General features: G+C 67.4%; 49 protein-coding genes (1 of these 49 running past the window's edge). 27 read left to right on the plus strand and 22 right to left on the minus strand.

The window, feature by feature from the left end:
• Nucleotides 1-58 precede the first annotated feature (58 nt).
• A complete protein-coding gene (locus tag ACZ6S0_RS45140) occupies nucleotides 59-349 on the plus strand; it encodes a hypothetical protein (RefSeq protein ID WP_465925810.1) in 291 nt (96 codons plus the stop codon).
• Between the two features lie 368 nt (nucleotides 350-717).
• Here the strand turns inward: ACZ6S0_RS45140 and ACZ6S0_RS45145 are convergent, their stop codons facing one another.
• From ACZ6S0_RS45145 to ACZ6S0_RS45185, 9 genes are all read right to left on the minus strand, one after another.
• Nucleotides 718-1,749, minus strand: coding sequence for a DnaB-like helicase N-terminal domain-containing protein (locus ACZ6S0_RS45145; protein ID WP_465925812.1), 1,032 nt, complete (start codon nucleotides 1,747-1,749; stop codon nucleotides 718-720).
• 172 nt (nucleotides 1,750-1,921) lie between these two features.
• The gene (locus ACZ6S0_RS45150; protein ID WP_465925814.1) at nucleotides 1,922-3,046 is read right to left on the minus strand and encodes a DnaB-like helicase N-terminal domain-containing protein; all 1,125 of its coding nucleotides are present in this window, start codon (nucleotides 3,044-3,046) and stop codon (nucleotides 1,922-1,924) included.
• A 2-nt stretch (nucleotides 3,047-3,048) separates the two neighbouring features.
• Nucleotides 3,049-3,966, minus strand: a complete 918-nt coding sequence (locus tag ACZ6S0_RS45155) for a hypothetical protein (protein ID WP_465925816.1) — start codon at nucleotides 3,964-3,966, stop codon at nucleotides 3,049-3,051.
• A complete protein-coding gene (locus tag ACZ6S0_RS45160; RefSeq protein WP_465925818.1) occupies nucleotides 3,963-5,672 on the minus strand; it encodes a type IV secretory system conjugative DNA transfer family protein in 1,710 nt (569 codons plus the stop codon). The genes ACZ6S0_RS45155 and ACZ6S0_RS45160 overlap by 4 nt, the downstream gene beginning before the upstream one ends.
• Nucleotides 5,669-7,387, minus strand: a complete 1,719-nt coding sequence (locus ACZ6S0_RS45165; protein WP_465925820.1) for a hypothetical protein — start codon at nucleotides 7,385-7,387, stop codon at nucleotides 5,669-5,671. The genes ACZ6S0_RS45160 and ACZ6S0_RS45165 overlap by 4 nt, the downstream gene beginning before the upstream one ends.
• Nucleotides 7,384-8,985: an SCO6880 family protein gene (locus ACZ6S0_RS45170; protein WP_465925822.1), complete on the minus strand. Its 1,602-nt coding sequence runs from the start codon at nucleotides 8,983-8,985 to the stop codon at nucleotides 7,384-7,386. The genes ACZ6S0_RS45165 and ACZ6S0_RS45170 overlap by 4 nt, the downstream gene beginning before the upstream one ends.
• Complete coding sequence (locus ACZ6S0_RS45175; RefSeq protein WP_465925824.1) at nucleotides 8,982-10,577, minus strand: hypothetical protein; 1,596 nt, start codon at nucleotides 10,575-10,577, stop codon at nucleotides 8,982-8,984. Before ACZ6S0_RS45175 ends, ACZ6S0_RS45170 begins: the two co-directional genes overlap by 4 nt.
• A gap of 511 nt (nucleotides 10,578-11,088) precedes the next feature.
• Complete coding sequence (locus tag ACZ6S0_RS45180; RefSeq protein ID WP_465925826.1) at nucleotides 11,089-11,805, minus strand: DUF8175 domain-containg protein; 717 nt, start codon at nucleotides 11,803-11,805, stop codon at nucleotides 11,089-11,091.
• Complete coding sequence (locus ACZ6S0_RS45185; protein WP_465925828.1) at nucleotides 11,802-12,185, minus strand: DUF6112 family protein; 384 nt, start codon at nucleotides 12,183-12,185, stop codon at nucleotides 11,802-11,804. The genes ACZ6S0_RS45180 and ACZ6S0_RS45185 overlap by 4 nt, the downstream gene beginning before the upstream one ends.
• Nucleotides 12,186-13,088: 903 nt before the next feature.
• Between ACZ6S0_RS45185 and ACZ6S0_RS45190 the strand changes: the two genes are divergently transcribed.
• From ACZ6S0_RS45190 to ACZ6S0_RS45200, 3 genes are all read left to right on the plus strand, one after another.
• Entirely contained in the window at nucleotides 13,089-13,427 is a 339-nt protein-coding gene (locus ACZ6S0_RS45190) for a hypothetical protein (protein ID WP_465925830.1), read from the plus strand.
• A 1-nt stretch (nucleotide 13,428) separates the two neighbouring features.
• Entirely contained in the window at nucleotides 13,429-14,487 is a 1,059-nt protein-coding gene (locus tag ACZ6S0_RS45195; protein ID WP_465925832.1) for a C40 family peptidase, read from the plus strand.
• Nucleotides 14,488-14,639: 152 nt separating this feature from the next.
• Entirely contained in the window at nucleotides 14,640-15,353 is a 714-nt protein-coding gene (locus ACZ6S0_RS45200; RefSeq protein WP_465925834.1) for a hypothetical protein, read from the plus strand.
• A gap of 258 nt (nucleotides 15,354-15,611) precedes the next feature.
• On the opposite strand, the gene ACZ6S0_RS45205 is transcribed toward ACZ6S0_RS45200, so the two are convergent.
• Nucleotides 15,612-16,127 carry a hypothetical protein gene (locus tag ACZ6S0_RS45205; protein ID WP_465925836.1) on the minus strand — a complete coding sequence of 172 codons (516 nt, stop codon included), beginning with the start codon at nucleotides 16,125-16,127 and terminating at the stop codon, nucleotides 15,612-15,614.
• Nucleotides 16,066-16,572: a hypothetical protein gene (locus tag ACZ6S0_RS45210; RefSeq protein WP_465925838.1), complete on the minus strand. Its 507-nt coding sequence runs from the start codon at nucleotides 16,570-16,572 to the stop codon at nucleotides 16,066-16,068. Before ACZ6S0_RS45210 ends, ACZ6S0_RS45205 begins: the two co-directional genes overlap by 62 nt.
• A gap of 1,529 nt (nucleotides 16,573-18,101) precedes the next feature.
• On the opposite strand from ACZ6S0_RS45210, the gene ACZ6S0_RS45215 reads away from it, so the two are divergent.
• The 3 genes from ACZ6S0_RS45215 (at nucleotide 18,102) to ACZ6S0_RS45225 (ending at nucleotide 20,730) form a co-directional block, all read left to right on the plus strand.
• A complete protein-coding gene (locus tag ACZ6S0_RS45215) occupies nucleotides 18,102-19,244 on the plus strand; it encodes a ParA family protein (protein ID WP_465925840.1) in 1,143 nt (380 codons plus the stop codon).
• Between the two features lie 836 nt (nucleotides 19,245-20,080).
• Complete coding sequence (locus ACZ6S0_RS45220; protein ID WP_465925842.1) at nucleotides 20,081-20,293, plus strand: hypothetical protein; 213 nt, start codon at nucleotides 20,081-20,083, stop codon at nucleotides 20,291-20,293.
• 134 nt (nucleotides 20,294-20,427) lie between these two features.
• A complete protein-coding gene (locus ACZ6S0_RS45225) occupies nucleotides 20,428-20,730 on the plus strand; it encodes a hypothetical protein (RefSeq protein ID WP_465925844.1) in 303 nt (100 codons plus the stop codon).
• Nucleotides 20,731-20,767: 37 nt separating this feature from the next.
• Here ACZ6S0_RS45225 and ACZ6S0_RS45230 read toward each other — a convergent pair whose 3' ends face one another.
• Nucleotides 20,768-22,405: a hypothetical protein gene (locus tag ACZ6S0_RS45230; RefSeq protein ID WP_465925846.1), complete on the minus strand. Its 1,638-nt coding sequence runs from the start codon at nucleotides 22,403-22,405 to the stop codon at nucleotides 20,768-20,770.
• A gap of 2,073 nt (nucleotides 22,406-24,478) precedes the next feature.
• Between ACZ6S0_RS45230 and ACZ6S0_RS45235 the strand changes: the two genes are divergently transcribed.
• Nucleotides 24,479-24,757, plus strand: coding sequence for a hypothetical protein (locus ACZ6S0_RS45235; protein WP_465925847.1), 279 nt, complete (start codon nucleotides 24,479-24,481; stop codon nucleotides 24,755-24,757).
• 133 nt (nucleotides 24,758-24,890) lie between these two features.
• Here the strand turns inward: ACZ6S0_RS45235 and ACZ6S0_RS45240 are convergent, their stop codons facing one another.
• The 3 genes from ACZ6S0_RS45240 to ACZ6S0_RS45250 form a co-directional block, all read right to left on the minus strand.
• Nucleotides 24,891-26,264, minus strand: coding sequence for a hypothetical protein (locus tag ACZ6S0_RS45240; protein WP_465925849.1), 1,374 nt, complete (start codon nucleotides 26,262-26,264; stop codon nucleotides 24,891-24,893).
• 377 nt (nucleotides 26,265-26,641) lie between these two features.
• Nucleotides 26,642-26,866 carry a hypothetical protein gene (locus tag ACZ6S0_RS45245; RefSeq protein ID WP_465925851.1) on the minus strand — a complete coding sequence of 75 codons (225 nt, stop codon included), beginning with the start codon at nucleotides 26,864-26,866 and terminating at the stop codon, nucleotides 26,642-26,644.
• Nucleotides 26,867-27,617: 751 nt separating this feature from the next.
• A complete protein-coding gene (locus ACZ6S0_RS45250) occupies nucleotides 27,618-28,175 on the minus strand; it encodes a hypothetical protein (RefSeq protein ID WP_465925853.1) in 558 nt (185 codons plus the stop codon).
• A 1,150-nt stretch (nucleotides 28,176-29,325) separates the two neighbouring features.
• On the opposite strand from ACZ6S0_RS45250, the gene ACZ6S0_RS45255 reads away from it, so the two are divergent.
• The 16 genes from ACZ6S0_RS45255 (at nucleotide 29,326) to ACZ6S0_RS45330 (ending at nucleotide 46,854) form a co-directional block, all read left to right on the plus strand.
• On the plus strand, nucleotides 29,326-30,837 hold the full coding sequence (locus ACZ6S0_RS45255) for an MFS transporter (RefSeq protein ID WP_465925855.1): 1,512 nt from the start codon (nucleotides 29,326-29,328) through the stop codon (nucleotides 30,835-30,837).
• Nucleotides 30,834-31,526: a hypothetical protein gene (locus ACZ6S0_RS45260; protein ID WP_465925857.1), complete on the plus strand. Its 693-nt coding sequence runs from the start codon at nucleotides 30,834-30,836 to the stop codon at nucleotides 31,524-31,526. Before ACZ6S0_RS45255 ends, ACZ6S0_RS45260 begins: the two co-directional genes overlap by 4 nt.
• Nucleotides 31,526-32,314 carry a DMT family transporter gene (locus tag ACZ6S0_RS45265; protein WP_465925859.1) on the plus strand — a complete coding sequence of 263 codons (789 nt, stop codon included), beginning with the start codon at nucleotides 31,526-31,528 and terminating at the stop codon, nucleotides 32,312-32,314. Before ACZ6S0_RS45260 ends, ACZ6S0_RS45265 begins: the two co-directional genes overlap by 1 nt.
• Nucleotides 32,311-32,985, plus strand: coding sequence for a class I SAM-dependent methyltransferase (locus ACZ6S0_RS45270; RefSeq protein WP_465925861.1), 675 nt, complete (start codon nucleotides 32,311-32,313; stop codon nucleotides 32,983-32,985). The genes ACZ6S0_RS45265 and ACZ6S0_RS45270 overlap by 4 nt, the downstream gene beginning before the upstream one ends.
• Entirely contained in the window at nucleotides 32,978-34,063 is a 1,086-nt protein-coding gene (locus ACZ6S0_RS45275; protein ID WP_465925863.1) for an MBL fold metallo-hydrolase, read from the plus strand. The genes ACZ6S0_RS45270 and ACZ6S0_RS45275 overlap by 8 nt, the downstream gene beginning before the upstream one ends.
• Nucleotides 34,060-35,031 carry a hydroxymethylbilane synthase gene (locus tag ACZ6S0_RS45280; protein WP_465925865.1) on the plus strand — a complete coding sequence of 324 codons (972 nt, stop codon included), beginning with the start codon at nucleotides 34,060-34,062 and terminating at the stop codon, nucleotides 35,029-35,031. The genes ACZ6S0_RS45275 and ACZ6S0_RS45280 overlap by 4 nt, the downstream gene beginning before the upstream one ends.
• Before the next feature lie 286 nt (nucleotides 35,032-35,317).
• Entirely contained in the window at nucleotides 35,318-37,288 is a 1,971-nt protein-coding gene (locus ACZ6S0_RS45285; protein ID WP_465925867.1) for an MFS transporter, read from the plus strand.
• 140 nt (nucleotides 37,289-37,428) lie between these two features.
• Nucleotides 37,429-38,328, plus strand: a complete 900-nt coding sequence (locus ACZ6S0_RS45290) for an aspartate/glutamate racemase family protein (protein WP_465925869.1) — start codon at nucleotides 37,429-37,431, stop codon at nucleotides 38,326-38,328.
• Nucleotides 38,329-38,408: 80 nt separating this feature from the next.
• Entirely contained in the window at nucleotides 38,409-39,497 is a 1,089-nt protein-coding gene (locus tag ACZ6S0_RS45295) for a type III PLP-dependent enzyme (RefSeq protein WP_465925871.1), read from the plus strand.
• Nucleotides 39,494-39,946 carry an adenosylmethionine decarboxylase gene (gene speD / locus ACZ6S0_RS45300; RefSeq protein WP_465925873.1) on the plus strand — a complete coding sequence of 151 codons (453 nt, stop codon included), beginning with the start codon at nucleotides 39,494-39,496 and terminating at the stop codon, nucleotides 39,944-39,946. The genes ACZ6S0_RS45295 and speD overlap by 4 nt, the downstream gene beginning before the upstream one ends.
• The gene (locus ACZ6S0_RS45305) at nucleotides 39,943-40,863 is read left to right on the plus strand and encodes a spermine/spermidine synthase domain-containing protein (protein WP_465925875.1); all 921 of its coding nucleotides are present in this window, start codon (nucleotides 39,943-39,945) and stop codon (nucleotides 40,861-40,863) included. Before speD ends, ACZ6S0_RS45305 begins: the two co-directional genes overlap by 4 nt.
• Before the next feature lie 347 nt (nucleotides 40,864-41,210).
• On the plus strand, nucleotides 41,211-41,978 hold the full coding sequence (locus tag ACZ6S0_RS45310; protein ID WP_465925877.1) for an SDR family oxidoreductase: 768 nt from the start codon (nucleotides 41,211-41,213) through the stop codon (nucleotides 41,976-41,978).
• Nucleotides 41,979-42,031: 53 nt separating this feature from the next.
• Nucleotides 42,032-43,189, plus strand: coding sequence for an isochorismate synthase (locus tag ACZ6S0_RS45315; protein WP_465925879.1), 1,158 nt, complete (start codon nucleotides 42,032-42,034; stop codon nucleotides 43,187-43,189).
• A gap of 38 nt (nucleotides 43,190-43,227) precedes the next feature.
• Entirely contained in the window at nucleotides 43,228-43,890 is a 663-nt protein-coding gene (locus tag ACZ6S0_RS45320) for an isochorismatase family protein (protein ID WP_465925881.1), read from the plus strand.
• A 159-nt stretch (nucleotides 43,891-44,049) separates the two neighbouring features.
• Nucleotides 44,050-45,519 carry a hypothetical protein gene (locus tag ACZ6S0_RS45325; protein ID WP_465925883.1) on the plus strand — a complete coding sequence of 490 codons (1,470 nt, stop codon included), beginning with the start codon at nucleotides 44,050-44,052 and terminating at the stop codon, nucleotides 45,517-45,519.
• Nucleotides 45,520-45,645: 126 nt separating this feature from the next.
• Nucleotides 45,646-46,854 carry a DUF1173 family protein gene (locus tag ACZ6S0_RS45330; protein WP_465925885.1) on the plus strand — a complete coding sequence of 403 codons (1,209 nt, stop codon included), beginning with the start codon at nucleotides 45,646-45,648 and terminating at the stop codon, nucleotides 46,852-46,854.
• Nucleotides 46,855-47,045: 191 nt separating this feature from the next.
• Here ACZ6S0_RS45330 and ACZ6S0_RS45335 read toward each other — a convergent pair whose 3' ends face one another.
• From ACZ6S0_RS45335 to ACZ6S0_RS45350, 4 genes are all read right to left on the minus strand, one after another.
• Nucleotides 47,046-48,218 carry a cytochrome P450 gene (locus ACZ6S0_RS45335; RefSeq protein ID WP_465925887.1) on the minus strand — a complete coding sequence of 391 codons (1,173 nt, stop codon included), beginning with the start codon at nucleotides 48,216-48,218 and terminating at the stop codon, nucleotides 47,046-47,048.
• Between the two features lie 122 nt (nucleotides 48,219-48,340).
• Nucleotides 48,341-49,141 (minus strand): SAM-dependent methyltransferase, encoded by an 801-nt coding sequence (locus ACZ6S0_RS45340; protein ID WP_465925889.1) that lies wholly within the window; start codon nucleotides 49,139-49,141, stop codon nucleotides 48,341-48,343.
• A gap of 60 nt (nucleotides 49,142-49,201) precedes the next feature.
• Nucleotides 49,202-50,527 carry a helix-turn-helix domain-containing protein gene (locus ACZ6S0_RS45345; RefSeq protein WP_465925891.1) on the minus strand — a complete coding sequence of 442 codons (1,326 nt, stop codon included), beginning with the start codon at nucleotides 50,525-50,527 and terminating at the stop codon, nucleotides 49,202-49,204.
• A 308-nt stretch (nucleotides 50,528-50,835) separates the two neighbouring features.
• Nucleotides 50,836-51,288, minus strand: a complete 453-nt coding sequence (locus ACZ6S0_RS45350; protein ID WP_465925893.1) for a hypothetical protein — start codon at nucleotides 51,286-51,288, stop codon at nucleotides 50,836-50,838.
• A gap of 185 nt (nucleotides 51,289-51,473) precedes the next feature.
• Here ACZ6S0_RS45350 and ACZ6S0_RS45355 point away from each other — a divergent pair, with 185 nt between their 5' ends.
• Nucleotides 51,474-53,612: an ATP-binding protein gene (locus tag ACZ6S0_RS45355; RefSeq protein ID WP_465925895.1), complete on the plus strand. Its 2,139-nt coding sequence runs from the start codon at nucleotides 51,474-51,476 to the stop codon at nucleotides 53,610-53,612.
• Here the strand turns inward: ACZ6S0_RS45355 and ACZ6S0_RS45360 are convergent.
• Nucleotides 53,543-54,574, minus strand: coding sequence for a terpene synthase family protein (locus ACZ6S0_RS45360; protein WP_465925897.1), 1,032 nt, complete (start codon nucleotides 54,572-54,574; stop codon nucleotides 53,543-53,545). The genes ACZ6S0_RS45355 and ACZ6S0_RS45360 overlap by 70 nt on opposite strands.
• 190 nt (nucleotides 54,575-54,764) lie before the next feature.
• On the opposite strand from ACZ6S0_RS45360, the gene ACZ6S0_RS45365 reads away from it, so the two are divergent.
• The gene (locus tag ACZ6S0_RS45365) at nucleotides 54,765-55,634 is read left to right on the plus strand and encodes a hypothetical protein (protein ID WP_465925899.1); all 870 of its coding nucleotides are present in this window, start codon (nucleotides 54,765-54,767) and stop codon (nucleotides 55,632-55,634) included.
• Nucleotides 55,635-55,670: 36 nt separating this feature from the next.
• Entirely contained in the window at nucleotides 55,671-56,429 is a 759-nt protein-coding gene (locus ACZ6S0_RS45370; RefSeq protein ID WP_465925901.1) for an SDR family oxidoreductase, read from the plus strand.
• A 179-nt stretch (nucleotides 56,430-56,608) separates the two neighbouring features.
• On the opposite strand, the gene ACZ6S0_RS45375 is transcribed toward ACZ6S0_RS45370, so the two are convergent.
• Both ACZ6S0_RS45375 and ACZ6S0_RS45380 read right to left on the minus strand, forming a co-directional pair.
• The gene (locus tag ACZ6S0_RS45375; protein WP_465925903.1) at nucleotides 56,609-57,499 is read right to left on the minus strand and encodes a phosphotransferase; all 891 of its coding nucleotides are present in this window, start codon (nucleotides 57,497-57,499) and stop codon (nucleotides 56,609-56,611) included.
• 14 nt (nucleotides 57,500-57,513) lie between these two features.
• Nucleotides 57,514-57,671, minus strand: the 3' portion of a protein-coding gene (locus ACZ6S0_RS45380) for a hypothetical protein (RefSeq protein ID WP_465925905.1). Its footprint extends 1,249 nt past the window's final position; the window shows 158 of its 1,407 coding nt (coding positions 1,250-1,407); the start codon falls outside the window, past its right edge; the stop codon is at nucleotides 57,514-57,516.

Here is a 57,671-nt window from a genome sequence, read left to right on the forward strand (position 1 = left end):
TGCCTAGACCCGATGGCCATCAGCCAGGAATCCGTGATGACCGCCACACTCGACTCTCATGACCGCTCACCTGGAGTTTTCCACGGCCGCTCTCACGAGTGACGTCTGGCGGGGGAAGCGCGCCGATCAGGAAGCCGCGCGAGAGCTGGCCCAGGTGCGCTGGGCGACAGAACCCGAGACGATGACCGAGTTGAGCCCGGAGCAGATCGAGGCAGCACACAAGGCGCTGGCCCAGGCCACGGCACTGGCCCGAGCCCGAGAACGGGCCCGGGCCGAGAAGGCCAAGCGCCCCGAAAATCCAGAGACGATCCGCATGGCAGCGGCCAGTGATGGGATCCTGGCTCACTGAGCTTTCGGCGTGGGCGCTAGCTTGCATGCCCTGCCCTCTGTTGGCGGACGATTCGTCCGCCAACAGAGGGCAGGGCGGCGATTTCAGAGGTCTCGGAGCGGACGCCCGGCCCGCGATCCCAACGGGCGCACTGCATGCATGATCACCACCGTTCGCCGGTTCGCCGGGTGGGCGTAATATTGTTTTTGGGCCGGGGACCACTCCCCCATGTTCGCCTTCGTCGCCTCGTGCTCATAGGGAAGAGGAGCCGAGCTCGGCGTTTCCGACCGAAGCCTCTTTGTCCGCTCTCGCCTGCCGCGCCCGTGGCCCCCGGACTGCAGCCGATCGGCAGGGCTTGCTAGTGATCATCAACGTGCAGACCGGCGATCTTATTGGATCGCGGATGCCGCCGGTGTACTCAGCAGCGCGGGTGTGGTCGGATCATCTGGCGTCTGGTAGGCCGCGGCGTGGCGGCGATGGCGTTGTTGCAGCTCGTTCACCTGAGTGGTGGATAGGTGCAGGATTTCATGAATGGGAATGCGGTGATCGGCGAGTGCGGTGGTGAGGGTGGTCGCGACGGCGGTCGCGTGTTCCAGGGTGGCGGCGTGCTGGATCTTGGTGGCCAGGTTGGTGGCGATGTCGGGGGGCCCCTCGTTGAAGCGCTGGTAGAAGTTCTCGCTGTTGTCGTCGCTGGCGTCGAGGATGTGGGCCCGGCGGCCGTTCCACATGACGGTGAGGATGTCGATGGGGCTTCCGGCGCGGTGCATGGAGAGCAGCAGGTCATAGAGGCGGCCCGTGAAGGGAGTGGCGAAGTCGCTGCTGTTGAGGAATGGCGCGACCGTGGGGATGTCTCGGGGCGTGTTGATCAGGGTGGCGAGGAGGCGCTCGTCGAGATCGATGCGTTTCGGGTCGGGGGCCTCCGGCGGAGTTTTCGGCAGATCAAGGCTGGGTGGCGCTTCCTGGGATAAGGTGCGCGCCTTCAAGTGGTGGGCTATTTGACCGATTTGGGTGGCGGCGTTGAGCACGTCGGGTAGGGCAAGAGGGTCGTCTCCGATGACGTCGATGGTTTGGGCCAGTCGGGTGGTGTAGAGGGCGACGGCGCGGCGGGCATCGGCTTCGATCACCATATGCCCGTAGGCGACGGCGTTTTTCGGCTTCGGGCAGGCGCGCATGAGGTCGTGCAGGTAGGTGCCTTGGATCCCGTACGGGGCCACGCGCTCGTAGACGGCGATGCCCAGTTCTTCGCAGGTGAAGGTCGCCTTGGCACTGACGAGTTCGTCGATGGTTCTGAAGATCAGCTGATGGTGCGCGCGGCAGAAGTCGGAGTCACGCAGCCAGCCTTTGACCACTGGCAGTTGATCGGGTTCGTGGAGTAGGGCGCCGAGCAGTGCCTGCTCGGTACGGATGTCGAGCCAGGTCACTGTCACTTGGTCGGCGGCCAGCTCGGCGAGGGACTTGTGTTTGGGCTCGGGTGTGGTCTGTGTTTCCGGCGGGGGCGTAGAAGCGTGAGGCGGAGGGCCGAGGGGGGTGGCCCGAGGTGCGGCCATGCCGTCGTTCTCCTGGTTGGTGACGGTCGAGGATGAGCGGTGGGGGTTAGGTTCGTGCGCTGGCGTTCTGCTCGTGCGGGGCTGGGGGGATCAGCGCAGGGTTGGGCGGCACGTAGGCGTGGACGTCGCCATTAGTGGCTCGGCGAGATTGGGAGTAGCGGCTGAGGGCTGTTTCGACCTTGGCGAGGGCCTGTTCTGCAGCGCGGATCGCCATTTCCGCTGTACCTTGACCGACTTGTGCGGCGAGCTCCTCGAGGTAGGTGTGCACCGTGGTCGTGATGACCGGTTCGATTACCTCTCGGGCCAGGACGATCGCCATGGGTGTTTGTGTTTTGCAGGTGGTGATGACGCGGTCGGCCGTATCCCCGTCAATGGGGTGGTGGCGATGGGCCTCGGCCAACACGGAGATCGAGTCGATGGGTTCGTCGCGCTCCCGGAGGCTCACGATCGCCTCGTAGAGGGCACCTGTGTGCGGGAGCGTGAAGTCTGTCGGGTTCAGCCAGCCGATCTCGGCGAGTTGAGCAGGGTCTTGCACGAGCGTTGCGATGAGCTGTTCCTCGCGGAGCCGGATGCGTCGCTGCTCAGGGCTCATCCATGCGGTCACCTGTTGGATCAGGCGTGATCGCGTTTGGATTTGCGGCTCGGCGGCGGTGGGGGCCCCCTGTGGCGCCGTGTCGTCGTCCGGGGCGCCGATCAGGCCCTCTTGCTGGAACCGCCTGCGGAGATCTCGGAGAACGCCCTGCATGGCGGTGATCTCCTGCTGGGTTCGGCCCAGCCGATCAGGTGCGTCCATGCTGGCCAGTTCGTCGACGATGCGTCGAAAGCCGACGATGATGGCGCGCCGGTTGTGCCCCTCCATGACGAACAAGGCGTAGCGCTCGGCATTCTCCGGTGCAGGGGTGCTGGTGCCCAGCTCACGCAGCCATTTGCGGTCCCGCCCTGCTTGGGTGACGGCCGGGATGAGCGCGGCACGGAAGACATTCCATTCGTCGACGGACTCCAGCTTTTTGTTCTCGGCCGCTTTCAGCATGGCGCGGTAGAGCATCTGATGCTCTTTCGCCCCGAAGTCCTCGGGCCGGAGTCCGGCGAGGCCATGTGCATCGCGGATTTTGCGGGGGTCGCGCAGGATGGCGCCCAGCAGGGCGCGTTCGGCGTGTTCCTCGGGTGTCATGGTCACTCCCCTTCGGGGTCAGGGGGGAACTGCTCATCGAAGCTGAGCTGGAGTTGAGCGTCGATGCGGCGCTGCTCGGGGGCGGGCGGCGCGGCTTTGGCTTGTGCGCGATGCCGGGCGAGCGCGGCTTCGGCGGCGTTCCATCGGGCCAGCCGGTTGTCGAGGTCGCGGGTCATGTCGCGGTCGAGGACTCGGACCCAGAGGTTGGCGTGGCCGAGCCACCAGGAGTTGTCGTGGCGGACCGCGGGGGCGCCGCCGAGTTGGGTGGCGTCGCCGTCGTCGAGGAGCTGTTGCATCTGGGCGGCTTCCATGACGAAGCCGGGTGGTTGAGCTGGGGTCAGGGTGGCGGGTGGTCCGGCCATGGCGGGATTCCTCTGTGTGGCGTCGGGGGGTGGGGCGGGGGCTTGGAAGGCGAAGGTGGTAGCGGGTGCCTGGGCCCAGGTGCTGGTGATGATCCAGGTGTCGAACTCGATGAAGGGTTCGGCGCCGCGTTGATCGTCGTGGGAGCGGTGGACGCAGGCGCCGGGGTAGCTGAGGTTGTGGGCGTGCCGGTCGAGGGCGTCGTAGATGGAGATGAGGGGTAGTTCGCTGTCGGCGGCGTGTGCGCGGATCCATTCGGCGTACAGGGCGGTGAGGCGGTCGAGCGCGCCGGGGTGCATGTACCAGCACTTGGGGATCTTTTCCGACAGGTCCAGGGGTGGTTCGGTGTGGCGGGCGCACATCCATTCGACCCAGGCGCGCAGGCGCAGCAGTCCGGCGCGTCGCTCGGCTGCTGGCAGGACCTCCCAGATCCAGCGCAACGGCTGCTGCTCCCCCGGGCCCGCCGCACGCGCCGTGCCGGGCGCTTCGGCGGGGTCGGGCGGGGCGGCCGGTGGGGAGGTTGTGCGGGTGGCCGGTGGGGTGGGGATGAAGGTGCTCATGGGTTCTCACGGGGGATGTGCGAGGTGAGGGCGACCAGGGCGGGATCATCCAGCACGGTGCGCATGCGGACGCGCATGGGCGGCAGGTTGTCGTACTGCATGACGGCGTTCCACAGGGGGAGTTGCTGCAAGGCGTGGATCGGGGCCAGTTCGTCTTTTTGCAGGTTGGTGGAGGTCTGCTGGCGGCCGTCGGAGCCGATGCTGAAGCTGGGCCGGTCGACCTGGGCCTGGCCGAGCATGCGGGAGAAGTATTCCAAGGTCTTCATGTCGGCGCAGCCGGGAAGCAGCAGGCGCAGCTTGGATTGGGACAGGATGGTGCCGGCCGGGTCTTGGCCGTAGCGGGTCTGGAGCTGGGCCAGGTCGTGCCAGACGGTCAGTAGTTGGATGCCCATGCCGCGGGCGGTTGTCAGCAGGGTCGGCAGGCCCGGGTAGCGGAAGACGTTGCCGGCCTCGTCCAGATTGAGCAGCAGGCGTGGTTTGAGTGGGCCCGTCTCCTCGTAGCGGCGTTCGGCGGCGTAGATGATGGACGCGATCAATGACGTGAACAGGGGCGCGAGCGGTTCGGCTTGGCTGGGCGGGGCGACGATGCAGACGGTGCCGCACTGGTCGAGCACGTCTTCGGCGGTAAAGTCGCTGCCGGAGGCGCTGGCCCGCACGCGGGGGTTGTCGTAGGCGTCGACGATCACGCTGGCCGTGAACAAGATCGAGCCGACCCCGTCGGGGTGGAGCCGCCAGACGCTGTCGTAGTTGTCGGCCATCTGGTCGAAGCCGTGCTCGACGAGGATGGCGCGCACCTCGCGGCGCACGTCTGGGCCGTCGAGGCACCATCGGTAGAATTTCGCGATCCCGCCGCCGGACAGTTGGGCGGCCAGCAGGACCGGCCCGACCAGGGCGCGGGCCTTGAGGGCCCAGGAGCGGGCGCGCACGTCCTCCAGCAGGCCGGAGGCTTCGCACTGCCAGCGGGCCATGCGTCCGGCGCTTTCCTCGCAGAGGGCGTAGGTGACCGGCGACCAGCGGGCGGTGGGCATGTCGTGCAGGCCCTCGGGAGCGATGATCCACACCGGGCCGAGCTTCTGGCGGGCTTTGATGATCCAGCGCAGGTCGGGTCCCTTGGCGGTGCTGATGACGCAGGGGCCCTGCCAGTCCAGCGCGTTGGGTACGACGAGGCCGACCGTCTTGCCCGAGCCGTTGGTGCCGAAAACGGTGGCCGAGATGCAGTCGTTGCCTGCCAGGAGCCGGCCGCTGGTGAGGCTGCGTCCGGCGACGATGCGGCCGGTGCGCTGGTCGGCGGCCTCGGGCACGGTGATCTGTTTCTCGGCGTCGGCGCCTGCCCAGGAGGCGCTGGTGGGGGTGTGCGGGGCGCGTCGGCGTCGCCAGCGGCGCAGCCCTGTCGCTCCCGCGGCGGCGGCGGCCGCGTGCAGGGCGAGCAGCAGCGGCCAGAACAGGGCGGGCGGCGGCGGGCGCAGGCCGGTGACGCGCTGCCAGGCAGCGGCGGTATCCAGTCCGCTGGTGAGCAGGTGGGCGGTGAAGGGCACGGCGTCGCCCAGGGTGGCGGCGGCCAGGCCGCCGCCGGACAGCAGGAGCGCCAGGGCGGCGGCCAGCCAGGTGAGGTGGGCGATCAGGAGGATGCCGCCGATCAGGGCGGCCATCAGGTAGATGGGTTCGCTGGCGAGGCCTTCGCTGCTGGGCTGGGAGCTGGTGGTCATGGTTGTGCCTGCCCGTTCGGGGATGGGGATGAGCCAGGGGTGGCTGGGATGCCGGGCGCGCCGGGGCCGATGGGGCTGGTTGTGGTGGGCGGGCGCGGCGGCGCGGCGGTTTCGCCTGCGGTCGTGGGCCAGGCTGGTGGCACGCCGGAGGGTGGGGCGGCGGGAATGGACTCAGAGGTGGCGGCCGCGGTGGAAGTGGTGGTGCCGGTGCGGGTGGAGGTGTCGGGGCGCGGGTCGGTGTGGGTGAAGGTGGCCTCGGCGCTGCTGCGGATGTGCTGCACCAGTACGGTGCGCTGGTCTTGGATCCGCCACAGGCCCACGCCGGGGCGCAGGTCGCGCAGGAGATCCTGTTCGGTGGTGTTGAGGCCGAAGTAGGAGGCGCACAGCGGGAGTTGCTGAGGTTTTTGCTTGTACAAGATCACGATGCCGGTGTCGGCGATCAGGCTCATCGCCAAGGGCTCGTGCTCTCCGGCCAGCAGGTCGATTGGCTGGTGGAAGACCAGCCAGTTGCTGGCCAGATACTGCCGGCTCAGTTTGCGCATGGATTGGTACCAGCGCAGGGTGGCGAGGGTGAGGTCGGCCCAGGCTTCATCGGCGACCACGTAGCGGCGGCGGCCGTCGTGCCGTGCCAGCGCCGAGTGCAGCCACGAGGTCGCGCAGATGCGCACCAGCGGCAGCGCGGAGCGCTGCATCTCCATGATCTTGGAGAGGTTGACGACGATGCATCGGCTGTCGGGGCCGACGTCGATGTTGGTCGGGCTGTCGAACATGCCGCGCAGGTCGCCGTCGAGCAGCCGCTGGAGCCCCATGATCAGATCGGCGGTCTTCTCGCGCAGTTCGGCCTGGTCGACGGGTAGCGCGGCGACGAGGCGGGAGTTCGGGCTCAGCATCGCGTCGATCACTTCGGGCAGCAGCGGCACCCGCGGCCGGCCGCGAGGGCGCAGCCACGGGACGGGGCTGTCCGGGTCGGGGCCGGGGGCGGGCTGCAGGCCGGCCTCTGTCACCTCGGCGATGGCGATCTTGCACAGGGACAGCTCCGACTGGCTGAGTGGCCGGTCGAGCACCGCGGTGGACAGGGCCGTCAGCATGGCCAGCTGGCGTTCGGCGACGTCGTCGATGGCGTCGCGCTCATGGCCCGGATCGAACGGGTTGAGCCGCGCGGGCAGGCCCGGACCCAGGTAGATGGGTTCGACGCCGAGGTGGGCGGCCAGGTCGGAGTACTCGTTTTTGACATCGGTGATGAAGGCGTCGCGCGCGAACTCGTATCCTCTCGCGATCATGGTTTTGATCAGGGTGGATTTGCGGGAGCCGATCTCGCCGAAGACGAGCCCGTTGGGGTTGGTGATCAGGCCGTGCTCGTACCACTCCCACGGATCAGAGCAGAAGGCGCCGCCGGACAGCAGGTTCGTTCCGACCAGCGGGCCGAGCGCGCCGAAGCCCGCATCGGCCATCCACGGGTAGAGGAGCTGGAGGACGTCGCTGGTGGCGCGGTGCGGCGGCAGGTGCAGGCGGCGGAGCTGGCGGCCTGACATCGGGCGCAGTTCGCCGTCGCCCCAGATGCCCGCGGTCGGCTCGCCGCCGGGGGCGCGCGGCCGGGCGATGGGGCGGCGCGGTGCCGTCCGGCCGGTGTCGGCGATCGCCGTGCGGGTGACGGCGGTGACCGGCCCGGCTGGGCCGGCGGCGCGGGCTCGCCCCAGGCGGCGCAGCCAGCTCATCGCAGCACCCCCCAGCGCAGGCCGCGGCCCAGCGGCAGGGTCGCGGCGAAGGCGGCGTCCTGCTCGCCATACAAGCGGCGCAGCCGCAGGCCGCGGGAGTGCATCTCCACCTCGGCGCACGCCTGGTCGAGCTCGGCCACGGTGGGCGCGCTGATGCGGATCAACCCCAGGAAGCGAAACAGGCCGTGCCCGGCCGCCAAGGCCTCGTCCTGGCGGTGCAAGGTCGCCTGCTCGCGTCGTTGCCGGGCGCCGGCGCGAAAGCCAAGCCGCTGTTGGAGGCTGGTGTTGCTGGCCTTGGCGGTCTCCCGCTGGGCGATCTCGTCCTCGGCGTGGCGAGCGTCCAGCGGCTCCATGACCACGCTGAAGGTCCGCTCGCAGCGCGTGGACAGCAGCAGTGGTTGCAGGAAGTCCCCGGTGACCGGGCGGCGCGGCCATTCGGCCACCCAGAAGGTCGCGTGGACGGCGTCGTCGGTGCGGTAATAGGACCAGTGATCGCCGTCGGTGGCCATCGGCCCGGCCTCGGCCGGGCTCAGGCCGCCCTCGCGCTGCATGTCGGGGCCGCGTGCCTCGATCTGCCAGCGGGCGCCGGGCTCGTAGGCGGTGCGCAGCAGGGCGGCGATCTGCCGCGGGGGGAGCGCGCCCTCGACCTCGACGCCCGCTTTGATCAGCTCGGCTTGGATGCTGGCCGCCTGCTGGATCAGGTGGGCGCAGGCGCCGCGATCCCCGCCGCCCAGCGTGCGGATCTGGCGGCGGGCCCGGCGCGGGGACACGGTCAGGCCCACGTAGTTCTCGTGGCGCTGCATCGCCGCCCGGCCCACGGTCAGGAGGTCGGCGTAGGAGTCGCGGGTGGCGGCGTTGCCGTGGCCGCCGTCGGCGTGCCAGTGCCGCACCAGCGCATCGGCGCTGTCGGGCACGGTGATGTTGAGCAGTTGGAGCCGGACGATGCCGGTGCCTGCCCCGGCGACGCTGGCCAGGGTCTCGCCCCAGTGGGCCAGCCGCGTGTCCTGCTCGGCGGCGGTCAGCAGTCCGAACGCGCTGCCCCGGGTGGACAGCAGCATCGTGTAGACGCCGCGCCGCCGATCCTTGATCACTCCCACCTGCAGGCGTCCGGCGGCGTGGTCGACGTGGGCGGTCAGCACCTCGAGCCCGGTCAGCTCGCCCGGCAGTGGCAGCAGCTCGGCCTCGCGCCGCCCGGCCCGAGCCCGGCGCTTGGACGTGTTGCCTGCAGTACCGCCCGCGCGGCCGGGCGAGGGCCCTGCCCTCGTCTCGGCGCCGCCCGGCCGGCTCTCGGCGGCCGGGCCGCCGCGGTAGTGCGCCATGCCGGTGGCGCGACGCGCGGCGAAGACCAGGGCGATCGGGATCCACTGTGCCAGCGGCCGGGTGGCGATCGGTACCCACACGGCCGCCACCGTCGCCACCAGCAGGAGCAGTCCCAGCAGCAGCCGTACCCCGCCCGCGGAGGCCAGCGCGGTCAGCAGGAACAGCGCCGCGAACACGGCCGTGATCGAACCCCAGCCGAGACCGAGGACAACGCCGTAGCTTTCACGCGGGCCGAAGACGTAGGTGTAGCGGGCGTACTGGCGGTTTTCGCTGCTCATGACTTCTCCGGCGGCGGATCGGGATCGGGCAGGGGCGGCTGCTGGTACGGGGGAGGAAGCGGCACGGGCGGTGGTGGCGGCACATTGTGGTAGGTGGGCAACGCGTCGGGCTGGCCGGGAGGCGGGATCGGCTGCGGGGCACGACCCCAGGAGGTCCCGGTGATGTGGCCGCCCGTCGCGGCCGCGCCGCCGGACGATCCTGGGGCGGCCCCGGGAGTGGGGGACGCGGGACGGCCGGATGGAGAGGCCGTGGAAGGAGTGGATGACGCAGGAGATGCAGGGGATCCAGTGCCCGTCGGCGACCCGGTCGCGCTGGCCGCCGCGGGCGAGGCTCCCGCGGGTGACGACGGGCGCCCCGCCCCCGCAGCCGCCGAACCCCCCGAGGGTCGCGATCCGGGTGACGGCCCGCCGCCCGACGCGCCTGCGGGCCCGCTCGGCTGGCCTTTGCCGTCCCCGGCCGGCTGCTGCCCCCCGGCACCAGCCCCGGCGTCGGCGTTGGAGCTGGCGCCGGAGGCCGGTTGAATACCGAAGGCCTTAAGCAGGTGCGCAGGGATGGGGCGGATCTTGCTGTAGTCGCGCTCGCCATCGCCCTGCGCGCCACCGCCTGTCCCCTCTCCCCGCCCGGCGCCCGCGATGTCGGGCATCGGTGTGCTGCCCCCGGCCCGCATCAGGGCGGCCGGATTGCCGAGCCCACGCATCGCGCCGCCGGCCGCCCGCCGGCCGCGGGCCAGCAGCGCACCAGCGGCACCTGTCGCCGCCGCGCGCATCCCCTCGCCGGTCCCGCCCGGGTTCAGCCCTCCGACCACGCCGATCAGACGCATCAGCATCCAGGGGGAGAACGCGGCCAGCCAGTACAGCGCCAGCGCCAGCACCATCTCATCCACGGAGTCGATGCTCCGCAGCATCTTGCTGGCCATGTGGAAGGTCGCAACCACGACCAGCTTCATGCTCAGCAGGCTGAGGATGGTGTCGATCAGTCGCCGCGTCATCTGCCGCGCGCCCGTCCACACCGCGCCGGAGACGACCAGCGGCCACATCATCACGCACACATCCAGCAGCAGCCGCCGGACCAGCATCTCCGCCCACAACATGAGGAACGCCAGAATGATGCCGACGGCGATCAGCAGCATCACGCCCGTCGGGGCCAGCGGCGCGGCCATCCCAATCCATTCGTCGAGCTTGGTGGCCGGCACCATGAGGCCGTCGGTGACCTCCTTCCAGCCCTCCGGCCCCAGCAGCGAGACGCAGAGGGCGTCGATCAGCTGGTTGGCCTTGGCCACGATGACGACCACCATGCCGGTACTCACGCCTGCGGTGAGCACCTTGAGCAAGGTTCGCCAGATCTCCCCCGGATCGCGAAACAGCGCCGCTGCCATCACCGAGACCAGCACCGCGATCAGCGCGATCAGCGCCGCGATGCCGCTGATGCCGGAGAACACGCCGGCGAACCACTCTGCGGTCACGTCCAGCTCGCCGGTCGCCGTGAGCGCCTCGCCGATCTTGGCCGCCAGCCAGATGGCCATCTCGGCGACCCAACTGGCAAGCGTCTCGTTGACGTTCTTGAGGAGGCACAGCGGATTGGCACTGCCCATGAAACGCAGGGGGTTGTCACACCCCACTTCCACGACCTGGGTTGGGTCCGGGGGCGGTCGCGTGGGCTGTCCTGATGCCGTGGGGGACGGCGAAGGGCTGGGGGTGGCCGCTGTCCCTTGCAACGCGGCGCAGTCGGGCCGGAACATCCCGCCTGTCAGGAGCCGCTCACACGCGGCCGCCCTCAACGGATCGGCCTCCGACGCCGATGGGGCCGGCGTGGGCGAGGGGGTCGAGGTTGGCGTCGGGGTCGGCAGCAGCCCGACCGTCACAGCGAGTACGCCGACTCGGTGCTGCGGTTCCGGCCTGCCTGCGGCGGCCCCTGCCGCAGGCAGGCCCGACCACGCGGCACCCACAGGAGTCAGCGCCGGAGTAGCGGCCGGTAACGGGCGCTGCTCCCCCGGCCTGGCGGTCGCCGTGGGCGCCATCGCCCCGGCGATCATCACCAGCATCAGGGACACGACGGGCCCGCTGCGCAACCAGCGGCGGTCGCGACGCGGGCGGGGTGCGGGGTTACGGCTGCCCATACGGCGGAGCCGATCCCTCGGACAGCATCTGCCGCAGTTCATACGACAACGCGATGACACTCTGGCCGCTGATCGGCCGCCACCCCTCCGCCGGCACGGTATAGCCGACCGGCGCGGGCCCGACCGCCGGAGCGTTGCGATAGGAGCGCAGCCGCCAGGCACCGCCGCTCCACACCAGCTCCATCGTGACGGTCCCGTGTCCCAGCACGGCAGGCTGGCTGCTGCTGGCCACGTAGATCGCGCTGAACACCGCCACCTGCGCCAGCCCTTGACTGTAGCTGTCAAGATGCACGTTGACCGGGACCATGCGCAGCCCGTAGGCCAGGCCGCGCTCGTCGTCGTCGCGCAGCGCCGTCATCACCGGGCTCGCCGCCTCCTGCGCCAGCACGGTCTCCAGCTCCTGCCGGCGGGCGGGCTCGGCGATCTGAGCGCTGAGCGTCTTGCGGCCCTGCTCGGTCAAGATGTGGGGCGAGCCGAGCTGGATGACCATGCCCGCGGCCGCCGCCAGCGCCCCCTGCTGGGTGGGCTGACGCTGCCGGGGCGAAGCCGAGACCGACGGCGAATCAGCCTCCGAAGACAGCGGCGACGACGGCTGCGATGGCCGGGCGCTGTCGCCCTGGTGGCGGCCGAGCAGCCAGGCAAGCACCAGGAGCACGATCAAGCCTGTGGCCAGCAGCATCCGGCGGGTCGAGGTCACGGTCACTGGAATCCCGCCCCGATGCTGAAGGACCACTGCACCAAGAACCGTGCTCCGCCGATGATGATGGCTCCGGCCAGCCCAGCGAACAGGCCGATCCGGCCGGCGCCGGAAGCGTAGGAATTGGAGATGTAGCGGCCGATGCCGATGACGATGGCCGAGATCACCACCGTCGCGACCATGAAAAGCAGTCCGTACCACAACAGGCCGCCCACGATGTCCTGAAAGGCCGCACCGCCGGGCAACGCCGTCGGGTTGATCGTCACCTCGGGAACCTCGGGCACCTCGGGTGCGGATCGCCCCGGCCCCTCCTGCGCGCCGCCGTCGCGACTTGGGGTTGGGCCTGGGCTGGCCACCGGCTCCGGCGTGCGCAGCAGCGCTAACATGCCCGCCTCCGCTTCGAGCGGTCGTCCATCGGCCCAGCCAGGGGCGAGAGCAGGTGGCACGATGTGCGTCTCCTACTGCCACTCCCCCGCGTGCACCACTTGGACATCCAGTTCATCGCGCGCCCAACCCTTGCCTTGACAGCAATCTTGACAATTGTCAGTACGAGTCGTCATTTTTACTGACAAGACAAAGTCATGGCAAGTAAATCCACGAGTCAGGATGGGGCGAGACATCCAATGACAGCCCTCCCACCGAACCCTTCCAGCACTCCTCCGTGGCCCTCCCCGCGTCCGCGCCTCCTCCCCCAGGCGCACCGACGCTCCCTGCTGTCCGCACCGCAGGCACTCGCTCCGTTCCTGGTCCAGGCCCCGAGCTCCCGGCGCGCTGCCGGCCGGACCAGACGCCGGGCACGTCAAAGCCCTCGCCCGCAGGAGGAAGACGCGTCCTCGGCCGGCACATCCACGGCCCGTGGGCAGGCTTGCGCCGCCCCCCGGCACGGCCCAGCGCCTCCCGCAGGATCTGCCGGAAGCGCTCGTGGTCTGGGTCAGGCCGTCAGAATCGCCGTCAGGGGACCCGGCGGGACCGGCCGTTTGTCACGACAGCGCCTGCTTGGGCCCGGCCTCGACGGCAGGCAAGGCCTGCCGTCTCTCCGCTGCGCCAACCGGTTAGCGCAGCGGTGTCGCAGGCTCGTCCTGCTGGTCGCCGTCTGCCTCACGCTCTTCGTGACCAGTTGCACCGCTCGCACCGACGCCCCACGCTCCGAGCACGCCAGCGGTGCGCCCACTGTCGTCGGCACCTGGCCGCCGACCAAGCCGGCCGGCCCTTCTCCCCCCCAACCGGCGCCCAGCTCACGCACCGATGAGGCCGCCGCGCTCGCCGCGGCTCGCGCTTTCGTGCACGCCATGCTCACCTACAGCCACCGCCAGCCCGAGCGGCTGCCACCGCTGAACCGCGTCGGGAGCATGATCACCCACACGTTCGGAATGCGCCTGCAACCTCGCCAGGCCCTCGACCCCGAACTCGCCCTGGCCGTACGCGAGACCTCCACCGTCCGGATCCTCACCGACGCCCTCGCCCCCGAAGGGCCTCACGACGCCACCACCCGCTACGCCACGATCACCTACCGCCAGACCCTCACCCAACACGACCTCCGGGAGACCATCACCCGTACCTGGCAGATCCGGCTGCTGCACTACCCGGGCGCCGACTGGCGCGTCGACGACGTGACCCAGGCATCCTGACATGGTCAAGGCCCGGCTCATCGTCCTGCTCATCCGCATCACGATCATCGTGATCGTCATCGGCGCCATGATCCTCTACGCGATCATCCGCACCAGCTCCCCCGACAACGCCTGCCAGGTCACGGACCAGAGCCTCTCCCCCGGCGCCGCCCCTCACACCGTCGACACCGTCACCCTTGACGCCGAGCAGTCCCGCACGGCACACCTCATCGCCGCCGTGGTCCACGAACGCGTGCCGCCCCCGCTCGATCAGAACGCCCTGGTCATCGCACTCATGACCGCCATGACCGAGGCATCGCTCCGCAACCCACCAGGCGGGCACCTCGACAGCATCGGCGCCTTCCAGCAACGCGCCGCCGGCTGGGGCACCACGGCCCAGCGCAGTGACGTGAGCATCGCCACCGCTGCCTTCCTCGGCGGCCCGACCCCACCCGCCGCGCCCGGCCTCCTCGACATCCCCCGCTGGCACGAACTTCCCCCATGGACCGCCGCCCAAGCCGTCCAGCGCTCCGCCTACCCCGACGGCTCCAACTACCGACGCTGGCACAGCTTCGCCACACGCCTGGCCAGCACCCTCACCACCGGATCCGGCACCCTTCCGCGCGAGTGCCCCTCCCCCACCACCGCCGGCAGCGCCCTCTCTCTGCCCGATGACATCCCACCCCAAGCCCGCACCGCGATCGCATGGGCCCTCAAGCAGCTCGGCACTCCTTACGTCTGGGGCGGCCGATGCGAAGACCCCCAGCTCAAGCCCACCGACCCCACGCGACAGAACTGCGACTGCAGTTCCCTGACCATGCAGGCGTACCGCCAGGCTGGCGTCATCCTGCCACGCACCTCACAAGAGCAGGCCCGCGCCGGCACCCCAATCCCCAAGAACCAAGCACGCGCTGGCGACCTCGTCTTCTCCCAACCCGACGCCGCCGGACGCCCCGGCCACGTCACCCTGCACATCGGCAACGGCCAGCTCATCTCCGCCCCCGGCCGCGGCAAGGTCATCCGCCTCGTCGAGTGGAGCACCGCGGTCAACAGCGTCATCGCGGTACGGCGCGTGGTCTGACACTCCGCACCCGCGACATTCTCAAGAATTATAGGCATATATGTCGTATTTGCGGTGTTATGTCGCTGGTTTGTCATTCTGACAAAGAGACGAATCGGTGCCATGATCGGCTCATGCCAGCTCCTACGCCAACCTCCCCATCCAGCTCTGACGTGCAGAAACTCCTCCGGCAACTCTACGGACTTCACGAAGCGGCCGAGGACTCCGGTCTGGCGCTTTGGCCGGACGACAGAGATGCCATGGGAACTCTCGCCTACGCGCGGACCCACCATCGGGCCTTGCCTCCTGCGACCTTTGAGAACAGGATGCGCGGAGAGCACGCCAAGCTCCGTCTCGCTCTCATCCAGGCGTTGCGAGGAATCCTTGACCGCGAAGCACTCGCGACTATTGAGGATGCACGAGCCGGGGGCGTCACATGGCAAGAAGTCGCCGACCTGCTCGGAGTCGCGCACCCCGGGTCAGCCATGAACTATCACAATCGACTCCGAGCCGCCGTCCACCGCCCCGGGGAGAATCGCACCCCGGCGGAAGGTAGGAAGGTTCTGGCAGAACAACAGCTCAGCCAGGAACAGGAACGTCGCGCCGCACAAGTCGCCGCCGGGAAGTACGGGAAGGTAAAAGCCGTGGCTCGCGCGTTCTTGGATCACGCCGATGATCTCGTGGTCAACGACGACGCCCTGGACTGGATGAAGGGAGCCTCAACGATCTTGAGCACAGAAACGCCGACCGCCTCGGAACAGCTTGCCCTCTCCGCGTACATCAGCCTCGCAGCGACTGAGATCTCCCTGCACGCTGTCCTGGAGAATGTTGAACCGGCACGAACTAGTGAAGCGCTGGCCGCCCTGGAAGCGGCTCGCAAGCTTTGAGGCTTGAGGGCATCGGTCAACGGTTCTCGCTGGCCAGGAGCGTGTGAGGTTTGGCCCAATTTCGTGATCAGTAGCCGTGTAGGACTCGGATGTGGAGCACGGGCAGGGCCGAGGCTCGCCCGCAGATGATCCGTTTGATATGGTTCGCGTTCCCTTCCCCCCAGCCCCAGGGCTGTAGGGCGCGCCCCAGGGACGCTGACAGCAGAGAGTAAGATCTCGCAGCTCCGCGCGAGATGTCAACAACGGCCGAATTAATGATCAGGCACACATTTCGTGATGGTCCATGTAGGCGCGGGTGCGGGGATCCCAGCGCAGGCGAAGGAAGGGCGATGCAGAGCGGCGTTGGCTCGCGGTCGCCGCCGCGGTTGAGGCGGTCGCGCAGAGCATGGTAGAGGCGGCTTCCGAGCCGAGCCGGTCGTGGTTCTCCCCGGCGGTGACCAGGAGTTGGCCGACGGTGTCGACTCCGACGCCGTGCACAGCGAGCAGCGCCAGGTTGATGGCGGCCACGAGGGGTTCCAGTAGTTCGTCGTGGGTGTTGATCTCCTCGGTGAGCTGCCGGTGTCGGTGGGCCAGGCAGGCCAGTGCGATCATCGTTGCGGTGGCTGGATCGTCGACGTGGTCATGATCGGGCCGCAGGGCCGCGCAGGTCGCGATCAGCTCGCCGGTGGGCAGGCCGCGCGGCGGCGAGCGCGGGTGGTCGGGGCGGTGACGATCAGGGTCTTGATCGTGGCGCTGGTCGACGGCCGAGCGGCGGGCGATGCGCAGGCAGCGCAAGGCATCCACCCGGGCCCTCGCGTTGCTTGGGGGTGCCGGTGCGCTCGCCGGTGAGTGCGCCTTGGTGGTGGCGATGGCGTCGATCGGGTCGGATTTGCCCTGGAAGCAGCAGGTTTTTGCGGTCGGACCGGTCGATTTCGATCACGTCGAGGTGCTCGGCTTGGAGCAGGCGGGTGAGCCCGGCTCTGTAGACGCCGGTGCCCTCGGCGCAGACCCGCGTCAGCCGGCCGAAGGCGCGCATCCAGGCCAGGAGAGCGGCATATCCGGGCCGTGGTGGCGGGAGCTGTGCCGTTTCCAGGACCCGGCCGACCAACTCGATCACGGCCGCGGTGTGGGTGTCCACGCCGTCGGCGACTTCGGGCGCGTTGTCGAGGTGTATTGGGGTCATCGTCCTGTCGTCTTGACCGGGGGGCTGCGGCACGCACCAGCCGGGCAACGCGGACAAGACAGTGATGGGGCCTGTGGCCAGGCTCACAGGCGTCACGTCCGGTGCGTGCAGGTGAGCGCTTCCCTGCCGGGGCCGACAGATCCCGTTGAGGACCCGAGGTCAGTTAGTCGGTGGGTCAACCCCTGGCACGTCTGGCACTTGAGCACTCCTTAATAGTGCGGTCGACGGGTCTGCTGCTGTAGGACTGGGGTGAGTCCGGTGGTAACGGGCGTCCTGGCCGCGGCGTTGACCGCGGTCACGAAGGGCATCTCAGGCGGGTCGTCGCGGAGGACCGCGTTCATCCAGGTCTCCAGGTTGCGGCCGTGGCGGTGCGTCATCATCCCGGCGAACTGGCGGGCCGTGAAGACGAAGCTCGGCCAGTCGGGGGCGTGCGGTGGTGAGCCGCTTGAAGCCGGCGGCCTTCGTCGGGAGTCGAGGTTGGTGGGGGTCGCGCAGAAGACAGCCGGTGGCTTGCCGGACCGTAGGTGGGGCGCGGACGAACTGGCGGGCGGTGCCGCTGCCGCGATAGCCCAGAGCCTGCAGTTGCCGCTAGAGAGTTCGGCATCGGGTGCATCCCTCGGTCCAGTGCGTGGCGGGTGCTCAACAGTGAAGCGCGGCCCTGAGCGGGTGTCGACTCCTGGACTTGGCACCGGTGTGGGAAGAACGCGGTTGTGGGTGGACACGTGATCGCCAGCGCCGAGGGGGTGCCCCTGCGTGCGGGGCTGTAGGGGCCCCTGGAGCGACGCAACCCCCTTTCCGGTAGCCATCCCCAGGGCGCGCCTGTTCGGGCCTCAGGCGCGTTTCCCCAGTTCGAAGAGCGTTACTGACTGGTAACTTAGACCCTAGTGGCGTTGGTTGGCATCTGAGCAGCGCCATTGGTCATATTCACGCGATCGGAGCGCTTTGGTACGGGCGAAATCCCTCCCGTCGCTGGCTATTTTGAGGGGCCGGTCGCCGTCTCTCACGCGACCATCAAGAGGCAGAAAGTGGCTCTGACCTGGAGTTTCACAAATGCACTTGCAGCAACACACACAGCAACACAACCCGAGAGCATGGCCGCGTGCATGCCTAGCTGTAGCCATATCATCAGACATGTCCATCTCGGCTCTAGGCATCGAAGTGTTACCCGAGGAGGAGAGCAACACGTATGGGCAACACGCACAACTATCGACCGGCGATGCTGGGATGGCATACAGCAACCGTCCCAGCCCCGCGCCCTGCCTGATCCCTGGGTATGCGGAGAGGACGGGAGCCCGCAGCATCAGTGCTCGACGAAGCAGCTCCCACGATCCACCCGACCTAAGTCGTGGCCCCTGAGACTCCTGCGTCAGAACCCAGCCCCGATGGAACAGCCCCTCGACGACTACGCCGCATCGCTTGCCTCGCAAAAGATTGACTTTGCATACGAGCCCCTCTGTGGAGAGGATGAGCACAGTCCACTTCTCCGGCATGTTTCTCAGGCATCCTCGCGGATCTTCTCCCCAGCGAGCTGACAGCATGGTTAAGATCAGGGATGTGATACCGCTAAGCAGACATGGGAGTTCCCTGTGACATCAACGGTCCACTCCCCCACATCCGGGCACGCAGACGAGCCGCCGACCGAGCAGATCGCCGAGGTAGAGCAGGTCATCTCGGAATGGATGCGTCGAGGCGTCACGACCATGAAGAACGTGGTCGCCATGATGATGCGAAAGGGAGGAGCAGGCAAGACCACGGAGACGCTCCTGATTGCCGATGCGCTATCGCGCTTTGGGCTCAACGTCCTCGTCATCGACATGGACCCACAAGGAAACGCTTCTCTGGGCCTCGGCCGGCCCGTCATGATGGTCGCTGTCGAGGCTCGGATCGGCAAGTCCAAGTTGGAAGAGCCCGACGTCCTTACCGTGATCGAGGTGATCAACTCAGGCGAAGCCGGCGTCGCCGACGAGGCGATCATCATTATTGACACGCCAGGTTGGACCTACGACGTAGACGTGCCGTTCCACCGCGGTGGCCCTCTGCGCCCCGGCAAGATCGGCACCATCGGACTCATCCCGGCGTATGAGGCGCTGGAGGATCTGCCCGGTTCGTGGAAGCCTGCCGACTTCGAGCGACTCGCGCACACGCTGCTGCTACCAGCCGAGCAGGGCGGCACCTCCCCGAACCACCGTTGGGACGTCATACTCATCGATACGGCCATTAACCAACGCCTTGGCGTTCAGGCAGCCAAGGCCGCGTACTACGCGCTGTTCGTGACGAACGCCGAGAAGTTCGGCGTTGATGCCATTCCCAAGACCATGCGTCTGATCAAGGACGTGCGCGAGAACTATTATCACGACGGCATCGACGTCATGGGGCTGGTCTGGAACGCCTACGTACCTCGTCAGAACACCGCTCGGGCACTCACCTCCGACGCCACGCAGTACCACGAAGCCGGTCTGGAGCATTGGGAGGCTCCGATCTGGCCGTATGAGATCCCCAAGACCACCGTCATCAGTGACTCGCACGACATGGCAGCTCCCGTCTCGGCGTTCCTCACCACGTCGGAGAGAAGAGAAATGGCCACCCGGGTCTGCCAGGTAGCTGAGGCAACTACGCTACGGATGCTCGACGAGATTGGTCACCCTCTGGCGAGCGAATTGCGTACCGCCTGGCACCGTGCCTGGCCGCAGAAGGAAAAGACCGACGTGATGTTGAAGGACGTGGCATAGTGGCGGGGGGCAAGCGGACAGGACGGCTGCAACGGCAGCCTGTAGCGGGTTTCGGGCACCTGCAACCGGCACCGAAGGAGTCGCCGCCTGACGCGCCAGCTGAGGCGGTCCGAGAAGAGCCGCGCGACACAGTAGACAGCCAGCCGGACACGGTTACAGCAGCGCCATCGCCCGAGCCTGCTAAGGCGACCGAAACCGCACCTGCGGCTGTGGCACCCGCCGCCCCAGAGGCAAGGCCAGATACGGAGGAGCAGGTTCAGGCGCCCGAACCGGAAGCAGTCGCACCTGCGCCCGCGGCGCCGCCCGTTGTCGAGAGGCCGGAAGAGGGGCAGCAGGTCCAGACGCCTGGACCGGAAGCAGCCGCCTCATCCGACCACGGCTCCTCGCCGACTAATCAACCAGCAGAATCGGTGCAGAAGGCTAGCCGAGTTCTGAGCCAGCCCAGGACGGGCCGGGACGATCCCAGGGATGAGAGCATCGCCGGGACGCTGACGGCGCCGCTCAGGCGTCGGACGTCTCCCGCTCGTTCGTCCTCTGGGTACTTCCAGCCGCGGCCGGCCGAGCTGCCCGCTCCTATCAAGGAGAAGCTCGCGTCTCTGCCACCCAACTATCTCCGCCTTTATCAGAGCTTCAGCGACGCCGTCAATCCAGCCGTCGGCAGCGCTGGACGGAATGTACGGCTGAACGCCAACCTCGCGTCCCGTCTGACTAAGCAGTCGGTGGCCGACAAGAGGCGGCTAACCGCTGGGACCCGTCGGCCTGCTCTAGCTGTCAGTCACTACATTGACGCTGCTCTCCGACAGGCACGTCAGCAACCTCTTGAGGTTCTTGTCCAGATGGGGCAGAGCTTCAGGATCCGAACATCCCACGAAGACCTGCCGCGACCCAACACCTACTCGCTCACTTCGGGCGTGGGTCAGTGGATCGAGAATCTCAAAGATGAGTTGATCCAGGTTGATGCCTACAGAGGCATGCTCGGGCACATTCTCAACGCGTGCGTCGAGGCGTTCCTCGACGGTTTGGAGCATGAAGCCACGAATTCAGCCTGATCAGTTGCCTGTCCGTCGCGATCTTCTTTGGAGCTCTGTGGAGCGGGAGAGACGCATGGCGGGAGGGTTGAAGGGCGTGATGCGCGCGTTCTCTGGGAAATCGACGCATCACGCCCACGCTGAGCCTTTCACAAATGCACAAGCAGTATGACAGCAACACACACCTGCTGCGATGGAAGGTCCGCAGCCGCTTGCCGTTCATTCACACCGCAGGTTTAGGGCCAAGGTTGTCGGGTTGTGCCAGCGTAGCGATCGATCAGATTCGTGAGCTGGCCAAGGATTTCGATCTGACCGAGAGCGCGGTGTGGTCTCCGGGGTTGACCGTCCGATACGGCCGCCGCAGCGTCCGGGCGGCGATGGCGTTGCAGGCCATCGCGCTGGCGTTGGGCGGCCGGGCGGGAGCGACAGCTCCAACGCTCCCTCAACTGCCGAACTGAGGATGCCTCGTACGGGCCTGAGAGGCAGGCTCCTTGGTCAGGGTGCAAAGAGATGAATTCCAGATGCGATGGATGCGATCACCCTTATGTCGGACGGAATGTCGCGTTCCTGGCCTGGCTGGGCGGGGTTGTAGACGATGGACAACTTGGAGCGCAATTCGGACTTCGCCATCAGGGCGTTCCAGACGGCGTTGGACATCAGGCCGGCGTCGGCTAGTCGCCAGGTCAGGTCTTGTGAGGTCTTCTGATCTTTGAAGGTTTGGCGCCACGTCCACAGGGTCACCTCTTGCGCACTCTTCTCCAGTGGTACGCCGACGAGATCTTCGACAGCCTTCCTCGCGGCGCTCTCCGTCACGGTCGATCGGTCGCCGTGATGTGCGAGGCCGAGTTCGCGGGCCCCGATGAAGAGTCCAGGCGACTTGCGCGCCCAAGCACGGTCTTCGAGCAGATTCCAGAGGTTCCGCCACGCCTGGGCGGCGCTGATGCCCCAAGTTCCGTAATCGTCGTCGGCCTCGGGTAGACGGCTGATCCAGACTGCGTCGATAGCTCCGGCGAGGATGTACTGCTCTACTCCCGGGTGGCTGTTGGTGCCCAGTGTGAGCAGGGGGTAGCGGTCCTGCATTGTCGTTCTGCATGCCTTGTGGCTGCCGCATCCGAGTTCAGGGATCGCCACATCCGCGGCGATCTGCTGATCTGGCGGGAGCGTCGTACGCAGGGTGTTGCTCGTCTCTGTGACGAAGCGCAGGACCTGGTCGACGGTGGTGAGCTCGCCGCGCGTGCCAAGTTCGTAGGAGATTTTGACGCCCTTGATCTGGGGGGAGAGCTTGGTGTAGTTGGCCAGGCGCTGCGCGGCGGTGCGGAGTTGGTGTGGGCCGGCTTTCCAAGCGGGGATGAGGTTGGTGTCGAGCCAGATGCTCAGGCTTCGCGCTTCGGCTTCGCGGATGGCCTGGGTAACGGCGTCGTTGGGAGCCTGACTCGCGTTGGCTGCAGAGGTAGCGGTGGGACTGGCCGAGGGGCTTGGGCTGGCACTGATGCCTGGGGTCGGTGGGGGAGTGGGGTTCTGTGTCTCGGCAAGCTCGCTGAGCGATGGTGAGGGTTCATAGGAGGGAAGGTCTGCGATGGCGATGGTGGAGTCGGATGCTGGTGGAGAGGTGATCGACGTGGGCTCGCCGATCATTGCTGGAGGAGTGGTGTCGTTCGTTCTTCCTGGGGATGGCTTCGGGGAAGCTCTGCCGACGTCGCAGGCGTAGCTCTGGGGTTCTGTTTGGCAGACGGGATCAGGAGGGTTGATAGGTGTGCCGTTGGGGTCGGCGCATCGGTACTTGCCGGTGCTGGCGTCGGTGAGGCAGGTGATCGGTTTGGTGCAGGTCTTGGGCTGCTTCAGCTTCTCGTTGATGTAGCGGCCGTCTTTCGAGCAGAAGCGGACGGGCGGTCGGGGTGTGGGGGCTACGGTGGCGGCCGTGGGTTCGCCACTGTTGGCACCGTTGATCATGCCGATCTTGTAGGTGAGGCAGTCCGTGTATTCGCTGGTGTTGGCTGCGTAGAGCGCGGCGCAGGAGAGTTCGGCTTCTTTGGCGTCTGGTTGATTCGCGACGGCCACTCCCGTTGCGGACGCGATCACGAGCACTGCGGCGATCAGGATCGGGATGACACGGTGGCGGCTCAAGAGCTTCACTCGGGACCTCTCAGTACGTTGGTGCCCGTGGGCGGGCAGCTGGGCCAGTTGGTTGCGCCGGCCGGCTGGACTGCGAGATGAGGGTCCTCGCGGTTGGCTATGGTCCAGGTGACGGTAGTGGTGAGGGTGCCGCGGCCAGCGGTTGTCCCGCTGCTGGTGATGCCGTCTCCGTGGGTGGTGCCGGTCCAGAAGATGGTGACCGTGCCTGATTGCAGGTGGGGACGGGTTGAGCAGTCGGGTGTGATGGTGGGGGAGTCGACGATGATGTTGTCGCCGTTGGTGTATATCTCGCGAGCGTCTGTGCTGGTGGAAGAGATTGCGCAGGTGCCCACGAGGCACTGCAGTTGCAGTGTCCCGGTTCGTCTGGCGCCGAGTTCGAGTGTCGGTGGAATGGACGCCTGGGGGGGAGGGGGTGGGGGGAGGTTACGCCCGAGTTGATGAGGGCTCTCGGCCTGGATAGGAGCGGGCGGTGACGGTCGAGGCTGCGGGGTCTTGGTGGGGGCGCGTTCTTGTTGTGTCGGGGGTGTCTGGACGGTTGTCGGTCTGGCGGGGTGGCGGCTCGGCGTGGGGTCGGCCCGGTGGGGTGAGGCGGGATCTGTTCCGCTGGGGGAGGGATGGGGAGGGGTGGTGGTTGCGTTCGAGGTTGATGTGCTTGTGGAGGCCAGCGGTATGACTGGTTCCTGTAACAGAGGCGATCGCGAGGGTGAGATTCTGACGCCAGTGGCGCCTTCGGCCGTGCTGGCGGTGGGGCCTGCCGGGTTGAGTACGGCCCATACCCCAATCGCCGCTGCGCTGACCACGACGGTGGTGGCGAGAAGCCGACCATGATCCTTGAGGCGATCTGCTATTTGTCCCTGCCGCACCTCCCGCGCAGCCGGCGGCGGTCTGTTCCCGTCAGTGAGTGGGGCCGATTCTCCGGCGCGGTGCCGTCCCCGGATGCGGTACTGGGGTGAGTCTGGGTTCAGGTTCGCATCACGTGGATCTTCACGCATCACCCCTCCATCTGACTGTCCGCTTGACAGTTCGTCAATATTCGAGCTGATGATAGGAGTCAAGGCGTGGAAGGTGTTGTGTTGCGCCGACGTTCCGATAAGTCGTTATTCACTCGTGATTGAAGCTAAGTCACAGAGGGTGGAGATGCATCTTCTCTCGCATCTGGATGCATTGCCGGATCCACCTCCGAGTTGATGACGATGATCTGGCGCTGATCTGCTCGTTTAGAGACCACATCCCAGTCTCATGGCAGCCCGGCCACGGTCGGACCCACGTGTCCTTCGATAACAGATTGGCATCGGTCGCAGGGGGGTCGGCTGCATCTCGTGACAGCAAGGCTTGCTGCATCTATTGTCTGACTCGTCACTTTACAGATAGTCAATGATAGTTCGCCGAATCGCCTGCCTTTTCGAAGGATGCGTCCTTCTTTGGCAGACCCTCGTGACCCAACCAGCTACGGGCACCTCCGGGGGTTCTGTGGAGGGGCAGGCGATGCGACACACGTGGCACCCGAGTGTGAGGACCGTACGCTGACTTCGGCCCTGAAGATCTGACAGAGGCTGGATTGTTGGCGTGCGGTCCTCAACCGGCCGCTCCAGCAGTTCAATCCTCAGCGGTGGTTGGCGCCTCATCCTGGTGGAGTCAGGGGAGCGTGCTTCCCTCCGACGGAAATATCGGCCGTCAACGTGACGATCCCGATGCCCTGGCCTCGCCTCTGAAGGGGAGCGAGTCGTCGACAGGCGAGAATGTTCGGCTGCCTGTTTCGTACGGGGATCAGCACGGGGACGGTGAGCCGCACGCCTAGGTGGCAGGGAGGGAGGGGGTCTCGTCCTCGTCAGCTAGGCGTGCGGCTGCAATTCGACACCGCGGATGAGAGTCGGCCTGCCGAGTACTGTCGCCGGTGCGCCCCCGCTCCAGGTTGGGCACGTGATCCCTGCCCATGTCCTGCTCCAATGCTGATCTGCGCCGCGGATGGTCATGTCCGCGAGGTTGGTTCTGCACATTCATCCGGGACTTCATCGGGGCGGTCGCCAACCATCTCGGATCTGGGTGTGGGTATCTCAGACAGGAGGCATCACCGTGTCCGGGTACTTCAATCAGCGCGAAGCCACTGAACCGCCGTATTACCTCGCAGCGCCACCCCCAGACTCGCGAGCCTCTTCCGGTTTCCGGGCCCGGCTCGCCGGTGGCCTCGACAGTGACACGCAGCCCGGCGCGCCCGTCGACCCCGACCACACCCCGACCGAAACGTTTACGGTCACGGTGCGAAACCCCCTCGTCGATGCTCTCCTGGACCTTCATGCCGACACCGAGCAGACCGTGCGCCTGATCGACGAGGTGTTCCCCTCGCCGCCATGATCTCCCGGATGGGTTCGACGAGCTGCGGCGTCGGACTCATCCGGGCACGGCCTGTGCCGACCGGCGGGAGCGTGGTGCGCCCAATGCCTGACCAGACCACCATGTGATGGGCTGTCTGGGCCCTCCTGGACGTTCATCGGCTGCTCACGGATGACAGGCGTTTGCGCTTCTCGGCGTCGGCGAACCGGGGACTGGTGGCTCTCAGCAGTGCTCGAGCTTGGGCGGCTGGGCCGTTCGGGCCGCCTGCGTCAACGCGGGTAGTGGAGGCGAGTCCCGGCGTCTTCCAGCGAGGCGGCAGGGCAGTGGTCGAGCCGGGCACGTGCGTTGCCTGTTCAAGGGCTTTCGGTGGGGGATCACTCACGGCAGCATGGCGCGCGGCCGCCAGGCGCCGTTCATTGATCTCTGTGCCGATCTCCGTGCAGGCGGCGCAGACGTGTCCCGAAGGCAGCAGATGATCTTCGCATTCTGGTCGTGGACAGCGATATCCCCGTGCCAGCACCGTCAGTGCGGCCGCAGCAGCGCGCCGCGGTCGCACACCGTTCCAGTACGTCAGCCGGCGGCGAATGCGCGCTGCTACCTGCGCCACCGTGCGGCCTGTCGTGATCTCACGCTCTATCGCCGTAAGAACACGTTCGCGCTCGGGCTCGCTCATCCGGGCCACCCAGTCCGTCGGAAGCGCTGTCATTGCGCTGGGCGCGCCGAGTGCCCGGGGTGGTTGGGGTGGGGCTGTGCCCGGCTCAGGCTGAATATGCCTCTCGCGCGTTAGCGCGTTGTCGCTCGGCGCGTCGCTACGGTCCTGTACTTCGCCTGCGGCGAGAGGAGAACCGTCATGCTTCTCTCCTCGTGTTTGATCATCGTGTTTCTGTATCCGGTCAGCAGTCTTGATCATTTCCGATGAGACGTCTTGATCATTTCCACTCAGCAGGCTAGATCCGTTTTCGTCGGCGTCCTGCTCGCGGGGGGTGTCGTAGGTGACGTAGCGGACATGGCGGCCCTCTGGCCGACCGCTGATCCATCCATCGGCGATGAGCGTGCCCAGCAGGTTCTTGGTGGCGCTGATGGACAACTGCATGGCTTGGGCGAGCTGCGCATGGCTTCTCAGCTGGCCGGTGTCCTCATCGCGGCGCAGGAAGCAGTACGCCTGCAGCAACAGGGACCGATTACGTCGCGCCTTCCATATCCCGTTCACCTGGTGACAACCGACGGCCGCAGCGGCGCGGTAGGAGATCCGTGCCCAGGTTGCATCGTGAGCGAGCGGCGCTAGCCAACGAGTTCGCCCCCTGGTGACGATCCAGCGACCGGCGGCGGCCAACGCTGCGTAGACGGTCGAGGCGGACATGCCGCTTTGGTCAACGAGGTAGGCAATGGAAGCGGTGCAGCCAGTGGATCGCTGCGACAGCGCGGCGATCTGGGCCACGATGGGCCATGCCCCGCCACGAGGTAGAGCGAGTGGGATCTTGACGGTGCCGGTGGGCAACTTCTCCAGCGGGACGCGGGACAGGGTCATGACGCCCTCGCGATGAAAACGCCAACCTCGTAGTTCAGACTCTGCGCCACGAGGGGGTCGGGGCACCCCAAATCGGGTATGCCAACCCACGAGTGAAGGTACCCCAAGGTGAGCTCGTGGCTCCGCCCTTCGGGCTGTGGACATCGGCGACGGCCGGCGACGACTACGGCTGTAACCGGCAGATGTCGCGGCGGACAAGGCCACGATGGACTGGTATGCCTGATTTTTGGGTACACGAAATACAGCGCATGGCTGCTCATGGGTGCTCCGTGCGTTTGTGGGTGCTCTAAACAGAGCTGCTGGCGGTGTCTGGGCTAGCAGCTGCTGAGCGCGCTATGGGTTGTGTGGGGTGGGCCCAGGCGTGCGGGCTGGAGGGGTCAGGTCGCAGGCGCCTCCGATGCCGAGGTCAGGCACGGCATCGGCGCCGGCCGGCGCCGATGAGCTGAAGCGGACAGCGCGACCAACCAGCCATCCGAGGGATGCCGTCTCTGCCCGTGCGGGAGCGCACCCCTCACCGCGCAGCCGGTCTGATCGAGATCAGCGGTTGCCACGATGGTGTGTCCGGTTTTCCGGTACACGAAATACAGCGCATGGCTGCTCATGGGTGCTCCGTGCGTTTGTGGGTGCTCTAAACAAAGCTGCTGGCGGTGCGTGTGCTAGCAGCTGCTGAGCGCGCTATGGGTTGTGTGGGGTGGGCCCAGGCGTGCGGGCTGGACGGGTCAGGTCACAGGCGCCTCCGATGCCGAGGTCAGGCACGGCATCGGCGCCGGCCGGCGCCGATGAGCTTGATGTGATGACGACCGGGACACAGCATGAAGGCATCGCGGCCGGTGGTTGCAGGCAGTCGCCAGCGGCTCAGCGGACGCTAGTTCTGGCGACGGCGGGGAATACCTGGCAAGAGGCATCGCGCCTGAGCGCGCACCGCGGCAGCGCACTGTTTCATTCAGGAAGGCTCGACCAGGGCGCAGGCTTCCCACGTAGCGCTGGTGCATCCTTGAAGCGCCAGCGTCCGGTGCCCTTCCGCTCCACGACGTGTCCGGTTTACGACGCTCGTGAGTGGAAATGATCATCATGGGTCGCGACACGCCGAACACGCCAATTGCGCGCACGACTTGGCTGACCCGGGGATCCTCGTCTATCTTGGTCTCCGGGACTTCTGGACACCGGCCAGGCACGCAAAAGCCGAAGCCGATACGCGCCGGGCCGGATGTCTGATTTTTGTAGAGAGAGCTCTCGCGCACGGTTTACCAGGCCATTTAGCGCGGGGGCTCTCTGCATTTGTGCTGGTGCGCCGGTAGGGGCGCGGCTTACGTTGGCGTCCGTGTGCCTCCTGTTGCCGGATAGCCCGTGGTTCTAGGCCGCAGTCTGTCGGGGACGGTCGAGGTCGTACAGGTCCAGGAACACTTGCTGCTCGTATCCGGTTCGCCGGTCTGCGTTCGGAAGCGGAGCGTTGACACCGCCGTGCAACAAGTTGGTCACCAGTGAGTGAGCGGCATCGGGCGTCACCGCGGGAGCGTCGCGTGTGGTGTCGTGATCCGCTCCTGGCTCCGCAGGGTGCAAGGCGCTCATCAAGGCCACAAGGTAGGCAGTCATATCTGTGAAGCCGTAGGTGCTGTACGTGGTCTTGATGCGAGGCTTCACACCAAGCGGGGTACGAAGACCGAACACGTGCTTCCCCGTCGATGCTGGCACTCGTGCCGAGGCCAGCAGCATCGAAATCGCCGAACGTATCGATCCAGCGCGCTCTGACTGCTGGCGTTGGTCCGGGTGCAGGGCACTGACGAGGTCGGCCAGGTAGACGCCAGGCTGCTTGTAGCCGTGGCGTTTTCCAGCGGCCTCTATGCGCTCCTTCAGCTCCAGCGGCACCGCAAAGGTTGAAGTGTCCCGCTTCCCCTTGTGAAGCTGCGCCATCGCTAACCCCTCCCATCACTGATGATCGAGACCGTAGCGCACGAACAAACAGTTTGCGAGGAGCCGCGCGGTATGGGTGTGTCGCAACTTGCTGTTCATTGAAATCGACCACGGGGCGCACTGGCATCCCCTTCCTGCTGTGTCCGAGCTGTGCGGGCACCCCCGTCAGCCTTCTGTTGTCGCAGGTGGCCAGCGGTGTAGCTGATGTCGAGCCGCTGAGTGTGTCGATGTCGTGCGAAGCCAGAAGAGGCGCAAGTCCCGAGCGCTGGGTAGTGGCCTGGGCACCGGGAGCATCGACGCGAGCATCTCGAGCGCTTTCGGATTTCAGTCGATGGGGACGAGCCGAGTCGTCCAGGACGCGCCGTCTGACGGTCCTGGCGACAATGCCGCCGCGAGGCCGCAGCCAGCAGACATGCAGCGCGCACGAGTTGGCGTCCGCCGTCTCCGGCGCAGGGTGCGTAGTCGGTTCCGGTCCGGATTCCCAAGCAAAGCCGTGGGCCAAAGATAACGAATCAGCCACAATCAATCTCCCGTCAGAAAATCTGACTCGCTTGCGTAATTAGCCCTGTCTACACTCTCACGCGCAGCCCTGACAATGATCCTGACTATCAGTCAAGTCAGCCGGGGGTGCATCCAGTTTGCTGCCACGTGCCCGTCGAGGCGTCCCCTTTGGGGGCCATCTGGAAGGAAGACCGGTGGAGCAGATCGTCGCTCGTCCGTCACCCGTTCGCGTCGTGCGCTGGCCAACAGCGACGTGCGAGGCAGGGCACGCCCTTCATCGAGTCACCAGTGTTTGCAAAGCCCGCTGGCTCTCTCGAGGTCCGCACGAGCACGCTGCCGGCCGCCCCGCACAGTCTCAACCGGGCGGGTATCGCCTTGATGAGTGGCCGGAATGCGCATTCAAGCCGGCGGCCGCCCGCGGTCGATCTGACAACAGTCAGTCAAGAGCTGTCGCACACCGGCCGGACCATGATGGCTGCCTCACCCTCGGACCGTCGCGGTCAGTGGGGGCGTTGCGATGATGTGGGCGTCCCGGCTTCTGACGCAGCGATCCACCCTGCCGGCGAGACACGGGGATCACGTCAAGGCTCCTCGCCACCGTGCTCGCGCTCTCGGCGGAGGCTGCCGCACACCAGCGATCGTTGTTGTCGTGGCGGGCTTGGCCGCCGCCGAGACCAGTGCACTGCCCGTGCTTCTTGCTGCTCTGCAAGCCGACCCGATCAGCAAGGGCCTCGCATCAGGGGAGCTGGTCGGAGCGAGCGCCGCCTATGTGATGGCTCTGGGAGCCATGCTGGGCAGGGCGGCCTCATTGGAAGCCGCCTTGGGCCACCGACGCACGCTTGCCCTGGGCACGCTTATGTGCGGCGTGGGCGCGCTGGTTGTGGCTGTCGCTCCTGTGTGGTCGCCGCTGCTGGTGGGGCGCTTCCTCCAGGGTGCAGGCACGGCGTTCATGCTGGTTGCAGGCCTGACGCTCATGCAGCGGGAGATGCCTCGGCCGGATCGTCGGCCGGTGGTGTGGTGGCTGTGTGGGGCTGCCTCGGGTGCCCTTGCGTCCCCGCTTGCGGTGGGCGCGCTGCTGGGCGGTCTTGGGTGGCGGCCGGCTGCTCTGTTGACTTCTGTGGTGGCCTTGACTCCGCTCGGGCTGCTCCTCCTGCCTTCCGGCTTCCGGAGTGCGCTTGCGCCGGGTTCCGATGCTCTCGTGGCCCTGCTGCGGGCCGGAGCGGCGGGCGGCGCGGCTGCTGCGTTATGTAGCGCTGGATGGTGGGGGTGGACCTCCCCCCACGCGCTGGTCTTTGCCACGGCAAGTGCGGCCCTGATCGTGCTCAGCATCGTGAAGGGAAGTCGCACTGTACGTACGGCCGGGTGGGGGAGTGGGCGGCGCGTTTGGGCTGAGTGGGGCGGACAGACTGTGTGCCTGCTCGGCGCGCTCTGGCTGATCATGGCCCCCATTCACACTCCGGCGTTCTTCACGTTCTCTGCGTCCTCCGGAGGCTTGCTCTCGAACGGCTGGTGGATCCCGCTGTGGCTGGGAGTCGTGGCAGCGGGCGTCGCGGCCTGCCGGGTGGAGCGGCGGTACGGGCAGACCGTGCTGTTGTACGGCACGGTCGCCACCACAGGCGCGGGCTGTCTGGTGCTCCTGATCGCGCAGGAGGACCTTGCCGGATGGAGTGGCCTGGCTGCCGCCCTGGTGGGGGCCGGGCTGGGGAGTGTGCTGGTGGTGTCGTGGCCGCCCGAAGGAGTGCCGCACGCAGGTCCATCCGCTGCATGCTCATCGACCGGTGTGCTCGCCGCGCGGGTGTTCGGCGCGATGCTCGCCATCGGCGGGGCATCGGTTGTGGCCGAGGCGGCCATGCCGAGCGGCCAGGAGGTGGGCGCCGCAGGTGTGTTGACCGGTTGCCTGGGGCTGGCAGCCGTGGTTGCCGCCGTGGTGCTGACCCGTGCCATGACCATCCTCAGAGGCGGCGGCCGCCCTCATGAGTTGACGGCCCACGTCGTGATCGTGTCGCCCGTCGCGGCCGAGCAGGAGGTTGTCGTGCTACGGCGGCTGCTTGCCGAGGTGCGGGCACAGGTGGCTCGGATGCACGACGACGCCAGCATCGCGCTGGCCCACCATCACGCCCGGCACCAGAACGTTCTCGACGCACCGCCGGAGAGGCCATGAACAGAGCCGATGTCGCCCAGGTCGTCGCCCGCATCTGCGTCCGCGTTGCGCCGCAGGCTCGTCCTCGAGTCCTGCTGGCCGGCGGACAGGTGCGTGTCGTACCGGGGGAGGGCTTGGATGCGCGGCGGCGCTGGGTTGCCGAGCACCGCATGCTCCGTGAATTGCGGCTGGTGGGCTGGCCCGTGGCGCGCAAGCCGGGACACCTGCTGGTGGGGACGTCGTGGAGTCTGGTCGGGCTGGCTCACCGGGTGCAGACCCTGCACGCGGCCTGTCAGGCGATGCAGGAGGTGAGCTGGACGGTCAGCGAGGTGCTGACCGCCATCCGGCGTCATCACCGAGACCACCCGCAGGCCAGTGTGGCCGAGGCCAGCACGGCGGCCGGTGCCGATGTCGGCCGCCGCTTCCACCGTTGGGCGATGCGGCTGTCGGAGCTGCAAGGGCTGGACCGAAGTGCGAACGAGTTGACGGCGCGCCGCCTTTTGCTGCGCTCCCAGGAGCTGGAGCGGCACGTGGTGCACCTGTCCACCGTGCACGGCCGCGTTGTCGACGATGCCGTCGTCTGCGTGCGCGAGTTGGTGCGGCACTGGGAGGTGAGCGCCCCGATCAGCGCTCACCTGCTGCAACGCGCCAGTGAGCGCTTCACCGATCAGGTCGCCGCCTGGCCACTGGCCGATCCGGAGGCGTTGTGATGGCGTGGCTGCTCCTGACCCTGGCGATCGTCATCGAAATCGGTGCCAGCACCGCGCTGAAAGCCGCCTCCCACAGCGGCTCAACTGGCGGGCCGCTGACGCTCACGACGCTTGCCCTGGCTGGGGTGGTCGCCTCCTATCTGCTCATGGCAGCGGCGTTGCGCCTGCACCTGGAGGTTGGCGTCGCCTACGCGATCTGGTCCGGCGTCGGCACCGCGGCGATCGCCCTGATTGGCACGTCGCTCTTCGACGAGTCGACTAGCCCCGCCAAGGTAGTCGCGATCACCTTGATCATCGCCGGGGTGGTCCTGTTGCAGATCGCTCCCCAGACTCGCACCACCACCGCTGCGTCCACACCGACGCCCCCACCCGGGTCAGCAGCGGTGGTGGTGCGACCCCACGTCGTGGGCGGCCTCGTCGTGGCGTTGTCCGATCTCACGACCGTGCTGAGGCTCCCGCATGGCCCCGCCGGCCGGGTAGCGGCCCGCGTGGACAACAGCGCGCCACGCCTGGCGCGCCACCGGCCCGCGCTCGCGCACCACGGCGAGGACGGCGTGCGGCACGGCGAGCACGTCCGCCGCGGCAGACATGCCGCGGTGCCTCCTGAGCCCCACCGATCCAGCCCGGCCGAGACTCCCCGGGCGGCTTCCCTCCCAGGCAGCGCACCCGTTGCGGCCGTCACGGCAGGTGCCCCTCACCCCCCGACCACGACCACGACCACGGCCCCGACCACGACTTCGGCCGTGCCCTTCTCCCTCGTCTTGCGCATGCACGAAGGATCCTCATGAGTCGTCGCTCCCGCCTGCCGATCGCCTACGACGGTGCCTGGCTACCCCGCCTGGCCACCCCGCAGCGCGGTACCTCCCACCGATCCGACACCCGCACGTTCGCGGGTGCGATCTGGCGGCATCCCCGCCAAATCGGCACGATCGCGCCCAGTTCTCGCGCGCTGGCTGACCTGGCCGCCGCCGTGGTCCCGGCCGAGAGCGCACCCACCGTCGTGGAGCTCGGCCCCGGCACCGGTGTCATCACCGACGCGATCGCCGCCCGGTTACCGGCCCGGGGCCGCCAACTAGCCGTGGAGATCAACGGCGATCTGGTGCGGCATCTGACCCGCAGCCGGCCGTGGTTGCAGGTCCTGTCCGGCGATGCCGCCGATCTGACCCGCCTGTTGCAACAGGCAGGCGTTCAGCAGGTCGACGTGGTCGTCAGTGCTCTGCCCTGGACGCTGCTGCCTGCCAGGCGCCAGCAGCACATCATGGACGAGATCTCGGGCGTGCTGGCCGGTGACGGCGTGCTGAGCGCGATCACCACCATGACCGCGTGGCCCACCCGCTCCTGCCGGGCCTTCCGCCACCGACTGCGAGCCGCGTTCGGTCACGTTGAGGTGTGCGGACCGGTCTGGCGGAACCTGCCTCCGGCCGTGGTTCTGGCCTGCCGAAGGCCTGGCCGTGGGTGAGCGCGAGCGCGGGACGCGCCTGTGGCCCTGCACGTTCCGTTCCCGGCGCGTGCACCGGCTGCCCGGCCCGGCTGATCTGATCCGCATCGCCCTGCACGGAGGATGGACCCGCGCCGATCTGTCCGAGCGGCACCTGCTCGCTGTCCAGCGCGCCGATCTGGGCCCGGTCGGTCCTGGCGAGACGGCGCTGACCTGGCTCGGGCATGCCTCATGGCTGCTGCGCACCGCCTCGTCGGCGATTCTCCTTGACCCCGTCCTGTCGGACCGGATTGCGGGGGTGCGGCCCCGGCTCACCCCACCAGGGCTGGAGGTCACCGAACTCCCGCCGATCGACGCCGTGCTGGTGAGCCATGATCATGTCGACCACCTCGATTGGCCGACCGTGACGCGCCTGGACCGGGACATCACGGTGGTCGTGCCGGCCAAGCTCGGGCGCGGGTTTCGCCGCCGGGGCTTTCGCGATGTGCGAGAGCTGGACTGGTGGCAGGACGAGTCACTCGGCCCGCGCGGGGAACTGACCGTCTCCTGCCTGCCCGCCGCCCACTGGTCGGGCCGCACGCCGTGGGGCCTCTACCGCACCTTGTGGGCCAGTTGGCTCATCACGACCTCCAGCCACCGCGTCTACCACGCCGGTGACACCGCCTACGCGCGGCACTTCACCGAGATCGGCGGCCGCTATCCCGGGATCGATGTGGCGCTCATGCCCGTCGGCGGCTATGGCCCGCGCTTCTTCCAGTACTCGGCGCACGTCGACCCGGCGCAAGCGATCCGTGCCTGCGCCGATCTCGGGGCCGCACGGATGGCCCTCATGCACTGGGGGAGCTTCGTGTTGTCCGACGAGCCCGTGCTGGAGCCGCGAACGCTCAGCAGCCACGCCTGGCGCGCGGCCGGCCGACCAGCGGATCACCTGTGGGCGATGGCCATCGGCGAGACCCGCACCCTCACCACCCGCCACCCGCGCAGGCCCACACCCCGGCCCGTCGACCGCGGCGGGCGCGTCCAGCCTCACCCACGGCCAGCCGACGGCGGCGCCGTGCGGAGCGAGCCCGGTCACCAGCAGCAGGAGATGACATCGTGATCGACGGATTCCCGGGCCATTCCACCAGGCTGCGGCTGGGCGGTGCCGCGCACCTGCCGCTCGCCGACCTGGCGAACGAGCTGAGGCAACTGACCGGACGCGACGTCCAGCCCGTGCCAGCCGACACAGCGCCAGCCGACACGGGACCAGCCGACACAGGTCCATACGAGACGGGGCCAGCCGTTGAGGGCGCCACCACCGGCGGCGGCGCCCGGCAGCAGGTCGTCAGCCACCTGCGCGCCCAGGTGCTGGCCGGGGAGATCGACTGCGCGGTGCATCTCTACCCGGAGCTGCCCAGCCTCCCCGATCCGCGACTCGTGGTCGCGGCCACCCCGGCTCGTGAAGACCCCCGCGACGTCCTGATCGCCGACCTGCCCTTCGAGCAGCTCCCGCAGGGCGCCCAGGTGGGCACCGCATCGGCTCGCCGTCTGGCTATGCTCCGCAGATTGCGGGCCGACCTGAGCTACCACCTGATCGACGCCGACGCGCGCACCTGCCTGGACATGCTCGCCGACGGGCACCTGGCCGCCGTCGTGTGCGCCCGGAGCGACCTGACCTACCGTGAGGCGCAGACCGCCCACGTCATCGGGATCGAGCACATGCTGCCTGATCCCGCTCAGGGCGCGCTGGCGTTGGAATGCTTGGCGGAGCGGCACGACGTCATCGACACCGTGGGCATTCTGCACGATCGCCGCACCTGGCACGCCGTCACCGCAGAACGCGCCGTCCTGGCGGCCGTGGACGGCGGGGATCGCCTTGTGGTGGGCGGGTATGCCGCCGACGACGGCCACCTGGTCAGCCTGACCGCCGCAGTGCTGTCGCCGGATGGCCGGCACCTGGCCCGCACCTTCGGCACGTGCACCTCCGCGCACGCGGCCGACCTGGGCGGCCTGCTGGGGGCCGACCTGAACGCGGCAACCGCGTCCTGGCCCGCACGCGCGGCGCACGGCACGGGGGACAGGCCGTGAGCATCCTCCTTACCCCGCTGCGACCGCCCGCCCGAACGACCCCGCACCCCTATCCCGCGGGTGCCCCCAACCGCAGCCGCGGGTGTCACACCCTTCTCACCGTCGCCGGGTCGACACCCGCCATCACCGCTCCCGCACACCTGCCGCGCCGGAATACGCCCCATCATCAGGCCCCGGCCGGGCGAACCGCCCTCGCCGCCAGCACTGCTCGCGCCCTGCCCTTCGGCCTGTTGCCCGGCCGATCCCACCCTGATGCCCACTGCCGCCGCTCACCCCGGGAGTTGTGGTGACCCTCGCCCCTGCGCCCGCCACCAGGACCGCCGCTGCGTCCACGAGCCTGACAAGCCCTGCCCGGCACTCCTCGCCCCAGCGGGCCGGCACCTCAAGCGTGCTGCTCGTGGGCATCTGCTCGATCGTGAACTTCCTGGTGCTGGCCGACATCGTCGCCGCCACGCTGTGCATCAGCGTCATGCCCGACACCTCAGCCCGGGCCGCCCCGGGCGAGGACCTGATGCCGGATGCGCTGGCGCGCAGACTGGGAGTGGACGGCTGGAGCTGGATGGCCACCGCCTTCCTGATCGTCTTCGCGGCCCTGCTCGGCGTCGGCGGGCATCTGGCCGCCCGGCTCGGCCACCGGCTGGTCCTCGGCGCCGGATTGGTGATCTTCGCGACCTCGACGGCGGCGATGATGGCGGCCCCCACCTGGCTGATCCTGCTGGCCGGGCGCGCCGGGCAGGCAGGCGGTGCCGCGCTGATGGTTCCCGCCTCGCTGGGATTGCTCATCGCGTACCTGCCCCAGCACCGGCAGCGGCTGGCCATCGGCTGGTGGAGCGGCGCGGGCGCCGCAGGCACCGTCGTGATGCACGCCGGTGGCGGCGCGCTGGTCGCCGCGCTCGGCTGGCGGGCCCTGTTCCTGCCCGGGCTGATGTTGTCGGCCGCCCTGGTCTGCCTGCTGCCCTCACTGCCGGGCGATCAGCCGGGCACCGGCCGGCTGCCGGATCTGCTGGGCGCGCTGCTGCTGGTCGTCGGCATCGGGGCCCTGGTACTGGTCATCTGTCAAGGCACCACCTGGGGATGGACCTCCCGGCGCATCCTCGCCGCCGCCCTGCTCGGTCTGGCCGCTCTGGCGGCGGTGCTGTGGCGCTCGCGCACTCACCCGCGCCCGGCCGTGCCGCTCGCTCTGTGGCGGCACAGCCGCTGGCGGTGGGGCTGGCTGATGTCGATCCTCTACGGCCTGACCGCCTACCCGATCCTGGCAGTCGCCCCCGCCTACCTGGCCGCCATCGGCTACGACGCCTGGTGGGCCACGCTCCTGCTGTGCCCCATGTCGGCGGCGGTCATGCTAGCCGGTCCGCTGGCCGGGGCGGCCGGTCAGCGGTGGGGATCGGCCGCGGTCGCCTACACCGGCGCGTGCCTCGTCGTCGCCGCGGGCATGACCCTGGCCTGGCTGATGCGCGCCCAGCCGGGCAGCGCGCTGGCGCTGGTCGCGCTAGCGGGACTCGGCCTGGGGCTCGGCGTGCTGTCGACGATCACCGCGGCCGTCGGAAGCCAGACCCGGCCGGCCGGGCAGGCAGCCGTGGCCAGCGCGGCCAGCATGACCGCCCGCCAGGGCGGGGGAGCGCTGGGAGTTGCGGCTGCGGGTGTGCTGCTGCAGCACCCCTTCCTATCCGGCCCGGCGGCAGGACCCCTGTCGGTCCTGGCCGCCTGCCTGGCCGCGGCCGGGCTGTGCGGCCTGCTGGCCGCGGTCCGGCCTCTCGTCCGCGCCGCCACCCGACCCCAAGCCGGCCAGCAGGTCAAGCCCCGCTCCACCCGAGCCCGCCCGCCCGCCACCCCGCCCGCCACCAGGCCCGCCACTCCGCCCATTCCCACAGCCGACCGCCCGCCCGTCGACGGCCCGCCCGTCGACCGCCCGACAGTGGGGCGCCCGCCGAACACGCCACCACCCGTGGCCTCGCCCTTGCCCTACGAGGTCCTCGCGCACCTGCACACAGCGCTCGTCCAAGCCGCTCAGGCCACCGCGACCTGGATGCAGGAGGCGGCACCCGATCACCCCAAGTCCGCTGCCCCCTTGCCAGGGGCGGCCGTCTGGCCGGCGGTCGCCACCGGGGCTGTTGCCCGGAGCTGCTCATGCCACCCCGATTTGGACCCGCTGGAGGCGACCATCCTGCACTCCGCGCCCGCCCTCACCGCGCCCCGCCGCCCCATCCACCAGCGCATCCACCGCACCGCCCCGCCCGGCGCCGCCCCGGCCCGCTGACTCCGCACGCTCAGGAAGGAAACCCCGTGCTGATCACCATCGAGATCACCGCCCCGACCATCGCCGCCCTCACCCCCTCGGCCCTGCCCTGGGCCCATGCCTGTCCGCGAGACGCCACCTCCCACCGATAGGGCACACCGATGCGCATCTGGCTTCAACGACACACCGTGCAAGGGCTCGTGCCCTGGATCGACAAGGTCTACGCCGAACACGTCGGTGCCGTCGCCGGACCCGGCACCATGATCGACATCCATGCGCTGCCGCCGGACACCTACACCGCCCACTCACCCGAACACCTCGTCGGCTGCGGCCAGAACGGGCCCCCATGCAACGACTACTTCGCCGCGTCGGCGGCGGCCGCCGAGCGGCACGGCTACGACGCCTGGATCAGCGCGGCCGGACAAGACCCCGGCCTGGCCGCCGCCACCTGGCGCACCCGCATCCTGGCCGTGGGCTGTGGCCAGACCGCATGGCACCTGGCCCGCACCAGCCACCATCGCCTCGGCGTGCTCGGTCACAGCAACGCGCTGAGCGAGCCGATCATCACCGACATCTACGCGGCGGGCGCGGAAGTGGCCTGCTACCAGGCCATCCCCGAGGGCACCGCGCTCGTGGAGCGCGCGCTCGCCGAGGACTTCGCCCCACTGGTGCACGCCTACGCCGCGGCCGCTGCCCGGGCGGCAGCCGCGGGGGCGCAGTGGCTGATCACCACAGGCGGTATCCCTCACGAGATCCTGGTGCACCTCGGCGTGCGTGAGCTGGCCGGGCTGCCCCTGATCGATCCGCTCGGCCTGGCCGTCGCCACCGCCGAACATCTGCACCGGCTGGGCACCCTCGGCGTCAGCGCCCGCCCCGGGGCCGGGTGTACGAGATCCGCGCCCCACCCTGTCGTCGGGCACGCCGAACCGCCGCCGCTACGACAGCAGGCCCACCCGCCGCTGTCGGAGCCCGCCGCTCGCCCCTGTCAGCACCTCCAGCCCGCCCGTTGGCCAGGCACGCCCGCCGATCTCGCCCTCGCTCCCCTGGAAGGACCACGGTGAACCCGACGGCGACCTCTTCGACGCAGCTGAACGCGCACCCAGCCATCGCGGCACCGCACGGTGTCGACACACCGTTCCTGGTGATCGATCTGCAACAGATCCGGCACAACCATCAGGCCATCCGCGCGGCCTTCCCTGAGGACGCGCTGGTGTACTACGCCGTCAAGGCCAACCCCGCCCCCGAAGTCCTGGCCGCGCTGGTGGCCGTCGGCTGCCGTCTCGACGTCGCCTCGCTCGGCGAGGTTCGCGCGGCGCTGGCGGCAGGCGCCCGCGGCGAGGACCTGTCCTACACCACCACGATCAAGAAGGCCGCCGACATCACAGCGGCCCATGAGGCGGGTGTCACGCTGTTCACGGCCGACAGCGCCAACGAAATCGACAAGCTCTCCCTCGCCGCGCCCGGGGCGTCCGTGTTCGTCCGGCTGAGAGTCGACAACGCCGGCTCGGTCGCTCCGTTCGGCCGCAAGTTCGGATGCGACCCGGAGCAGGCAGCAGACCTGCTGCGGCAGGCGGCCCGCGCCGGGCTGGTCCCGGTCGGGCTCAGCTGCCACGTGGGCTCCCAGCAACTCAACGTCCACGCGTGGGAGCACCCCATCGCGGTCGCCGCCCGGATCTACCGCGAGTTCGGCAGGCCTCTGCCGTTCCTGAATGTGGGCGGTGGCTTGCCCGCGGCCTACACCCAGCCGGTGCCCGCCCTGAGCCGGTACGCCACCGCTATCTGCCGCAGCCTGGAACGGCATTTCGGCGGCAGCACGCCGCAACTCGTCCTGGAGCCGGGCCGGGCCGTCGCCGCCACCGCCGGAGTGATCGAGTGCGAAGTCGTGCAGGTCACCCAGCGCAGGGACGGCAGATGGGTGTACCTGGACATCGGCCGGTACGGGGGCCTGGCCGAAACCGAAGACGAGGCGATCGTCTACCCGATGCACGCGCCAGACGTGGCAGGGCCGCTCGGGCCGGTCATCGTGGCAGGGCCCACCGCCGACGGCGACGACGTGTGCTACCACCGTCACCGCCCCGCGCTGCCGCTCGCCCTGCGCGCCGGCGACCGGGTCCGCATCGGCTGCACCGGCGCCTACACCGCCAGCTACGCCTCGATCTGCTTCAACGGACTGCCGCCCCTCGCCACGCGTGTTGTCGACTCCGCCCTCGCCGAAGGGAACTCCTCGTGAACGCCCCCACACCGACAGCCTTTGAGTTCCGGGCCCATCACGTGCTGGCCGACCTGTACGGCATCGAACCTGCCGTGCTCAATGACGCCGAACACCTCCACCGCCTGCTGGACAAGGCACTGACCGAAGCCAACGCCACCGTGCTGCACATCGAGAGCCACCGCTTCCCCGGGCAGGGGGTGACCGTGACGGCGACGCTGTCGGAGTCGCACGCCGCCCTCCACACCAGCCCCGAGCACGATGCCGTCGAGGGGGGCGCCTGCTTCTTCGACGTGATGACGTGCGGGCAAACCGCCGATCCCCGCAAGGCGCTCCGCATCTTGATGGACGAGCTCCAGCCCACCCAGCAGAGCGTCATCGTGATCGATCGAGGTATGCCCTCGCGCGCGGCCCGTCACTGCAGCACCGCTGAGTCCCCCCATCCCCTGACCGGAAGGCAGAGCGCATGACCCGCTACGTGACCGAGACGCTGTCGCCGGGCCTGACCCGCACGTGGACGATCGACGAACTCGTGTACGAGGAGACGACCCGCTACCAGCACCTTCTCATCGGCCGCACCGCGCAGGGCATGGCCCTGTTCTGCGGCGCCACCGAGGAAGCGATGGAGCGCCAAAGCTGCGAACTGCCCCAGCAGACCTACCACGAGGCGCTCATGCTGCCGCCTCTGGCGCTTGCCCCCGCCTTGGACCGGGTGCTCATCATCGGCAGCAGCGAGGGCGTCGCCTCGCAACTCGCCCTCGACGCGGGCGCCGCCCGCGTCGACCACGTCGACATCGACCTCCAATGCGTCCACGCGTGCGCCCAGCACCTGCCCTACGGTTACACCCCCGCTGACGTCGACGCCGCGCTGGCCGGGCTCGCCGCAGACGGCCGCCTGCGACTGTACGTCGAGGACGGGCACACCTTCGTGCAGGACAAGCGACGAGAGCGAACCCTCTACGACGTCATCGTGATCGACGTGCCGGACGAGGACGGCAGCGATGCCCAGCACAACCGCCTGTACGCGACGCAGTTCCTGGACGCCTGCAAGACGATCCTGGCACCGGGCGGTGTGGTCAGCACCCACGCGGGGGCGCCCGCGCTGTGGCGGCAAGACACCCTCCGGCAGGCGTTGACCCGCTTCCACGACCAGTTCGAAAGCGTGCTGTTCTACGGCGCGTGGGAGCAGGAATGGGCCTTCCTCAGCGGCTCGCCGCACCATGGCGACAGCCCGCTGTCCACGCGTCTCCAGCGCCGCCTGTCCACCCTGCCCAAGCGCCCGAAGACGATGGACGTGGTCAGCACCGCGAGCGCCACCATCCTCCCGTTCCACCTGCGCTCCGCGGTGCTGGGGCTGCCCGCGCTCCCCATCACGCAGGAGCGGTGATGGGGATCGGCATGATCAGGAACGGGCGCGCCAACAGAGCGCTGGCCACTCGGATCGCCGCGGCCGCCCGGGAGGTACAAGCCCGCAAAGCCGCGCAGCCCGCCGAGCCCGACCGCGCAGCCCCGACAGACACCCGCCCGCAGGAGGCGCCATCGCCTCCCGCAGCGCGCTGACCGGCCCCTGACCTCAGTGCCCGCCTGCGGCTGGACGCCGTCCAGGCGGGGCCGCACGCGCGACCCCTCCTCCCCGGGCGCAGGCGGCTGAGGAGAACACCGAAACCGCGCGCCGACGTCGGCGCGCTCGAGCGGCTCCCAGCCGTCCGCCCCCCACCCCCCTTGGAGAAGCCCATGGCCGATGCCGTTGTGCCCGGCGTCAGCGGAAAGATCGCCATCGTGACCGGTGCCGCCGGCGGTATCGGCTCGGCTGTCAGCCGACTGCTGACGGCAGCCGGAGCCACCGTGGTCGCGGTCGACACCGACCGGCCGGCGTTGGAGGAACTGGCCGCGGCCGTGCCCGGCGTCGCACCGCACCTGGCCGACATGAGCGACCCAGCCGCCGCCGCGGACCTGGTCACCGCCGTGGAGCAGGAGGTCGGCCCGATCGGCATCTGCGTGCACGTGGCCGGCCGCCTGCACACCGCAGCCGTGCTCGACCACACCGACCAGCACTGGCGGGAGATGTTCACCGCCAACGCCGACCACGTCTTCTACCTCTCGCGCGCCGTGGCTCGCGCCATGATCCCTCGAGGAAGCGGCGCCATCGTCACGGTCGCCTCCGACGCCGCCCAGGTACCCCGCACCCGGATGGCCGCCTACGCCGCGGCCAAGGCCGCCGCCATCACCTTCACCCGCTGCCTCGGCCTGGAGGTAGCCGCGCACGGCATCCGTTGCAACATCGTCTGCCCCGGTTCCACCGACACGGCCATGCTGCGCGCCGTGCACGACCCCGCCCAGGCCATCGCCGGCACGCCCAGCCAGTACCGCATCGGCATCCCACTCGGACGCCTGGCCCAGCCGGGCGACGTCGCGCAGGCCGTGCTGTTCCTGGCCTCCGACGCAGCCCGCCACACCACCCTGCACACCCTGTTCGTCGACGGCGGCGCCAGCCTCCGCTAATGATCCCGCCACACCGCGCACAGCCCGAACCCGCTGGGCGCCGAAGGAGAAAAGTGTCCCCCTTACTCTTCCCGCCCAAGGCACCCCTGGTGCACGGGTACGTCGCGCCCCCGATCGCGGACTACCGTCCGGGCGATGCGCTGCTGTCCACCCCCGAGCGCACCCTGCTCGCCCGCGGCGGCCCCACCCTCACCGGCGTCCCCCTGACACGCCTGCCAGACCACGCCGCCGCGCAACTCGCCGACACCGGCGCCGCCCTGGCCCTCGGTGCCATCAGCTTCGACGGCACCACCTGCCGGCTGACCCTGCCCGAACACCTCACCGAACATGCCCCACTGCCCGTGCAGCAGTGCTTCCGCTGCGGTCGCGGCCCCACCTGGGACATCAGCCCCACGCCATCGGAAAAGGACTACCTCAAGGCAGTGCACGCCGCGCGCGAACGCATCCTCGCCGGCGACGCCGAAAAGATCGTGCTCGCCCGCACCCTGACCGTCACCAGCCCTCATCCCTTCGGCCAGAGCAACCTGCTGATCCACCTCGGCGGCCGCGGCCGCTACATCTTCGCCCTCCCCACCGGCGCCGACCGCACCCTCCTCGGCGCCAGCCCCGAACTGCTCATCGCGCGCCGTGGCCGCAGCGTCTCCAGCACCCCGCTGGCCGGATCCGCCGCCCGCCACCCCCACCGCGGCGCCGACCGCACCGCCGCAGAGCACCTGCTCACCTCCGTCAAAGACAAAAAGGAGCACCGGCTCGTCGTCGAGGCCGTAGCCGACGCACTCGCACCCCACTGCTCGCGCCTGCACGTCCCCGCCCAACCAGAACTCCTCAGCACCTCCACCATGTGGCACCTGGCCACCCCCATCCACGGCGAACTCGCCCATCCCGACACCACCTCGCTGGAACTGGCCGCCGCCCTGCACCCCACCCCCGCCGTGTGCGGCACCCCCACCGCGACCGCCCGCCAGGCCATCGCCGAACTGGAACACGGCATCGGCGTCGAGCGCGACTACTACGCCGGCCTCGTCGGCTGGCAAGACGCCAGCGGCGACGGCGAATGGGCACTCGCGCTGCGCTGCGCCATCCAACTCGACGAGCGCCGACTGCGCCTGTACGCCGGCTCCGGCATCGTCGCCGACTCCGACCCCGACCGCGAACTGGCCGAAACCACCGCCAAATTCGTGACCATGCTGCGCGCCCTGCACGCCCTCTAAGCCTCTGGCCCGTCCTTCTTCCCTCTGAGGAGATCACCATGTCGCTGCCCGCCATTCCCGCCTATCCCATGCCCGGCTGCCCCACCGACGGCACCGTCGGCTGGAGCCTGGACCGCCACCGCGCCGCCCTGCTCATCCACGACATGCAGGACTACTTCCTGCAGCCGTACCAGCCGGACGCCTCACCACTGGCCGACCTGATGTCCAACCTGGTAGCGCTGCGCGCAGCGTGCGCCGAACACCACATCCCCGACCAGCGCATCCCCGTGATCTACAGCCGCCAGCCGGGCGCCCAGACCCGCGCCGAACGCGGCCTGCTGACCGACTTCTGGGGACTCGGACTCACCATCGCCGAGTCCTCCATCCCGGACGCGCTCGCCCCCCACCTCGACGACCACGTGATCACCAAGAGACGCCCCAGCGCCTTCCACGACACCACGCTCGCTGCCCTGCTGGCCGACCTCGGCCGCGACCAGCTGATCATCGGCGGCGTCTACGCCGACATCGGCATCCAGGCCACCGCCCAGGACGCGATGATGCGCGACATCCAGCCCTTCGTGGTCGCCGACGGCGTGGCCGCCTTCACCCACCAGCAGCACGAAACGGCACTGACCAGCATCGCCCGCTACTGGGGTCGAACCCTGACCACACGACACATCATCACCACCCTCGCCCAGCAGCGCCAGGCCCTGCGCGCCTGACGCCGACGACGCTGGCGGCAGACCGTGACGTCAACACCCGCCCGCCGCCCTCAGGCATCGGCGTGCCCGCAGAGAGACCAGCCGCCCCGCTCGTCCCTCTGACGGCCGTCCTCCCACCTGCAGCAGCCCCGCCCGAGCCTAGAGAAAGAGCCACCCTCCGTGACCATCAGCCTGCCCGCACCCACCCAACCGCACCAGCACACCCACAGCCCGCTCGACACCCGCACCCCGTCCACCGAACCCGCCATCTCCTCCCCAGCCAGCGCCACCCCGCCACCACCCCACCCCGGAGCAGCCGACGGGCAGGCCACCCCGCTCTACCTCGTACAACCACCCCAGCCCGGCACCAGCCGGCGATCGCGGCTGCCGCTGCTGCGTACTATCGACCTTGCCGCGAGCGACGTCACGCCGGGCGGCCTCACCCGCCAATGGAGTCAGACCACCCTGGCGGACACGACCGGATCCAGATCCTCCTGGCAACGGCCGATACAGCGCGGTGTCGACCGGCTTGCCCGCCTCTTGGCGACCCTGGGCCATCCGGCGCCCACCGCGGCCCTGACGGGTGAGGTGCTGTGCGAGCACGACCTGCGCCCCGGCAGCGGCAAGATCACCCCCTACACCGCCCTCACCACCGGCGCAGGCCCCGCCCAGCACGTGTTCGTCGGCGGGACTCCGCCGCCGAACGGCATCGAGGACGTCGGCGAAGTACTCGTGGTGTCGGGCGTGTGCCTCTTCAGCGCTAGTGCCGCTCTCCTCGTTTCACCTGACGGCGCCGTGCCCGTCGCGCACGCGCGACGCCGACAGCGCGTCCCCCGCGTCACACGCCTGAGCATCGATGATCGCCTCACCCTGCAGGAGGAGGAGAGCACGCTGCGCCTGGCCAGCGCACGCACCGCTCTGCTCGCCAGCCTGCCGCGCCAGGTGCCCATACGCCAGATCATCGACGTGCCATGCGCGGCCACGATGCTGCACCTGCTCCAGCAGGCCTACAACGGCGATCTGCCGGTCCGGCTGCTGAAGGAGTGGTGCGACCCGTGGGTGTCCGAGCGTCACACCCGGGTCGCGGGCCTGCTCCAGCAGCGCCTGCAGCAGGCCCTGCCCCCGAAAAGCCGACCCATACCCGCCGACACCCGTCCGCAGATGGCGAACGTCGCCGCCTACATGCTGCGCCAACTCACAGCCGGCCACCTCCCAGCCTGGTCACACATCGTCGACCTGGCGGCCGGCCAATCCCCGCTCTGGCGGCGGCTGATCGACCTCGCCCGGCCCGACAGCCCGAGCGACCTGGCCTACCTGAGCTACGCCGCCACCGCGCTTCAGGCGGCGCAGCACCACCCCGACGCCCCACCCTCGCTGGTGATCATGCTGGACAACCCCATCGAACACAAGATCCTCCGCCACGCCAGCCAGTACGCCCGCCTGCTGAGCCGGGCACCGGATCCGATGACGTTCGGCCGACTGCTCGGGGTGAACCCGCTCCCCAAAATCTGGGTCGCGGACGAATCAGGACAGGTTCATCACAACCTCTACGCTCACGACCCAGGACGTCACGCCCTCGATTCGCAGGGCCACCGCGTCGACCTCGCCGACCTCGCCACAACGCTGTACACGCCTCTGTCAACTCCCTGAGGACAAGCGCCACCCTCACCCGCAACACCGACACCGGCTCGCACTACGTGATCTCGGCCGGGCGCTGAGCAGCGCAGAACGGTCCGCTCCCCCCGCGCAAGCCTCCCGAAACGGAAGGACATCCACGTGTCGTCGCCCACGCCGTCCCCCGCCCAGGTGGAACTGGCTGGACAGCGGCTGCCCCTGGCGAGCCTGCGACGAAACCCCGCCCGGTTTGCTCACCTCTTCGCAGCGGCCAAGGCCCGCGCCGGGCATGCCCTGTGCCTGTGCACTGACCCACCCAAGCGCCTGGTCATCCGCGCCCGACGCGGCCGCTATCACCTGGCCGGCTGGCCCGGTGAAGGCGACGGACATGCCACCAGTTGCGACTTCCACAAGATCACAGCCGACTCCGGGCGAACGGCGTACACCCGCGCAGCCCTTGACGACACCGATGAGGGCACCAGGGTCCGCCTGGCCGTTCCTCTCCGGCTGCGCCCAGGCCGAGCGGAACCGGCGCCTGGGCCAGTGAGCACCACGGCGTCGGGACGCCGCCGGGCCGTCAGCCTCCTGGGACTCTTGCACCTGCTGTGGCAGGCGGCCGAACTGGCCGAGTGGCGAAGACCAGAACAACGCAGAACATGGGTGCAGTGCTACCACGCCCTGCAACGCGAAATCTCCACGTGCGCCGTCAACGACCTACCCCTGAACACGGTCTTGCACGTCGTGCCGCCGTACAGACCCAAGACCGCGACGGCCGCGGCAGAAGCCTTCGCCCGCTTCCGCAGCACGCTTGGCGCATCCACCAAGGGAGCCGTGCGCCGAGGTCTGATCCTGGGCGAGCTCAAAACGGTCCAGACAACCGCGTACGGACACCGCCTCGTCCTGCGTCACCAGCGCGACCCACTGTTCACCGACGAACACCTGATGAACCGGGTCCGGCAGTCCTACCGTGCCGCCTTCTCCCAAGCGCGGCCCGACTCCGCACGCCAGATCGCGCTGGCCGTCATCGAGTGCACCACCCGCGGCTACCTCCGCGTGGTCGACATGGGGGTGATGCTGACCAACCGGCTCTATCTGCCAGGGGACTCCAGTTACGAGGTCCGCATGGCCGATCACCTAGTCGCGGCCGGTCGCGAATTCGTCAAACCGATGAGATTCGACAGCGACGCAGTTCTACCGGACTTCATCCTGGTCGACACAGAACCCCGAGTGTGCGTCGAAGTCTATGGCGTCCGCGGCATGCAAGCCTACGAACAGCGCAAACGCGCCAAACGGGCCTACTATGCCGCCGCGGGGATACCAGTACTCGAGTGGGAGACCACGAATCCTGTCCCGAACCTTTCCCGTCACTGATCCCTGGCGAGGTCACCGGCTTGGCGCTCAAGCCCGTCGCGTACTTCAACCGCTGAGCGACGGCTCTGCGGTGCGCCGCTCGACGGTAAGACGGGGGATGAGCCGGGGCTGAGTATTCGGTGCGAACAGAAGCCGTTCCGGCGAGGCAAGCGGCGGATGCGTGTCGGGCACCGCGCGGCCGACGGCACGTCTCAGCGGGGCTTGATCGTGGTTGGCAGGTGTGCATGCCCGCGGACATTCGGACTGGTGGTCCAAGACGCGTGCGTCATGTCAAGGTCGTAGTCGTCTGTCACGACACGGACGAGTTCTTCGAGGATGATCACGGCCTCGAGTCGGGCCAGTGAGGCCCCAAGACAGAAGTGGGGGCCGAGGCCGAACGCAAGCGTCTTCGAGGTGTCGCGACGCATGTCGAAGCGGTGAGCCTCGGGAAAGACTCCTTCATCCCGGTTGGAGGCAGCGATGGCCAGGAGAAGGCGCGAGTTGGCTGGGATCGCTGTGCCGTACCATTCCACAGGGCGTGTGACTCGCCTGGCGGTGTATTGGCTTGGCCCTTCGTACCTAAGAGTCTCTTCGACCCACGCACCGATCTTGATGTGACCTGACCATACCCTTGCTCGCTGGGACGGATGCTCCCAGGCACACCGCCACGCGGTGCCGAGCAACCGAATGGTGGTTTCGTTACCAGCGACCCCGAGGAGCATCAGCGTCGCGACAATCTCACGATCTGACAGTCGCTTGCCCTCGATCTCGGCCTGTAGCAGAGCGGACATGAGGTCCTCGCGCGGGCTGAGTCGCCGTTCTGCGACGAGGGCGGCGTAGTAGTTTGCCAGTTCAATGTTTGCCTGGATGACTGCTGGAGTGAGTCTGCCGCGAACATCGTCGCGGTTCATGATTTGCTGGCTGAGGTGCAGCAATCGGACCCTATCACTGGTCGGCACGCCGATGAGTTCTGAGATGACATCTACGGGGATCGTGGCGGCGAACTCTACGAAGTCAAAGGAGGCGTGTTCCAAAGCACGTTCGAGGCGACTGCGGGTGAGTTGTCGAATGAAGGGTTCGAGGCTGCTGACGCGGCTGGGAGTGAACGCATACGAAATCAACCGTCGCATATCTGTGTGCATCGGTGGGTCCATGGCGACGAATCCCATCGTGGCAGATGCGTCTGACCCCCATTGCTCAAGCGCTGGTCCATGGTCGGAAGAATAGAGCACAGTATTACGCCAGGCTGCTGCTACATCAGCATGTCTAGATAGCGTCCAGAAATCGAGGTCGGGATTGCGATAGAGCGGCTGCTCGTTACGTAACCGTTCGTAGACTGGGTATGGATTGATCTGGAGTTCCGGGTCGTTAGGATTATAGAACATTACGAAGCGCTCACCTCTATCGGCAGTAAACTTCAATGGTTGGCCGCTTTCACGGCCCGACTCAGAGTGAAACCTTTAGCGTCCTTGGCTCGAAAAAGAAGGCGAGCGAGGGTGAGTGGGCGTTACATATTTCCAGTGAAGCGGATCCGGCCGATCCCGCCGTAAAGTCCGATGTGCTCAGGTGGGACGTCACCATCGGCTTCGTCTGGCCACCAGTGCATAACGTTGACCAGCCCAGGAGGAACAAGGTCGCAGCCATCGAAAAAGGGCTCGATCTCCTCGTACGTCCGCATGTGGGGTCGATTCTGCGCAGTTTTGTACTCTTCGCGTACCGCTGCGTTCCACTCCTGTTTGAATCCGTCCGACGTGCCGTGCGTGAGAGCGAAGTAGCTACCGGGCGGCATGGCAGCCTTGAAGCGGGTGGTCAAATCGTAGACGCCGTCGGTGGCTGGGATAAAATGGAGCAGCCCGATCATGAGCAGCCCGATCGGTTCGCGCTTATCGAGAAACTCGGCTACATAGGGGTGATCCAGGATGTCGCCGGGTTTACGGGCGTCGCCCTCGACAATGCGGACACGGTCGGTGCCGGCCATCAAGTTCTGCGCGTGCGCGATCACTTCCCGATCGTTGTCCACATAGACGACCTTGGCTCCCCCGGCGACCTCGTGAACGTTGCTCTGCGTGGGCAAACCCGTGCCGATGTCGAGGAACTGTCGCACTCCTTGTCTGGTGAGGAAATGTACAGCCCGGCCGAGCCACTTGCGGTTTTGCTTGATGGTGGGCACGTAGTACGGGGTGGTGTTCGAGATCCTGGCAACAGCGTCGCGGTCTGCCTGACTGTTGTTGATTCCGTCCAGAGCGGCGTCGTACATCCGGGCGGCGCTTGCTCTGATCCACGGCAGCGGCGATACTGCTTCGGCCATGTTGCTCCCTCCGTATCGATATACGTGAATAAAGGCATGTCTGTCGGCCCGCATGTACGGCTATAATGCGGCGATCCTGTTTCGAATGCTGACGAGCGTTTCAACGGTCTGTTCTTTAGGTACTGCGGATGCATCGAGCCGGATATGCGCTATAAGGTATGGATCGCCCTTGGCTGGATCGCTGAATAACTGATCCTCAACTAGCCCGGCTAAGCATATAAGATTCGGCCGGCCGTACTGCTGATGGATCGTGAAGGAACCACCACGAGGGCAATAGCGTTCGCCATCGAGGTTGATAACCCGTAGCGCAACGTTTGGCCGTTTTGTCAAATCGATGAGATGGCTTATCTGGTCGACCCGCACCTCTCGGCTGCCCGGCATATCCAGCAATGCTGACGAACGCACAATGAACCACAGCAGGGCCGACTGCTGCTCGATCGGTCTGATTTGACGTTCCAAGACGATTTGGACAGCAAGCTCTACCTCTCGCGGGGCGTTCGTGGGGTGATGGGCCGCCCGTCGCGCCGCCCTTGCCTGCTGCTCGGTTTGCAGAAGAGGGGGAATCCCCTCAGCCGCGTAACCCTTGATGACATCCGCGTTCGATTCGGCGGCCATCATGGTGGAAGTCCAAAGCGGCATGGAGGTGAAGTAACGGTCGAGCCACCACGCGTGATCGTGCTCTCCTCGGGCTACCTCGAAGAACAGGTGCCGGTGGTCGGTGTTGGTCACGCCGTAACAGGTGAGCAGACCACTCAGTTCCAGCTCGGATGCGGTCCGTTCTCCGGCCTCGATCGCGTGAAGAGCCTCTTCCGCTTGGCCGAGATGTTCCGCGGCCATGGACGTCGAGACATCTGCCTCCTCCCGCAGGGCTCGCAGTCGCTGGCCTATGAGATTGCTGGTTTCCTTCGGAGCGTGATGTGCCTGTTCGACTTGGAAGGCAGTGAAGGGATGGGTTCCACCAGCGGTGGTGTCCGCCGCGTCACCGCCCACAAGGGCGCGACGGTCCGCTGGAGAGCTACGCCGCCCGACGGCCTCAGCGGTGTGCGCCAGTTGCACCATGTGGGCGATGGCCTGCTGGGTACGCTGGGGGAGTTGCTCATACTGTGCCATCACCGCGCCACCGGCAGGTGCGGCCTCTTCCGAGGAAGCTTGCCGCCTTTCTCGCGCGACACCCTCGCCGACGAGCCAGCCGAGCGAGACATCAAGCACCCGCGCCGCCGCCTTGAGCAAGTCGATATGAGGATTGGGCCTCGACCCATTGCATATCCCCGCGATGTAGCCGCGCGTAACGGGAAAGCCCTCTTCCGTAAGTGCCTGCACGAAGGTGGCATAGGTGAACCTGCGGTCGTGCATCGCCTGCTTGAAGCGTTTCCCCATGGTGGCCATAGCGCTCCTTCTCCGCCCCCTCTTGAGCCCGTTCAGGTCATCAAGGACATCTGCCAGTGAACACCGAACGCTACGAGTTGACAAATGTCGCTCAGCGCGATCAAATCGAGCCCAATCGTGTTGAACTGAAGTACCGATACTCACTGACCGGCATTCCGCTCTGCGGAGTGGCCTCTGGGGGAGTCCAGCAGGTGACGTATGCGACGCTTGGTATTGAGGCCAGATGCGCCTCCCGGCACACGCGCCCGGACACAGATCCGCCCAGTGCGTTCGGTACGCCTGCGACAGAGGCCAAGGGACCAGCGACCTTAGGCGGGTGCTTGAGTCCCGGTGTCAACCTGGGGCGTGCTCGTGGCACCGCGAGCGGTTGCCTCCTCGATCGTCGCGAAAATGGCTTTCCGATCCTTGTCCGGCAGTTGAGCCATCCACAACGCCGCTTGGCGGAGACCTTCGATGCGACCTCCCTCCAGCATCAGTTTCGCGGAGTCGCTGAGCGTGATCCCCAGTTGCTGCTCAATCTCGACCGGAGAGCACTCGAAAGCCATCGCGATGGGGAGGATGGTCTGTTCGAGCGAGACACTCTTCGGCCAGCTGGGATCGATGAGGCGGGCAATCGTCGTGCGCGAAGGTCCGTAGCCCACCCGCTCGTTGCAGAGGCGCTCCACGTCCCGCGTGGTCATGCGCTCATCAACTGGCCCGTCGTGACGCATACGACGCTTCAACCAGCGCGCGATTCGGGCATTCGGCTGCCCTTCCGGCATCGGGGTGCACCTCCCAAGCGTTCATCGCAATTTACAACGCCTCCGAAGATCTCACTAGTGGATCACGGGGATCTATCTGTGCTGTTGCCGTGCCGCGTCACACCAACTGATCCACCTCCCCGGCAGTCACAGCTTGTCCGCGGTCCCAAAGTCACTGACAGCCCCACCACGCAAAAGGAGCCGCTATGGGCGCGCTGCGTTACCGCCGTGAGGGCAATCTCCCCGAACAGGTAACAGAATTCGTCGGCCGCAACGAGTTGTGTGTGCGACTCGCTCGGGCGTTGGGAGAGTCGCGGTGGGTAAGCGTTTGTGGTAGCGGGGGAGTAGGTAAGACACGTCTGGCCATCGAGGTGGGACGTTGGGCAGCGGCGGACTATCCGGACGGGGTATGGCTCGCTGACCTGTCGGCCTTGGGCGACCCTGTGATGCTGATCAGTGCCGTTACCGCCGCGCTGGAACTCGCTGATGTCTCCGCCCGAGATGAGCGTGTGGTATTGGCCGAGGCATTGAGGGACAAGCAGCTCCTGCTGATCTTGGACACCTGCGAGCATCTTCGCGAGCCGGTGCGGCACTTGGTCGGCGAACTTTTGGAGGAAGCCCCCCACCTGCAGGTCATGACCACGAGCCGGATCCCCCTGGGACACGTTCGGGAGAGGGTGTTCCAGATCCCACCGATGTCTACCCAGACCCCTGCGGCCTCAGGCAACGCTCGTGTGAGCGAAGCGGTGCAGTTGTTCGCCGCGCGAGCGCAGCGGGCCTGTCCGTCATTCGAACTGGGGCCCCACAACCGATCAGAGATTGCTGACCTGTGCCGGCGCCTCGACGGCGTTCCGCTGGCGCTAGAGCTGGCGGCTGGGCAACTGCGTCACCTATCCGTTGGGCAACTCCTGAGGCGCGTCAGCGCGCTCGATGCAACCCCCTTGATCGATAGCGCGGGCGCACAGCGGCATCAGACGCTACATACCGCTATCGGCTGGAGCCACGAACTGCTGGGGCCGGCGGAGAGACTTCTCTGGGCTCGTCTCTCCGCGTTCTCCGGAGACTTCGATCTTCAAGCCGTCCGGGAGATCTGCTCCGGTGCCGAACTGTCGGACCAGCAGATTCCGACGCTGCTCGATGGCCTGGTCTACAAGTCCATTGTCGTGCGCCAAGAGGAGCACAAACCGGCCCGCTGGCGTTTACTCGACACACTACGAGACTACGGTGCCATGTGGCTGGCCGAACTGGGTGAGACCGACAGACTGCAAAGGCGTCATCGCGACTACTTCCTCGCACTCGCCCGGCGCGGCGAGGCCGCGTGGTCGGGACCCAAGCAGGTGTTTTGGTTCGAACGGATGCGCCAAGAACTTCCCAACTTGCGCTCCGCACTCGACTGGAGCCTCCGCGACCCTGCCGAGGTCGGCCACGGCCTGGATCTGGCGGGCAGCTTGTGGTTCCTCTGGGTGGCATGTGGCTTCTCCGCTGAAGGTCGCCACTGGCTGCAACGCGCTTTGGACGCCTCCCCGTCTCCGTCGCCAGCTCGCTGCAAAACGCTGTGGGCCGAGGCGTATCTGGCCAATGCTCAAGGTGATCTCACCAAGGCCGCCGCCGCGGCGAGTCGATGCCGTGCTGAGGCGCTGGATGTGGGGGCCCCCGAGGCTATCGCCATCGCTACCAAGATGCTCGGTACCTCTGCGTTCCTCGGCGGTGACCTGTCCGCCGCAGCGACCTATCTTGGCCAGGCACTGCAACATTTGCGCGCAGAGCCGAACCGTCTCAATCCCGGCCTTCTGCCGGCCATCGTGGAACTCGCTCTGGTCGTCGTTATGAGCGGGGAACCGGAACGAGCACTGCCACTGCTGGCCGAGTGCCTGGCGCGCTGCAGGGCCAATGGCGAATCATGGTTGCGTTCTTACGCTCACTATGTGCAGGCACTGGCGCATCGAGCCCTAGGGAACATTCCGGAGGCCATCACAGCACTTCAAACGGCACTGCGCATCAAGAGGCATTTCCGCGATGTCCTCGGGATCGTCTTGTGCCTTGAAGCCCTCTCTCAAGCCGTGGTCGAAGCAGGTTGGCCGGCCAAGATGGCAGCCGTCCTGCAAGGAGCCGCCGATGTCAACTGGCGATCCTACGGCCTGCCGCTCATGGGAAGCCCGGCCTTCGCTGATGCCCACGCCCGCTGCGCCGAAGAAGTCACCAACCTCCTGGGGAAAGAGGCCTACCGGGATGCGTGGAAGCACGGAGCCGAGATGAGCCTCCTGGCGGCCATCGACTATGCGGTGGGTGACTCGGGAGATTCCACCGTCATCGCGGCTGACGTGCTGGAAGGCACCGCTCGCTGAGCACCACGGCCGGCGAGCGAACGTGAGATCCTGTAACGGGAGCTGTCCAGGGAGTAATCCAGTGCACCGCTGATCCATGTACGCAGGCCCTGTACGAACGCTGATAGAGCGGCGTCCTCATGAGCCTCGAGCAACTGGCCGAGATCGATCACCTGGGCGACGGCATCGTCGCGCATGCGGGCCGCCTGCTGAAGCGCTTGTGGCACGGAGTTGTCCGCATGCGCGACGAGCACACTCACCAGGTTGTTCATGGCGTTGCTGGAAGAGGCTTCCTTGGCGTAGCTGATGATGTCGTTGTCATAGACGACGGCGTCTACCGCTGCCTGCTCGATAGTGCGTACATCATCGTCTAACCACCACTGAACGGGCAGAGGGAGCTGGTTCGTCACGGGGATGAGGGCGTAGACCGTATGCATGGCACCGGTGACGCGTCGCATGACCACGTAGTCGGACATCGACGGCACCGCGAGCCGCTCGCGGTTGGCGGCCTCCCACGCCTGGGCATAGAGATACTCCATCGTTGCCGTGCGCCAGCGGGCGAGGTGCTCGGCGTTCGTGACCGCGGCGATGCGCGATGAGATGTCGGCGAGAGCTGCCGCGAATCCGTGCAGGTGGGTGGTGTCCCCCGACAAGGCCCGAAAGAACTCGGGTGTGGTCCAGATCGCGTGGGCGGCATCTGGCGCATCCTCATAGAGAGTGTCGTCGATGGCGAACAGGAAGCCGCACCAGTCGCTGGCCAGCTGGAGGAGTTGCTGGTCGGCGAATGGATAGCAGCGGGCGGCCAATTGCCCATAGGCCGCCTGCGTGAAGCGGCTCATTTGTCCAGCGCTGAGTACACCGTAATGATCAATCCACGAGTTGGTTCCGGCCTGTACCTGTGCGGCGAAGGGACTGACGTAGACGGGAAAGGGGCTGCTGAGCAGGGGGCGAACTACGCTGCGGTGATCAGCTTCCGGCGCCACTTTAACACCTCTCTGGATACCAGGGCGGGACCGGCCACGCGGTTCCGCCGAACGTTCACCTCCCTTGAGTGAAAAGCGTAAACGATCACCTGTCAACTTGTTGACAGGTGATCGTCTCGTCCGACAAGGTAATGGCATCATCCCTTGACAGTTCGGTCCCAGCGAGTCGCTACCTCAAAGGAGAGATGGCATGCTGCGCTCTTCTCCGACCCCTCCTGGCGCATCAACTCGTGACGAATGGATCCACCGCGAAGATCCCCCGATCCCGCAGGCATGGCACTCTGCAGAAGCTCAGGGCGCGAAGCCGACGGGAGATGTGACGGACGGCAGAATTCCGCATGGACTTTACCGCGGACCGGAACGCTATGGCCTCGTCGGTCGGCAGAGTTATCGTCTCGTCCCCTACTGCGCCATGATCAATGGCGTTTGCATTGATGCGTGGGACGAAATTGCAATGCCCGAGGTTGCCATGTGCTCAGCCTGGAATCGCCTGTTCGCTGAGCCGCCGGGATCCGACGTTCACCTCAGGCTCGCGGATGCCCTTCCTGCCGACACACAATGGCAGGCATGGCCCATCCATGCGGTCATGAACGGTTGGCTGCCGTACGCGGAGGCCGTGGTGAGCAGGGCTGACTTCACCAGGCTCCTTGGCGACGAGGCAGAACCCAGCGCATGGGGGCTACGCCAGGCCATCGAAGAACGCGGACTCCCGCTCGAACTTCTTGCACACCAAACCAGGGCGGATAAGGCTGCGGGGCTCACCAGGATTCGGATAGCCCGGCAAGAGCCACTCAACGCAATGTGGAACCTTGAAGAACTGTCCGACGCTTACCGCAGTGCGCTTCCTCCTCAACTGGCCGATCAGCAATGCTCAGGGCTTCAGTTCTACGGACAGGCGCCAGTCGCGCACTTTGCCCAACACCCCGAGGAACTGCGCATGGTGGAATGGGCCGTTCTCTCACTGGTGCTTGGCCACAGTCACGGACATACCGCCGCGCTTATTCTCGCCACAAGTTGCTACATCGATAGCCGGTCCCTTAAGCATGCATATGTCTTATGATCTCCATCACCAGCTAATCGCCCGTGGAGGAATCTTATGGAACTGGACCTCAGAGGCAGGAACGCCGTGGTCACCGGCGGTAGCCGAGGGATAGGACTGGCCGTCGTCAAAGAACTCCTTGCGGAAGGAGTAAATGTGGTCGCCGTCTCGCGCCACGGTAGCGATGACTTGCAGTCGCTGGGCGTTGAATCCGTCTTAGCTGACGTTGCACAGTCAGATGGGGCTGCGCTTCTCGCCACCCGAGCACACGAAATTCTTGGTGACATTGACTTCTGGGTAAACAGCGTCGGCAGCGTCGACATAGCCCGCTCGCACGACGGCGTTACCCAAGATGCGGAGCGTTGGCGCACAGCCATCGACATCAACCTTGGAAGCGCGATCCGCACGGCGAACGTACTCCTGCCCAGCCTGATCAAGCGACGTGGAGCAATGGTTCACATTGCGGGACTGGCGCCTCGCTTGCCCGGAAGCAAGAGCCCCATAGGTTACCGGGAAGCCAAGAATGCCCTCGTCAGCTTCAGCGAAAGCATTGCCGCGCAGCACGGAGCCATGGGCGTACGAAGCAATACCGTCTCACCGGCCCCAACCGCCACCGCAATGTGGCAGAACGCGGCAGCAGCGAATGGCATGAGCCTGGACACGTTCTTCTCCGCGCTTCCCGGCAACCTGGGCATGACGGTTGGTCGCATGGTGAGCCCAGCAGAAGTCGCCTCGGTCGTCGTGTTCCTGCTCAGCGATCGGGCAACATGTATCACCGGAGCCGACTATGTCATCAGCGCCGGCATGAGGCTCTAACGCGGTGCATCTCGCCCCGGACGATCCGCCACAGCCACCTCTCACGGCCAGCTTTACGAATGGCCTCGGACCCAAGAAGACCTTTGGCAGACGCCCCACAGTCTGGGCCCTGGCGTCGCACACGGCTGAAGCATGTGTTACGCAGGCCTTCATCCCGCCACGTCTTCAGGAACACCGAATCAAGTACCGCCGCGGGTAGTCGAGTTCCAGCGAGCGATTCGGTCTCCCTTCCGGAGAGTCTCAATTCGGTAGGCCAATTCCTCGCCTGCACTTGATTTGGCAGCGGCTGTACGGATGTAGGGGCTCAGGCCGTGCAGCTCTCTCATGGTGATCAGATCGTCGTGGCCTGGCCAGTCGCGAAGCTCCCAGCCGTAAGCTGTGGCGAGGTCGTCCAGGTGGTCAGAGGAGTACCCGAATCGACGGTGGAAGTAGTGCAACTGGACCAAATCCCATTCCGGTGGACCGATTGCGGTATGGTCCCAATCACCGAGCACGAACTGGCCGTCGACAAGCCGCAACACGTTGCCGGGGTGTGCATCCCCGTGGATAAGAGCAGGCGGCCGCTGCCAGTCGATTTCTTGCCACCGTGCCCGCATCGCGTTGACACGCAGGAGCAGCCAATCACGGCCAGTGAAACGGTGCTCCTGCACAGCCCGCGAGATACTGGCGAGTGGATCGCCAAATCGACGCAATCCCGCGGGACCGGGCCGAAGGTGCAAATCACGCAAGAGCGTGCCCAGTTCGCCCCCGGTCGGCGAGGGCGCGCCTGTTACATCGAGATACTTCCAAACCGATACCACGTGGCCGTCGAGGATGAGTGGCAGTTCAAGATCGGCGGGCTCCACACACGGGAAGCCCTGGCTGTGTAGCCATCGTGTCACCCGCAACGAGGCGTCCACATTGTCGGCGGAGCCGGTCCTGGTAGGGATTCGTACGACCACCCCGGCAGTGGCGAGTTTGAAGAGGGCGTTGCTGTGCAGGCGGATCAACTCGGCGTCATCGATATTGAGATTGAGCTGAGCTGCCGCGCGATTCAAGAGGCTGTGCAGCTGATCAACCAGGCGACCCATGCTGGCACCTCCGCCTACTGTGACACACTGGAGACCAGCACAGGACGGGCAGCTTCCTGAGCCTCCTGCACGGCGGCCACCGTCACATGGGGTGCGAGTTCTTGAAGCAGTTCACCGACCCGGATCGTCATCCTCGCCGATGCCAACTGCTTGGCCTGCTCGATGACTTGCA

The sequence above is a fragment of the Nonomuraea sp. NPDC051298 genome (assembly GCF_055586305.1).

Coding starts and splice junctions, on each gene's coding strand:
- ACZ6S0_RS45140 (WP_465925810.1), top strand. CDS start 59: ATGACCGCTCACCTGGAGTTTTCCACGGCCGCTCTCACGAGTGACGTC.
- ACZ6S0_RS45150 (WP_465925814.1), bottom strand. CDS start 3,046: ATGACACCCGAGGAACACGCCGAACGCGCCCTGCTGGGCGCCATCCTG.
- ACZ6S0_RS45155 (WP_465925816.1), bottom strand. CDS start 3,966: ATGAGCACCTTCATCCCCACCCCACCGGCCACCCGCACAACCTCCCCA.
- ACZ6S0_RS45160 (WP_465925818.1), bottom strand. CDS start 5,672: ATGACCACCAGCTCCCAGCCCAGCAGCGAAGGCCTCGCCAGCGAACCC.
- ACZ6S0_RS45165 (WP_465925820.1), bottom strand. CDS start 7,387: ATGAGCTGGCTGCGCCGCCTGGGGCGAGCCCGCGCCGCCGGCCCAGCC.
- ACZ6S0_RS45170 (WP_465925822.1), bottom strand. CDS start 8,985: ATGAGCAGCGAAAACCGCCAGTACGCCCGCTACACCTACGTCTTCGGC.
- ACZ6S0_RS45175 (WP_465925824.1), bottom strand. CDS start 10,577: ATGGGCAGTGCCAATCCGCTGTGCCTCCTCAAGAACGTCAACGAGACG.
- ACZ6S0_RS45185 (WP_465925828.1), bottom strand. CDS start 12,185: ATGTTAGCGCTGCTGCGCACGCCGGAGCCGGTGGCCAGCCCAGGCCCA.
- ACZ6S0_RS45190 (WP_465925830.1), top strand. CDS start 13,089: ATGCTCACCTACAGCCACCGCCAGCCCGAGCGGCTGCCACCGCTGAAC.
- ACZ6S0_RS45195 (WP_465925832.1), top strand. CDS start 13,429: ATGGTCAAGGCCCGGCTCATCGTCCTGCTCATCCGCATCACGATCATC.
- ACZ6S0_RS45220 (WP_465925842.1), top strand. CDS start 20,081: ATGGGGCAGAGCTTCAGGATCCGAACATCCCACGAAGACCTGCCGCGA.
- ACZ6S0_RS45225 (WP_465925844.1), top strand. CDS start 20,428: ATGCACAAGCAGTATGACAGCAACACACACCTGCTGCGATGGAAGGTC.
- ACZ6S0_RS45240 (WP_465925849.1), bottom strand. CDS start 26,264: ATGACCCTGTCCCGCGTCCCGCTGGAGAAGTTGCCCACCGGCACCGTC.
- ACZ6S0_RS45245 (WP_465925851.1), bottom strand. CDS start 26,866: ATGAGCAGCCATGCGCTGTATTTCGTGTACCGGAAAACCGGACACACC.
- ACZ6S0_RS45250 (WP_465925853.1), bottom strand. CDS start 28,175: ATGGCGCAGCTTCACAAGGGGAAGCGGGACACTTCAACCTTTGCGGTG.
- ACZ6S0_RS45260 (WP_465925857.1), top strand. CDS start 30,834: ATGAACAGAGCCGATGTCGCCCAGGTCGTCGCCCGCATCTGCGTCCGC.
- ACZ6S0_RS45265 (WP_465925859.1), top strand. CDS start 31,526: ATGGCGTGGCTGCTCCTGACCCTGGCGATCGTCATCGAAATCGGTGCC.
- ACZ6S0_RS45270 (WP_465925861.1), top strand. CDS start 32,311: ATGAGTCGTCGCTCCCGCCTGCCGATCGCCTACGACGGTGCCTGGCTA.
- ACZ6S0_RS45290 (WP_465925869.1), top strand. CDS start 37,429: ATGCGCATCTGGCTTCAACGACACACCGTGCAAGGGCTCGTGCCCTGG.
- ACZ6S0_RS45305 (WP_465925875.1), top strand. CDS start 39,943: ATGACCCGCTACGTGACCGAGACGCTGTCGCCGGGCCTGACCCGCACG.
- ACZ6S0_RS45310 (WP_465925877.1), top strand. CDS start 41,211: ATGGCCGATGCCGTTGTGCCCGGCGTCAGCGGAAAGATCGCCATCGTG.
- ACZ6S0_RS45320 (WP_465925881.1), top strand. CDS start 43,228: ATGTCGCTGCCCGCCATTCCCGCCTATCCCATGCCCGGCTGCCCCACC.
- ACZ6S0_RS45335 (WP_465925887.1), bottom strand. CDS start 48,218: ATGTTCTATAATCCTAACGACCCGGAACTCCAGATCAATCCATACCCA.
- ACZ6S0_RS45340 (WP_465925889.1), bottom strand. CDS start 49,141: ATGGCCGAAGCAGTATCGCCGCTGCCGTGGATCAGAGCAAGCGCCGCC.
- ACZ6S0_RS45345 (WP_465925891.1), bottom strand. CDS start 50,527: ATGGCCACCATGGGGAAACGCTTCAAGCAGGCGATGCACGACCGCAGG.
- ACZ6S0_RS45350 (WP_465925893.1), bottom strand. CDS start 51,288: ATGCCGGAAGGGCAGCCGAATGCCCGAATCGCGCGCTGGTTGAAGCGT.
- ACZ6S0_RS45355 (WP_465925895.1), top strand. CDS start 51,474: ATGGGCGCGCTGCGTTACCGCCGTGAGGGCAATCTCCCCGAACAGGTA.
- ACZ6S0_RS45365 (WP_465925899.1), top strand. CDS start 54,765: ATGCTGCGCTCTTCTCCGACCCCTCCTGGCGCATCAACTCGTGACGAA.
- ACZ6S0_RS45370 (WP_465925901.1), top strand. CDS start 55,671: ATGGAACTGGACCTCAGAGGCAGGAACGCCGTGGTCACCGGCGGTAGC.
- ACZ6S0_RS45375 (WP_465925903.1), bottom strand. CDS start 57,499: ATGGGTCGCCTGGTTGATCAGCTGCACAGCCTCTTGAATCGCGCGGCA.